Annotated in this window: 49 protein-coding genes and 1 pseudogene (2 of these 50 running past the window's edge); 33 read left to right on the plus strand and 17 right to left on the minus strand. The window is 67.7% G+C overall.

Annotation, left to right across the window (positions count from 1 at the left end; all coding sequences use genetic code 11):
* From LDO27_RS22350 to LDO27_RS22385, 8 genes are all read left to right on the plus strand, one after another.
* A protein-coding gene (locus LDO27_RS22350; protein ID WP_224044056.1) for a DUF72 domain-containing protein crosses the window boundary here: on the plus strand, positions 1-783 show its 3' portion. 93 nt of this gene lie to the left of the window's left edge; the window shows 783 of its 876 coding nt (coding positions 94-876); its start codon lies off the left edge, out of view; the stop codon is at positions 781-783.
* Between the two features lie 181 nt (positions 784-964).
* Positions 965-1402, plus strand: a complete 438-nt coding sequence (locus LDO27_RS22355) for a CBS domain-containing protein (protein ID WP_224044058.1) — start codon at positions 965-967, stop codon at positions 1400-1402.
* Between the two features lie 349 nt (positions 1403-1751).
* Complete coding sequence (locus LDO27_RS22360) at positions 1752-3242, plus strand: MDR family MFS transporter (RefSeq protein WP_224044060.1); 1491 nt, start codon at positions 1752-1754, stop codon at positions 3240-3242.
* An 83-nt stretch (positions 3243-3325) separates the two neighbouring features.
* On the plus strand, positions 3326-3964 hold the full coding sequence (locus LDO27_RS22365; RefSeq protein ID WP_224044062.1) for a glutathione peroxidase: 639 nt from the start codon (positions 3326-3328) through the stop codon (positions 3962-3964).
* Between the two features lie 35 nt (positions 3965-3999).
* Positions 4000-4851, plus strand: coding sequence for a fumarylacetoacetate hydrolase family protein (locus tag LDO27_RS22370; RefSeq protein WP_224044063.1), 852 nt, complete (start codon positions 4000-4002; stop codon positions 4849-4851).
* Between the two features lie 271 nt (positions 4852-5122).
* Positions 5123-6328, plus strand: coding sequence for a M20 aminoacylase family protein (locus LDO27_RS22375; protein WP_222202919.1), 1206 nt, complete (start codon positions 5123-5125; stop codon positions 6326-6328).
* A 66-nt stretch (positions 6329-6394) separates the two neighbouring features.
* Positions 6395-6694: a hypothetical protein gene (locus LDO27_RS22380; RefSeq protein ID WP_224044065.1), complete on the plus strand. Its 300-nt coding sequence runs from the start codon at positions 6395-6397 to the stop codon at positions 6692-6694.
* A gap of 74 nt (positions 6695-6768) precedes the next feature.
* Positions 6769-7761 carry a Bug family tripartite tricarboxylate transporter substrate binding protein gene (locus tag LDO27_RS22385; RefSeq protein WP_224044067.1) on the plus strand — a complete coding sequence of 331 codons (993 nt, stop codon included), beginning with the start codon at positions 6769-6771 and terminating at the stop codon, positions 7759-7761.
* 17 nt (positions 7762-7778) lie between these two features.
* On the opposite strand, the gene LDO27_RS22390 is transcribed toward LDO27_RS22385, so the two are convergent.
* On the minus strand, positions 7779-8471 hold the full coding sequence (locus LDO27_RS22390) for a response regulator transcription factor (RefSeq protein WP_222202923.1): 693 nt from the start codon (positions 8469-8471) through the stop codon (positions 7779-7781).
* 303 nt (positions 8472-8774) lie between these two features.
* Here LDO27_RS22390 and LDO27_RS22395 point away from each other — a divergent pair, with 303 nt between their 5' ends.
* Together LDO27_RS22395 and LDO27_RS22400 are read left to right on the plus strand one after the other, a co-directional pair.
* Positions 8775-9476, plus strand: coding sequence for a response regulator transcription factor (locus tag LDO27_RS22395; protein ID WP_222202927.1), 702 nt, complete (start codon positions 8775-8777; stop codon positions 9474-9476).
* On the plus strand, positions 9473-10237 hold the full coding sequence (locus tag LDO27_RS22400; protein ID WP_224044069.1) for a histidine kinase: 765 nt from the start codon (positions 9473-9475) through the stop codon (positions 10235-10237). The genes LDO27_RS22395 and LDO27_RS22400 overlap by 4 nt, the downstream gene beginning before the upstream one ends.
* Before the next feature lie 15 nt (positions 10238-10252).
* Here the strand turns inward: LDO27_RS22400 and LDO27_RS22405 are convergent, their stop codons facing one another.
* The 4 genes from LDO27_RS22405 to minC form a co-directional block, all read right to left on the minus strand.
* Complete coding sequence (locus LDO27_RS22405; RefSeq protein WP_222202929.1) at positions 10253-11335, minus strand: porin; 1083 nt, start codon at positions 11333-11335, stop codon at positions 10253-10255.
* A gap of 294 nt (positions 11336-11629) precedes the next feature.
* Positions 11630-11884 carry a cell division topological specificity factor MinE gene (minE, locus tag LDO27_RS22410; RefSeq protein WP_006164360.1) on the minus strand — a complete coding sequence of 85 codons (255 nt, stop codon included), beginning with the start codon at positions 11882-11884 and terminating at the stop codon, positions 11630-11632.
* A gap of 15 nt (positions 11885-11899) precedes the next feature.
* Complete coding sequence (gene minD, locus LDO27_RS22415; protein WP_222202931.1) at positions 11900-12715, minus strand: septum site-determining protein MinD; 816 nt, start codon at positions 12713-12715, stop codon at positions 11900-11902.
* Between the two features lie 57 nt (positions 12716-12772).
* On the minus strand, positions 12773-13561 hold the full coding sequence (minC, locus tag LDO27_RS22420) for a septum site-determining protein MinC (RefSeq protein WP_224044071.1): 789 nt from the start codon (positions 13559-13561) through the stop codon (positions 12773-12775).
* A 200-nt stretch (positions 13562-13761) separates the two neighbouring features.
* Between minC and LDO27_RS22425 the strand changes: the two genes are divergently transcribed.
* Both LDO27_RS22425 and LDO27_RS22430 read left to right on the plus strand, forming a co-directional pair.
* Positions 13762-14733, plus strand: a complete 972-nt coding sequence (locus LDO27_RS22425; RefSeq protein WP_224044073.1) for a magnesium and cobalt transport protein CorA — start codon at positions 13762-13764, stop codon at positions 14731-14733.
* 105 nt (positions 14734-14838) lie between these two features.
* The gene (locus LDO27_RS22430) at positions 14839-15759 is read left to right on the plus strand and encodes an alpha/beta fold hydrolase (protein WP_224044075.1); all 921 of its coding nucleotides are present in this window, start codon (positions 14839-14841) and stop codon (positions 15757-15759) included.
* Between the two features lie 39 nt (positions 15760-15798).
* On the opposite strand, the gene LDO27_RS22435 is transcribed toward LDO27_RS22430, so the two are convergent.
* The gene (locus LDO27_RS22435; protein WP_224044076.1) at positions 15799-16776 is read right to left on the minus strand and encodes a GlxA family transcriptional regulator; all 978 of its coding nucleotides are present in this window, start codon (positions 16774-16776) and stop codon (positions 15799-15801) included.
* Between the two features lie 228 nt (positions 16777-17004).
* Between LDO27_RS22435 and LDO27_RS22440 the strand changes: the two genes are divergently transcribed.
* From LDO27_RS22440 to LDO27_RS22460, 5 genes are all read left to right on the plus strand, one after another.
* Positions 17005-17766 (plus strand): SDR family oxidoreductase, encoded by a 762-nt coding sequence (locus tag LDO27_RS22440; protein WP_224044078.1) that lies wholly within the window; start codon positions 17005-17007, stop codon positions 17764-17766.
* Between the two features lie 546 nt (positions 17767-18312).
* Positions 18313-19758, plus strand: coding sequence for a cache domain-containing protein (locus LDO27_RS22445; RefSeq protein ID WP_224044080.1), 1446 nt, complete (start codon positions 18313-18315; stop codon positions 19756-19758).
* Positions 19724-20389 carry a response regulator gene (locus LDO27_RS22450; RefSeq protein ID WP_224044081.1) on the plus strand — a complete coding sequence of 222 codons (666 nt, stop codon included), beginning with the start codon at positions 19724-19726 and terminating at the stop codon, positions 20387-20389. Before LDO27_RS22445 ends, LDO27_RS22450 begins: the two co-directional genes overlap by 35 nt.
* Positions 20390-20618: 229 nt before the next feature.
* Positions 20619-22067, plus strand: coding sequence for an aminotransferase class V-fold PLP-dependent enzyme (locus tag LDO27_RS22455; protein WP_224044082.1), 1449 nt, complete (start codon positions 20619-20621; stop codon positions 22065-22067).
* A 33-nt stretch (positions 22068-22100) separates the two neighbouring features.
* Complete coding sequence (locus LDO27_RS22460) at positions 22101-22568, plus strand: RidA family protein (RefSeq protein ID WP_224044083.1); 468 nt, start codon at positions 22101-22103, stop codon at positions 22566-22568.
* Positions 22569-22660: 92 nt separating this feature from the next.
* Here the strand turns inward: LDO27_RS22460 and gyrB are convergent, their stop codons facing one another.
* From gyrB to dnaA, 3 genes are all read right to left on the minus strand, one after another.
* Positions 22661-25186 carry a DNA topoisomerase (ATP-hydrolyzing) subunit B gene (gene gyrB, locus LDO27_RS22465; protein ID WP_224044084.1) on the minus strand — a complete coding sequence of 842 codons (2526 nt, stop codon included), beginning with the start codon at positions 25184-25186 and terminating at the stop codon, positions 22661-22663.
* A gap of 215 nt (positions 25187-25401) precedes the next feature.
* On the minus strand, positions 25402-26517 hold the full coding sequence (gene dnaN, locus LDO27_RS22470) for a DNA polymerase III subunit beta (RefSeq protein WP_222202944.1): 1116 nt from the start codon (positions 26515-26517) through the stop codon (positions 25402-25404).
* Between the two features lie 344 nt (positions 26518-26861).
* Positions 26862-28598 (minus strand): chromosomal replication initiator protein DnaA, encoded by a 1737-nt coding sequence (dnaA, locus tag LDO27_RS22475; protein WP_224044085.1) that lies wholly within the window; start codon positions 28596-28598, stop codon positions 26862-26864.
* Between the two features lie 853 nt (positions 28599-29451).
* Between dnaA and rpmH the strand changes: the two genes are divergently transcribed.
* The 4 genes from rpmH (at position 29452) to yidC (ending at position 32163) form a co-directional block, all read left to right on the plus strand.
* On the plus strand, positions 29452-29586 hold the full coding sequence (gene rpmH / locus LDO27_RS22480; protein ID WP_006578231.1) for a 50S ribosomal protein L34: 135 nt from the start codon (positions 29452-29454) through the stop codon (positions 29584-29586).
* 109 nt (positions 29587-29695) lie between these two features.
* On the plus strand, positions 29696-30178 hold the full coding sequence (rnpA, locus tag LDO27_RS22485; RefSeq protein WP_377747590.1) for a ribonuclease P protein component: 483 nt from the start codon (positions 29696-29698) through the stop codon (positions 30176-30178).
* A 20-nt stretch (positions 30179-30198) separates the two neighbouring features.
* Complete coding sequence (gene yidD, locus LDO27_RS22490; RefSeq protein ID WP_224044086.1) at positions 30199-30486, plus strand: membrane protein insertion efficiency factor YidD; 288 nt, start codon at positions 30199-30201, stop codon at positions 30484-30486.
* Between the two features lie 21 nt (positions 30487-30507).
* Positions 30508-32163, plus strand: coding sequence for a membrane protein insertase YidC (yidC, locus tag LDO27_RS22495; protein ID WP_224044087.1), 1656 nt, complete (start codon positions 30508-30510; stop codon positions 32161-32163).
* Between the two features lie 50 nt (positions 32164-32213).
* Here yidC and LDO27_RS22500 read toward each other — a convergent pair whose 3' ends face one another.
* The gene (locus tag LDO27_RS22500; RefSeq protein WP_224044088.1) at positions 32214-33119 is read right to left on the minus strand and encodes a LysR family transcriptional regulator ArgP; all 906 of its coding nucleotides are present in this window, start codon (positions 33117-33119) and stop codon (positions 32214-32216) included.
* 98 nt (positions 33120-33217) lie between these two features.
* On the opposite strand from LDO27_RS22500, the gene LDO27_RS22505 reads away from it, so the two are divergent.
* The 8 genes and pseudogenes from LDO27_RS22505 to LDO27_RS22540 all read left to right on the plus strand — a co-directional run bounded on the left by LDO27_RS22505 (position 33218) and on the right by LDO27_RS22540 (position 41715).
* The gene (locus tag LDO27_RS22505; RefSeq protein ID WP_224044091.1) at positions 33218-33829 is read left to right on the plus strand and encodes a LysE/ArgO family amino acid transporter; all 612 of its coding nucleotides are present in this window, start codon (positions 33218-33220) and stop codon (positions 33827-33829) included.
* 45 nt (positions 33830-33874) lie between these two features.
* On the plus strand, positions 33875-35302 hold the full coding sequence (gene mnmE, locus LDO27_RS22510) for a tRNA uridine-5-carboxymethylaminomethyl(34) synthesis GTPase MnmE (protein WP_224044093.1): 1428 nt from the start codon (positions 33875-33877) through the stop codon (positions 35300-35302).
* Positions 35303-35462: 160 nt separating this feature from the next.
* Positions 35463-36528: pseudogene (locus LDO27_RS22515) on the plus strand (Fic family protein).
* Between the two features lie 92 nt (positions 36529-36620).
* Positions 36621-37193 carry an OB-fold putative lipoprotein gene (locus LDO27_RS22520; RefSeq protein ID WP_224044096.1) on the plus strand — a complete coding sequence of 191 codons (573 nt, stop codon included), beginning with the start codon at positions 36621-36623 and terminating at the stop codon, positions 37191-37193.
* 153 nt (positions 37194-37346) lie between these two features.
* The gene (locus LDO27_RS22525; RefSeq protein WP_224044098.1) at positions 37347-37901 is read left to right on the plus strand and encodes a hypothetical protein; all 555 of its coding nucleotides are present in this window, start codon (positions 37347-37349) and stop codon (positions 37899-37901) included.
* Positions 37902-38252: 351 nt separating this feature from the next.
* A complete protein-coding gene (locus LDO27_RS22530) occupies positions 38253-38504 on the plus strand; it encodes a hypothetical protein (protein ID WP_222202957.1) in 252 nt (83 codons plus the stop codon).
* Positions 38505-38807: 303 nt separating this feature from the next.
* On the plus strand, positions 38808-40997 hold the full coding sequence (locus tag LDO27_RS22535; protein WP_224044099.1) for a DUF6351 family protein: 2190 nt from the start codon (positions 38808-38810) through the stop codon (positions 40995-40997).
* A 178-nt stretch (positions 40998-41175) separates the two neighbouring features.
* The gene (locus tag LDO27_RS22540) at positions 41176-41715 is read left to right on the plus strand and encodes an Sbal_3080 family lipoprotein (RefSeq protein WP_224044101.1); all 540 of its coding nucleotides are present in this window, start codon (positions 41176-41178) and stop codon (positions 41713-41715) included.
* On the opposite strand, the gene LDO27_RS22545 is transcribed toward LDO27_RS22540, so the two are convergent.
* On the minus strand, positions 41702-43735 hold the full coding sequence (locus LDO27_RS22545; RefSeq protein ID WP_224044103.1) for a methyl-accepting chemotaxis protein: 2034 nt from the start codon (positions 43733-43735) through the stop codon (positions 41702-41704). The genes LDO27_RS22540 and LDO27_RS22545 overlap by 14 nt on opposite strands.
* A gap of 291 nt (positions 43736-44026) precedes the next feature.
* Between LDO27_RS22545 and LDO27_RS22550 the strand changes: the two genes are divergently transcribed.
* Positions 44027-44938 carry an F-box protein gene (locus tag LDO27_RS22550; RefSeq protein ID WP_224044105.1) on the plus strand — a complete coding sequence of 304 codons (912 nt, stop codon included), beginning with the start codon at positions 44027-44029 and terminating at the stop codon, positions 44936-44938.
* 18 nt (positions 44939-44956) lie between these two features.
* Here LDO27_RS22550 and LDO27_RS22555 read toward each other — a convergent pair whose 3' ends face one another.
* The 3 genes from LDO27_RS22555 to LDO27_RS22565 all read right to left on the minus strand — a co-directional run bounded on the left by LDO27_RS22555 (position 44957) and on the right by LDO27_RS22565 (position 48003).
* A complete protein-coding gene (locus LDO27_RS22555) occupies positions 44957-45916 on the minus strand; it encodes a M14 family metallopeptidase (protein WP_222202965.1) in 960 nt (319 codons plus the stop codon).
* A 16-nt stretch (positions 45917-45932) separates the two neighbouring features.
* Positions 45933-46910, minus strand: a complete 978-nt coding sequence (locus tag LDO27_RS22560) for a Bug family tripartite tricarboxylate transporter substrate binding protein (protein ID WP_222202967.1) — start codon at positions 46908-46910, stop codon at positions 45933-45935.
* Between the two features lie 178 nt (positions 46911-47088).
* On the minus strand, positions 47089-48003 hold the full coding sequence (locus tag LDO27_RS22565; RefSeq protein ID WP_222202969.1) for a LysR family transcriptional regulator: 915 nt from the start codon (positions 48001-48003) through the stop codon (positions 47089-47091).
* A 181-nt stretch (positions 48004-48184) separates the two neighbouring features.
* On the opposite strand from LDO27_RS22565, the gene LDO27_RS22570 reads away from it, so the two are divergent.
* From LDO27_RS22570 to LDO27_RS22580, 3 genes are all read left to right on the plus strand, one after another.
* Entirely contained in the window at positions 48185-48673 is a 489-nt protein-coding gene (locus LDO27_RS22570; protein WP_224044106.1) for a hypothetical protein, read from the plus strand.
* Between the two features lie 157 nt (positions 48674-48830).
* The gene (locus tag LDO27_RS22575) at positions 48831-49691 is read left to right on the plus strand and encodes a hypothetical protein (protein ID WP_224044108.1); all 861 of its coding nucleotides are present in this window, start codon (positions 48831-48833) and stop codon (positions 49689-49691) included.
* A gap of 120 nt (positions 49692-49811) precedes the next feature.
* Positions 49812-51737, plus strand: coding sequence for a hypothetical protein (locus tag LDO27_RS22580; protein WP_224044109.1), 1926 nt, complete (start codon positions 49812-49814; stop codon positions 51735-51737).
* 90 nt (positions 51738-51827) lie between these two features.
* Here the strand turns inward: LDO27_RS22580 and LDO27_RS22585 are convergent, their stop codons facing one another.
* The 3 genes in view from LDO27_RS22585 to LDO27_RS22595 are tightly spaced (at most 30 nt apart) and all read right to left on the minus strand, a layout consistent with a single transcriptional unit that may run on beyond the window.
* Positions 51828-53303 carry an efflux transporter outer membrane subunit gene (locus tag LDO27_RS22585; RefSeq protein ID WP_224044110.1) on the minus strand — a complete coding sequence of 492 codons (1476 nt, stop codon included), beginning with the start codon at positions 53301-53303 and terminating at the stop codon, positions 51828-51830.
* 1 nt (position 53304) lies between these two features.
* Entirely contained in the window at positions 53305-56457 is a 3153-nt protein-coding gene (locus tag LDO27_RS22590; protein WP_222202975.1) for an efflux RND transporter permease subunit, read from the minus strand.
* 30 nt (positions 56458-56487) lie between these two features.
* Positions 56488-57191, minus strand: the 3' portion of a protein-coding gene (locus LDO27_RS22595; RefSeq protein WP_222202976.1) for an efflux RND transporter periplasmic adaptor subunit. The gene runs 526 nt beyond the window's last position; 704 of the gene's 1230 nt are visible here — the last part of the coding sequence; its start codon lies off the right edge, out of view; it ends in the stop codon at positions 56488-56490.

Consider the following 57191-nt stretch of genomic DNA (forward strand, 5'->3'; position numbering starts at 1 on the left):
AACTTCTATCCCGCGGGACTGGCGCAGACGCGCGAGCTCGAATACGCCAGCCGCCACGTCAGCGCGATCGAGATCAACAGCACCTACCACGGCACGCAGAAGCCCGCGTCGTTCGCCAAGTGGCATGACACCGCGCCGGAGGACTTCGTCTTCGCCGTCAAGGCCTCGCGCTACGCGACGAACCGGCGCGTGCTGGCCGAGGCCGGCGAATCGATCGATCGCTTCATCGGCAGCGGCATCGCGCAGCTGCGCGCCAAGCTCGGGCCGATCGTGTGGCAGTTCGCGCCGACCAAGGCGTTCGACCCCGAGGACTTCGAGCGCTTCCTCGAACTGCTGCCCGCCGAGGTGGAAGGCCGCCCATTGCGCCATGTGCTGGAGGTGCGCCACCCCAGCTTCATGAGCGCCGAGTACCTGAAGCTGGCGCGCAAGTACAAGGCCGCCACGGTGTTCACGGATTCGCCCAAGTTTCCCTCCTTCGCCGACCTGACTGCGGACCTGGTCTATGTCCGGCTGATGCGCAGCGAGGCGCAGCGCAAGACCGGCTATGCGCCCCGGGCCATCGAGGAATGGTCCACGCGCGCGCGCGAATGGTCCGCCGGCGGCGTGCCGCAGGATCTGCCGCGCATCGAGGAGAAGGCGCCCGCCCGGCGCCAGCGCGACGTGTTCGTGTTCTTCATCAACGGCGCGAAGGAGCGCGCGCCGGCCGCGGCCGCGGCGCTGCTCGATACGCTGGGATGGGAGCCGCGCGAGCTGCCCGCGCGGCGCAGCGCGGCGCGGGCCTGAGGCCGGCCCCCGGGGCGGCGTGCGGCCGGTCCCACATGAATCTTCTACGCCACCCTGGGATGCCGATCGATACTTTGCTAAGCTGAAAGCGGCAGATAGTGCTGCGTCGCCGGTCGGCGCTGGCTGGGCGGCCCGTCGACCGCGGCGCGCCGTCATTCCTTTCGACCTCACGGAGTGGATGATGAAAACCGCACGCCAAGTCCTGGAAACCAAGCCGACTCAGGCCATCTACAGCATCCAGCCCGGCGCCACCGTCTACGCGGCGCTGCAGATCATGGCCGAGAAGGGCATCGGCGCGCTGCTGGTGATGGAGCACGGCCGCATCGTCGGCATCCTCAGCGAACGGGACTACGCCCGCAAGGTGATCCTGATGCAGCGCACCTCGCGCGAGACGCTGGTGCGCGACATCATGACGTCCTCGGTGATCTACGTGCGCGCGGACCAGACCACCGACGACTGCATGGCGCTGATGACCCAGCACCGCCTGCGCCATCTGCCGGTCATGGACGGCGACGAGCTGATCGGCATGCTGTCGATCGGCGATCTGGTCAAGGACATCATCTCGGAGCAGCGCTTCATCATCGAGCAGCTGGAGCAGTACATCGCCGGCGCGCGCTGAAGCGGCGCCGATTCGCCCGCGGCAGGCAGCAAATCGTCGAAGCCTGGTCGATGCATTGGCGATGCATCGGCGATGACGGGCGTGATCGCGGGCAGGCGCCTATAATGGCCCCTTCCCCGCGAATCGCGCCGCCAAGGCGCATCTTGCAGCCCCATCCGCCGACGCCGGGCAGGCATCGCCCCCGCCAGCGCGCGATGCCGCGCATGCCCGCCACGTATTACCGATGCCCGCGTCCCAGCCTCCCGTTCGTCCTCCGCTCGACCCCACCGCTCGCCCTTCCGTCTCCGCATCGTCCCCCGCGCACCGCGTACCGGGACCGCTCGACCGCCCGCTGAACCACCAGGCCATCATGCGCGTCATCGGCGGCATCGTGCTGTGCATCCTGCTGGCCGCGCTGGACCAGACCGTCGTCATTCCGGCCGTGCCGGCCATCGCGCAGGACCTGAACGGCTTCGGGCAGCTGTCGTGGATCGTCACCGCGTACCTGATCACCTCGACGGTGACCACACCGCTGTACGGCAAGCTGTCCGACACCTATGGCCGGCGCCAGCTGCTGATGGTGGCGATCGCGCTGTTCATCGTCGCGTCGCTCGCCTGCGCGCTGGCCCGCTCGCTCGAGCAGCTGATCCTGTTCCGGGCGCTGCAGGGCATCGGCGGCGGCGGGCTGATGTCGCTGGCCCAGGCGGCCATTGCCGATGTGGTGGCGCCGCGCCAGCGCGGGCGCTACCAGGGCTACCTTGCCAGCGTCTGGGCGGTGGCCTCGGTGGCCGGGCCGCTGGTGGGCGGCTGGGTGTCCGACCACGTCTCGTGGCGCTGGCTGTTCTGGATCAACCTGCCGCTGGGCCTCGTGGCCATGTGGATGTGCCATCGCGGCCTGCGCCAGCTGCAGGCGCACGGCGTCAGGAATCCCGTGGACTGGCTGGGCGCCTTGCTGCTGACCGGCACGATCGTCGCCTTCCTGCTGGCGATGAGCTGGGGCGGCGATGTCTACGACTGGCTGTCCGCGCCCATGGGCGGACTGGCACTGGCCTGCGCGGCATCGACGCTGGCGCTGGTCTGGCGCGAGCGGCGCGCGGCCGATCCGATGCTCCCCCCGCGGCTGTTTTCCAATCGCGGCTATGTGATGGGCGTGGGCGCGTCGGCGCTGGCCGCGCTCGTGCTGTTCCTGTGCATCTTCACGCTGCCGCTGCATTTCCAGCTGGTGCGCGGCGCCAATGCGTCCCGCTCCGGCATGCTGGTGGTGCCGTTCCTGCTGGCCACCGTGGCCGGCAACTTCGTGGTGGCGGCGCTGGCCCCGCGCCTGGGCCGCATGCGCGGCATCCTGACCGGCGCCTTCGCGCTGACGGCGCTGGGCCTGGCGGCGCTGGCCGCGATGACGCCCGCCACCGCCCTGGCACTCGTGCTGGCGGCGATGATCGTGGGCGGCATCGGCGTCGGCATGGGCATGGTCGGCACCCTGATCACCGTGCAGAACGTGCTGGAGCGGCGCGACACCGGGGCGGGCACCGGCGCCCTGCTGGTGCTGCGCTCGCTGGGCAGCGCCTTCGGCGGGGCGCTCGCCGGCACGCTGCTCACGCTGGAATTTCGCCGCGCGCTGGCCGCCTCGGGCGTGGGCCGGGCGCTGGACCTAGGCGCGCTGCGCCACGGCAGCGAAGCGTTCGCGCAACTGCCGCCCGCCGTGCAACACATGCTGGCGGCCGGCGTGGAGTCCGGCTTCCAGCTGATCTTCGCCGCGGGAGCGGCCGCCGCGCTGCTCGCGCTGCTGATCGTGCGTCGCATGCCGGACGTGGAACTGCGCAGCGGCGTGGCCGAACACGCCGCCACGGCCGCGCTGGAATGACCTTGCGCGCGGCCTGGCCGCGGCCGTCCGGCAGCGTGCGCGGGCGTACACTACGGCGAGTTCGACCGACGGAGTGTTTCGCCATGCGCCGTGCCAATCCGCCCGCCCTCGGGCATCCCCTTTCCCATTGCGCGGCCGCGCTGCTGTGCGCCGCCGTCTCGTTCGGCGCCGCCGCCGCGGAACCGGCCGCGGGCGCTGCCGCCCGGCCGGGCCAGCCGGCCACCGCCGCATCGGGCTCGTGCCCGGCCACGCTGGATTTCCGCTTCCCCCGCCTGCAGGACGAGGCGCCCCAGAACCTGTGCCAGTACGCGGGCAAGGTGGTGCTGGTGGTCAACACCGCCAGCTATTGCGGCTTCACGCCGCAATACGAGGGACTGGAGGCGCTCTACGCCAAATACCGCGAGCGCGGGCTGGTGGTGCTGGGCTTCCCGTCCAACGATTTCTCGCAGGAGCCCGGGTCGGCCAAGGAAATCGCCGACTTCTGCTACAACACCTACGGCGTCAAGTTCCCGATGATGGCCAAGACCCATGTGCGCGGGGCCGACGCCAATCCCATGTACGCCCTGCTGGCGCGCGAAAGCGGCGATACCCCCAAGTGGAACTTCTACAAGTACCTGCTCGACCGCAACGGCCGGGTCGTCGGCAGCTACGGCAGCAAGGTCTCGCCCAGCGACAAGCAGTTGGTGGCCAGGATCGAGCAGCTGCTCGCCGCGCCGCGCTGAGCCCCTTTCCCCCTGCGCACGACAAGAGGAGCACGATGAAACTGGTGAGAACTGGCGCGCCCGGCGAAGAACGGCCCGGCATGATCGATGCAGGCGGGCGCGTGCGCGACCTGTCGGGCGTCATTGGCGGCGTCACGCCCGAGGTGCTGTCGCCGCAGGGGCTGGCGAAGCTGGCGGCGCTGGACCCGCAGACGCTGCCGCTGGCGCAGGCCGGCCGCTTCGGCATGCCGTGGACCGGCATCGGCAAGGTGGTCGCCATCGGCCTGAACTACGCCGACCACGCCGCCGAGGCCGGCATGCCGCTGCCGGCCGAGCCCATCGTGTTCCTGAAGGCCACCAGCTCGCTGAACGGCCCGGACGATCCCGTCATGCTGCCGCGGGACTCGGTCAAGACCGACTGGGAGGTGGAACTCGGCGTGGTGATCGGCACGCGCGCCCGCGACGTGCCGCGCGAGGCGGCGCTGGACCATGTGGCGGGCTATTGCGTGGTGAACGACGTCTCCGAGCGCGAATTCCAGATCGAGCGCGGCGGCACCTGGGACAAGGGCAAGGGCTGCGACACCTTCTGCCCGGTCGGGCCGTGGCTCGTCACGCGCGACGAGGTGCCCGACCCGCAGGCGCTGCGGCTGTGGCTGGACGTCAACGGCGAGCGCGTGCAGGACGGCACCACCGCGACCATGGTGTTCGATGTCGCGACGCTGGTCAGCTACGTCAGCCGCTTCATGACCCTGCATCCCGGCGACCTGATCTGCACCGGCACGCCGCCCGGCGTGGGCATGGGCTTCAAGCCGCCACGCTTCCTGAAGGCCGGCGACACCATGCGCCTGGGCATTGACGGACTGGGCGAGCAGAGCCAGGCCGTGGTTGCCTACGACACGCAGCTCTAGCCGAGCCGCGGCGACGGAGAAACCCTGCTGCGAGCAGGGATGCACCACCTGCGGTGCCCTCGCGAGGGGCATCGCCTCTGATGGCTCGCAAGGGCTCGAGTTCCGCGTCGTTACCTGCGGTTCCATCTGTTGCCTTCTGCGCTCGCCGAACCGTCCCCCGTTCGCAACAGTGCAACACTCATTTACGTCTTAACGGCCCGTTTGCGTTTCACCGCGCGGTATAGCGTGGAATACTGTTCTTCATCAGCATTCGCTTGCACGAGCAGAGTCCATGTCAGAAGCCGACCCCGTCTTTCTTGCTCCCCGTTTCTGCGAACTCGCGGATACCGCCGACAGCCGTGACGAGCTTCAGGCGATCCGCCGCACGCTGCACCAGCATCCCGAACTGGCGTTCCAGGAGGTGCGTACCGCCGAGCTGGTCGCCTCGCGGCTGGAGCAATGGGGCTACGAGGTGACGCGCGGCGTGGGCGGCACCGGCGTGGTCGGGACCCTGCGCAACGGGGTGGGCAGCGGCAGCGTCGGCGTGCGGGCGGACATGGATGCGCTGCCGATGCAGGAGACCACCGGCCTGCCGTACGCGAGCGTCTGCGCCAACACCATGCATGCCTGCGGCCATGACGGCCACACCGCGATCCTGCTGGGCGCGGCTCGTCAACTGGCCCGCACGCGGAATTTCTCGGGCACGGTCCATCTGATCTTCCAGCCCGCCGAGGAAATCGGCATCGGGCTCAGCGGCGCGCAGCGCATGCTGGCCGACGGGCTGTTCGAGCGATTTCCCTGCGACGCCATCTTCGGCCTGCACAACCACCCGGGCGTGGCCGCCGGCACCTTCATGTTCCGCACCGGCCCGATGATGGCCGCGTGCGACACGGTCACGATCCGCATCCACGGCAAGGGCGGCCACGCCGCGCGGCCGCATCACGCGATCGATCCGATCCTGGTGGCCGGCAGCCTGGTGATGGCGCTGCAGACCATCGTGGCGCGCAATATCGATCCCAATGAAACCGCGGTGGTCACCATCGGCTCGCTGCACGCGGGGCACGCGCCCAACGTGATTCCCGAGAGCGCGACGCTGGAGATGAGCGTGCGCTCGTTCAGCCCCGAGGTGCGCGCGACACTGGAGACGCGGATCCGCAATCTGGTGCGGGCGCACGTGGAGGGCTACGGCGCCGAGGTCGACATCGACTACCGGCCGGGCTATCCGGTGGTGGTCAACAGCGAGCGCGAGACGGCGTTCGCGCGCCAGGTGGCGGAGGAACTGGTGGGCCCGGACAAGGTGGTGCCGCAGATTCCGCTGATCTCCGGCAGCGAGGACTTCTCGTACTTCCTGCAGCAGCGCCCGGGCTGCTATGTGCGGCTGGGCAACGGCGCCGGCCGGCCGCTGCTGCACAACCCCGGCTACGACTTCAACGACGACAACCTGACCGTGGGCGCGGCCTTCTGGACCCGCCTGGTCGAGCGCTACCTCGCCGCCTGAGCGGCCCGTCGGCCCAACATTCGTGCAACGCCGCAGATCGCGCCGGATTTGCGGCATCATGGCGGGATGACGTCCGCCGTTCCTTCCAGCGCGCCCTCCGGCCCGCCCATCCCCCGCCCCGCCCTGCCCGGCTCCGCCTGCGGCCACTGTGTCGCGCTGGCCGCCGACGCGCGCCGGCGCGAGCCGCACGAGCGCCTGGCGCTCAGGCACACCGCGCCGCTGGTCAGCCAGAGCGCGGCCGGCGTGCCCTTCAGCATGCTCAGCTTCGTCTGCCGGGAATGCGGCACCGGCTGGCGCCTGTACGATCGCGCCAACGAACTGTTCGTCTCCTGGGTGCCGGAGCGCGCCCCGGCCCCGCCCGGCTGAGCGCTTCGGCTAAGATAGCGGCCGGCGCGGGCGCCGGCCCGCGCGCCGTCTCTTCCATCGTCTCCCTTTCCGCCATGGCTATTTCCATTTCCACTCGCAGGCTGGCCGCCACGCTGATCGCCAGCGCGGCCGCCGCGGTTGCAGCGCCCGCCGCCAACGCCGCCGATCCCTATCCCTCGCGGCCCATCCGGCTGATCGTGGCCTATCCGACCGGCGGCATCAGCGATACCGTGGCGCGCGCGCTCGGCGAGCGCCTGTCCGACCAGATGGGCGCGTCGGTGGTGGTGGAAAACAAGGCGGGCGCGGGCGGCAGCATCGGCATGGACGCGGTGGCCAAGGCGGCGCCGGACGGCTACACGCTGGGCTTCTCGTCGACCAGCCCGCTGACGCTGAACCCGCACGTGGGGCGCGTCAACTACGATCCCCAGCGCGATATCGCGCCGGTGATGAGCGTGATGTATTCCCCGGTCGTGGTGGTGGCGACGCCGGCCTTCACCGGCAAGAGCTTCCAGGACCTGGTCGCGCAGGCCAAGGCCAAGCCCGGCACGGTGCGCTGGGCCACCTCGGGGCTCGGCACCGTGGGCCATGTGGTGCTGGAACAGGTCAAGTCGAAGGCGCAGGCCGACCTGACGCTGATCCCGTACAAGGGTGCCGGCCAGCAGTTGAACGACGCGCTCGGCGGCCAGTTCGAGGTGATGAGCACCAACGCCAGCCCGGCGCTGACGCAGCAGATGCAGGCCGGCCGCCTGCGCGCGCTGGCGGTGGGCGCGCCGAAGCGCATCGAATCGATGGCCGCTGTGCCCACCTTCGCGGAACTGGGCTTTCCCAAGGCCAACCTGACTTCGACCTTCGGCGTGTTCGCGCCGGCCAAGACGCCCCCCGCGATCGTGGCGCGCCTCAATGCGGAGCTCAACAAGGCGCTGTCCTCGCCCGAGGTGCGCGACCGCCTGCTCAAGGGCGGCGAGGTGCCGACCGGCGGCACGGCCGCGCAGTTCGCCGGCGCGATCCGCGAGGAGTACGAGGACAACGCCCGCATCGTCAAGGAAGCCGGCATCAAGGCCGAGTAAGCCCGCCGCCCGCGCCCTCAGCGCGCGGGCACCACGTCCAGCCGGTTGCCCACCGCATAGATGGTCGAGAGCCGCACGCCGTTGTGCGGCCACAGCGCCAGCTTGGTACGCACCCGCGACAGATGGCTGTCGAGCGTGCGCGAACCGTCGGGCACCTGGCGGCGCCACACGGCCTCGATCATGGTCCGGCGCAGCAGCAGTTGCCCGAGATGGCGGAACAGCAGGATCGCCAGGTCGAATTCCTTCGGCGCCAGCGACACCGGCCGCCCATTGACATAGGCACGCCGGTCGGCGGTCGCGAACCGGTACGCGCCTACCGCCAGGTCGAAACGCTCGAGCGCGCACGAAGCGGTGCGGCGCGCCAGCGCATGGACCCGCGCCCCGAACTCCGCGCGCCGCAGCGGCTTGACCACGTGCGCGTCCGCGCCGTCGGCCAGGCATCCACACACATGCCCTTCGTCGGCTGCGCCACTGAGCAGCATCACGGGCAGGCGCGGACCCAGCGTGCGCCGCACCCACAGCAGCACGTCGCGGGCGGCGATGCCGCGCACCTCCCAGTCCAGCAGCAGCATGTCGAACGACTCGCGGCGCAGCGCCTGCATCAGCGCGCGGCCCTCGCGAAAGCGGATGCAGCGATGTCCCCCCAGGGTCAGCGTCTGCTCCAGTACCAGGGCCTGGGTCGGGTCGTCCTCCAGGGCGGCGATCTTCATGGCGGTTTCTCCTGACGCGGACGGCCGGCACCGGCGCGCCGCTTGGTCGTTGACGGGGACCGCCACGCGGCCTGCAGCGGCGAAGCGGTCCCGGGCATCGTAAGGGCGGCCCGGCCCGGACCGTTAGTCAGAATTTGTTGAAGCCGCAGCTTGAGGCATTTCCTATTCAGCCGTGCGCCGCGAGCGTTTCTAATTGCCGAAGCGGCATGGCGGCGTGCCACGCGATCGTGACACCGCGCCGCCATCGCCGTGCGCGGAAATGGCTACCCCTTTTGCCCGCCATGCGGGCCTACGGACATGGGCATGAGAATCGCATCGCTGGAGGACGAACCCGCCCAGGCGGCATGGATCCATCGGATCGTGACCGACGCGGGGCATACCTGCGTCAGCTTCGCAGCGGGCCAGTCGCTGCTGCTGGCGCTGCGCGACGACAACTTCGACCTGCTGCTGCTCGACTGGCAGGTGCCGGACATGAGCGGCCACGACATGCTGCTGTGGACGCGCGCCAACCTGGACCGCCATGTGCCGGTCATGTTCCTGACCTGCCGCCAGGCCGAGGAGGACATCGTCGAGGCGCTGACCGCGGGGGCGGACGACTACATGGTCAAGCCGATCCGGCCGCGGGAACTGCTGGCGCGCATCCAGTCGCTGGTCAGGCGCCTGAGTCCCGACCCCGCGCAGACCGGCGCGCCGCTGTCGCTCGGCGGCTATGTGTTCGATCTGGGCGCGCGCACGGTCACGCACCACGGCCGCGCCATCGGGCTCACGCCCAAGGAATTCGACCTCGCGCTGCTGCTGTTCCGCAACGAAGGCCGGATCGTCGCGCGCAACCATATCGTCGCGGCGGTGTGGGGCCGCGAGGTCTCGCCGCTGTCGCGGACCATCGATACGCATATGTCGCGCGTGCGCAGCAAGCTCGGCCTGCGGCTGGAGAACGGCATGCGGCTCACGCCGATCTACACCCACGGCTACCGGCTCGAATGCCTGCAGGGGCAGGGCTCGTGAGGACGCTGCTGTCGGCGCTGCGGCGTCGCCCCGGTTGCGCGGCCGGTGCCGCGCCCGATGCCGAGGTGTGGCAGGCCATGGCCGGCATCGTGGCGCACGACCTGCGCGCGCCGGCCGCCGCCATCCTTGCGCTGTCGGATCTGCAACGGCTGCGGGCGCTGCCCGGGGATGCCTTCGTCGAGCAGGTGTCCGGCCAGGCCAGGCAAGCCCTGGTACTGGCGGACGAACTGGCGGCCCTGCTGCGCGAGCCGCGGCATGCGTACCGCATGGCGCCGCTCGATCTGCTGGCGCTGTTGCAACACAGGATCGCGTCACGCTGGTGGGGCGACGCCGAAGGTGGCTGCCGCGACGGCGGGGCGCCGCGCCTGCGCGCCCACGCCGACGAAGCGTGGGTGCGGGCCGATGCCCGCATGCTGGGCGAGGCAATCGGCGTGATGCTGGAACGCGTCTGCCTGTGCCGCCATCGCGCCGGCGGCTGCGACGTCGAACTGCGGCGGCATCCCGTCGCCGGCGTGCACCTCGCGATCCGCGCGCGCGGCGCAGGCGATGCCGCTACGCAGGCGCTGTCCGCCGCGGCGCCGGCGGGCCTGCTGGTCCGGCGAGTGCTGCATCGCCATGGCGGGGCGCTGCTGAGCTGCGGCGAGCGGCAAGCCGATGGCGCGGTCGAATGGCGGCTGGCACTGCCGGCGCTCGTGCCGAGCCGGCGCCGCGCGCCCAACAAAAAAGCACCCGAAGGTGCTTTCTTGCCATCCGTTGCCTGAGCGTCGTGACGACGATCAGAAGATGTGGCGGATACCCACTGCCACGCCCGTCTGGTTGCTCTTGCCCGGCAGTTCGGTGATGGCGCCGTCCTTGACCTTGTTGTAGTCGACGGTGCCGTACACCTGGGTACGCTTGGACAGCGCGTACTCGGCCAGCAGCACGCCGGTGTAGCGCTTGCCATCGTTGCCTGCGACGCCATCCTTGTTGTCGATGTCGTCGTAGTAGAACGCGCCGGTCAGCGCCAGGGCCGGGGTCAGCTGATAGGTCATGCCGAAGTAGCCGATCATGTCCTCGCGCGGGTTGGCAGCGTGGTTGCCGCCGGCCGGGACCAGGTTGCGCGACGTGGCCGGAGCCGGATTCATGTACGCGTTGTCGATGACACCGGTCTCGTCCTTGCCGCCGATATAACCCAGGAACAGCTTGACCGGGCCGGTGGTGTAACGGCCAGCCACGCCCCACATCTGCTGCTTGTTGTCAGCGCCGACGCGGATTTCCTGGAACACGCCGCCGATCGCGAACGGACCGAAGGCGTACGAAGCGCGGGTACCCCAGTACTGGTTGGTACGGACGCTACCCGGGGTTTCGCCGAAGCCATAGCTGGCGCCGACGTTCAGGCCGCCGAACTTGCCGTCATAGCTGACCACGTTGTTGTTGCGCAGCTGGGTCAGGAAGTACGGCCAGGCGTTCTGGTTGTAGTTGCCGATGGTCAGCGGATCGAAGTCGCCGAACAGGTTGAACCCTTCGGTGTACTGGCGGCCCAGCTTGACCGTGCCGAAGTCGCCGGACAGGCCGACGTAGGCTTGACGGCCGAACAGGCTGTTGTTCTGGTTGGCGCGGCCGGTATCCGGATCGAAGCCGCCTTCCAGCTGGAAGATCGCCTTCAGGTTGTTGCCCAGCGCTTCGCTGCCCTTCATGCCCCAGCGGCTGTTGGTGATTGCGCCGTTGGTCAGCTCTACGAGGCTGTTGTCGGCGGCATTGGCGTTCGTCGTGTAGCGGATGCTCTGGTCGACGATACCGTAAAGGGTCACCGAGGTCTGTGCATAGGCGCTTCCGGCGAGCAAGCTGCCGAGCGCGAGAGTGATGGCCGATTTCTTCATGGTGCTCCTTTTCTGTCTTGTGGTATTGCCACCGGATCGCGGCGGCATGGCTCTACGTTGTCGGTAGACGCCGCGAAAATTTATCAAAACAGAAAAGGTTTAGACACAAATCCGCGCACCATTCCGGCGGCGGGGACGCTGTTGGTGCAAAAGCGTTGTCCCGCCGCGACACCGCCACGGTTTGGTGCACCGCGGGGCAGCGTGCGCTTCGCCGGACCATGAAAAAACGCCCGTGAATACGGGCGTTTCGGCGCAAGGCGCCCCGATCGGCGCCTCCATGCAAACCCCTAAGGGTTAGCCCTGAGGGATCTCGATTTTGACTTCCAGCACTTCGAGATTGTCCTGGCGTTCGAGGCTCACGCGCAGATCCTGATCGCTGATCTTCACGTACTTCGAAATCACCGCGACAAGCTCGCGTTGCAGGGCCGGCAGGTAGTCGGCCGGGGCCGAATGGCCGGTGCGCTCGTGGGCGAGGATGATCTGCAGCCGCTCCTTGGCGACCGACGCGGATTTCTTTTTTTCTCCCAGCAGGAAGGACAGGATCGACATGGGCTCAGCCCTCCTTTACTTGGTGCCGAACAGGCGCGACAGCAGGCCCGGCTTTTGGTAGTCGGTGAAGCGCATCGGCTTTTCCTTGCCGAGGAAGCGGTCCACGATGTCGCCATAGGCGTCGGCCACGTCCGTGCCTTCGAGATGAATGGCGGGCGTACCCTGGTTCGATGCGTGCAGCACCGCCTCGGACTCCGGCACCACGCCGATCAGCTTGATGCGCAGGATCTCCTGGATATCGGTCAGCGACAGCATCTCGCCGCCATGCACGCGCTTGGGGTTGTAGCGCGTGATCAGCAGGTGTTCCTTGATCGGGTCGCCGCCCTCGGTGGCGCGCTTGGTCTTGGACGCCAGGATGCCAAGGATGCGGTCCGAATCGCGCACCGAGGACACCTCCGGGTTGGTGACGATCAGCGCCTCGTCGGCAAAGTACATGGCCATCAGGGCGCCCGATTCGATGCCGGCCGGCGAATCGCAGACGATGAACTCGAAGCCCATGTCGATCAGGCCGTTGATGACCTTCTCGACGCCGTCGCGCGTGAGCGCGTCCTTGTCGCGCGTCTGCGAGGCCGGCAGGATGAACAGGTTCTCGCACTTCTTGTCCTTGATCAGCGCCTGGTTCAGGTTCGCTTCGCCCTGCACCACGTTGATCAGGTCGTACACGACGCGGCGCTCGCAACCCATGATCAGGTCCAGGTTGCGCAGGCCGACGTCGAAATCGATCACGGCAGTCTTGTGGCCACGCAAGGCCAGGCCGGTGGCGAAGCTGGCGCTGGTGGTGGTCTTGCCTACGCCCCCCTTGCCGGAGGTCACAACGATGATTTTTGCCATGGCTCTTGGTCCAGTAATGTTCAAACTTGCGATGCGGTGTTGCGGGCTCGGCCGGCCTTACTTCATGCGCAGCGGCTCGAGAATCAGTTTTTCGTCGGCCAGCCGTATCTGGGCCGATTTGCCCAGCACGTCGGCGGGCAGCGCTTGCTCGGCGGTACGGTAGATGCCGGCGATGGAAATCAGTTCGGGCTCCAGGCACGTGCAGAAGATGCGCGCCTGGGCGTTGCCCTTGACCCCCGCCAGCGCGCGGCCGCGCAGCGGGGCATAGACGTGGATATTGCCTTCGGCGATGACTTCGGCGCCATAGCTGACGACGTCCAGGATGACCACATCGCCCTGCGCGTAGATCTGCTGGCCCGAGCGCAGCGGCTTGTCGATCAGCAGCGTGGGGACAGGCCGGGCGGGCTCGGCGGCCGGGGCCGCGGCGGGCGCCGGGGCAGGCGCGGCGGGCGCCGGGGCAGGCGCGGCGGCGCGCTCCTCGCCGTCCCGGGCCGCCTGGCCGTTCGCCGGGGCGCCCTTGCCGCCGCGGCGGCTCTGGCTGTCCAGCAGCGGCAGCCCGAACGCCTCCGCCCAGGGGCGCTGGGCCTCGCGGGCGACCACGCCGATGGCGCGCGCCTTCAGCGTGGAGAGCGTATCGATCACGGTATCGAGCGCGAGCTGCTGGCCGTCCTCGAGGGAACGCAAGTCCAGCGCGATGACGTCGTTCGAGAAGAAATCGGGGGTCGCTTCGAAACGGGAGAGGAGGTCGTCCCGCAGCGCCGACGCGTCGGCGGTGTTCAGTGCGAGAAGGAGGGCGTCGACATTGCCACTGCGCAGCTCGAAGTGTGGCGATTTCTTCTGGGACATAGCCGGGTGACCGTGGAAATGCGACATTCTAACTGCCTCGCCACCGCGAACTGTAACAAATGGCCGCGCGCGGCGCGCCAGTGCGGCATGCGGCGCGCCGCGCGCGCGCGCGACCCATCGAACGTCACAGCAATACGGTCTGCAGCGGCACGGGCGGCCCGCCCTTGTTACGATCACGGCATTCCGGCACTGGAGTCCCCATGGGCGCGATCGTCAACAGCATGGCTTACCGCAACGGCAAACGGCTCGGCGACGTGCCGCTGGACGATATCAGCGAGGAGATCGGCACCCCGGGCACCTTCGTCTGGCTCGGCCTGCACGAACCCGACCTGGAACTGCTGCGGCGCGTGCAGCACGAGTTCGGCCTGCACGACCTGGCCGTCGAGGACGCGCTGGACGCCCACCAGCGGCCCAAGCTGGAGACCTACGGCGACTCTCTCTTCATCGTCCTCAATACCGCGCAACTGGTGGACGACGAGGTGATCATGGGCGAGACCCATATCTTCATCGGCCCCAGCTACGTGGTCTCGGTGCGTCACGGTGCCAGCAGCACCTATGCGCCGGTGCGCGAGCGCTGCGAGATGGATCCGCGCGGGCTGGCCAACGGGCCGGGCTACGTGCTCTACGCGCTGATGGACTTCATCGTCGACCACTACATGCCGATCGTGAACCGGCTCGAGGACACCTTCGAGCAGCTGGAGCAGGGGCTGTTTCGCGACGAGTTCGACCGCCGCACCATCGAACGCCTCTACCACATCAAGCGCCAGGTGCTGCGGCTGCGCAACGCGGTCTATCCGATCGAGGAGATGTGCGGGCAGCTGATCCGCCTGCACGAGGACCTGGTGCCCAAGGAACTGCGCGCCTACTTCCGCGACATCGAGGACCATGCCAGCCGGCTGCTGCGTACGCTGGACGTGGTGCGCGAGATGCTGACCACCGCGGTGCAAGTCAATCTCGCGCTGGTCACCGTGGGACAGAACGAGGTGGTCAAGCGCCTGGCCGGCTGGGGCGCCATCCTGGCCGTGCCCACGGTGGTGTTCAGCCTGTACGGCATGAACTTCGAATTCATGCCGGAGCTGAAATTCCATTTCGCCTATCCCGCCGTGATCGGTTTCACGGCGGTCGCCTGCACCGTGCTCTGGCGCAAGCTGCATCGGGCCGGGTGGCTGTAGGGCGGCGGTCGGCGAACTTCGCCGCGGTTGGCTATCCTTGAGCGTCGATCCGTTTCTTTCCCTCGCCCCGCGTCCTCGTTGCCGCGGGCCTTCCCGGAGAAAAACATGAGCGCATCGAACGCCCCCGCCGCTGCGGCCGCCATAGCGCATCGCTTCGTCGATGTGGACGGCATCCGTCTGTTCTATCGCGAAGCCGGTCCGGCCGACGCCCCCGCCGTGCTGCTGCCCCACGGCTATCCCTGCTCCTCGTTCCAGTTCCGCCGGCTGCTGCCCGCGCTGGCCGACCGTTGGCGCGTCGTCGCACCCGACTATCCCGGCTTCGGCTACAGCGATACCCCGCCCCCCGAAGCGTTCGGCTACGGCTTCGACGACTATGCCGCCCTGCTCGGGCGCTTTGCCGACGCGGTCGGCCTGCAGCGGTTCGCGCTGTATCTGCAGGACTACGGCACCTGGATCGGGCTGCGCCTTGCCATGCGCGACCCGTCGCGCATCACAGGGCTGATCGTGCAGAACGGCGATATCTACGAGGATGCAATGGGACCGAAGTACGAGGTCATCCGGCGATACTGGTCCGACCCCTCGCCCGCGAACCGCGCCCCGCTGGAGCAGGCCGTCAGCGAGCACGGCTTCCGCGATGAATTCGTCGGCGAAGTCGGGGAGGAACATGCCGCGCTCATTCCCCCGGACCTGTGGAAGCTGCACTGGCCCCTGATGAACACGCCCGCGCGCCGCGATCTCGCGGTGCGGCTGATGGGCGCGCTCAAGGCCAATATCGACGACTGGTTTCCGCGCTACCAGACCTTCCTGCGCGAGCACCAGCCGCCCACGCTAGTCGTCTGGGGGCCCCGCGATGGCTATATGCCCGAGGCGGCCGGGCGCGCCTATCTGCGCGACCTGCCCAACGCCGAATTCCATCTGACCGACGGCGGGCATTGGCTGCTGGAAACCCATTTCGACCCCGTCTGCGAGCTGATACGGGACTTCCTCGCCAGGCTGCCCGAATCGCTTCCGCCTCGTCGCCGATAAGGTCAAGGTGGTGGGGGAGCCCGGCCCGGCGCGCCGCGTTCAGTGCGTTGCCGGAGCGAAGGCCAGCGTGCCTTCGTCGCGGCGCGACCGCGCCTCGCGTACCAGCGCCTGCGGCGGGCGGCCGAGCGTGCGCAGGAAGGCCCGGCGCATCCGGTCCTCGTCGCCGAAGCCCGTCACCGACGCCACGCGCGCGATCGACGACTCGCCGTCCTCGATCAGCGAGCGCGCGGCCTCCAGCCGCAGCTTCTCGATGGCCTTGGCCGGCGTCAGCCCCGTCTGCAGCTGGAACTCCCGGCTGAAATGCCGCGGGCTCCAGTGCACCTGCTCCGCCAGCTGCTCCACCGACAGCGGCTCGCGCAGGTTCTCCTTCGCGAACGCCAGCGCCGCGCGGATGCGGTCCGAGTTCGGCTCCAGCTCCGACAGCGTGGAGAACTGCGATTGCCCGCCGGTGCGGCGGTAGTGGATCACCATCTTGCGCGCCACCGAGCGCGCGATCTCGCCGCCCACGTCCGCATCGACCAGCGCCAGCGCCAGATCGATGCAGGCCGTCATGCCCGCCGAGGTCCAGACCGGCCCGTCGTTGACGAAGATCTTGTTCTCTTCCACCGTCACCGTCGGATGCGTGACGGCCAGCTGCCGCGCCAGCGCCCAATGCGTGGTGGCCCGCCTGCCGTCCAGCAGCCCCGCCTCGGCCAGGATGAAGGCCCCGGTGCAGATGCTGGCCAGGCGCCGCGTGCGCGGCGCGACCCGGCGCAGCGCCGCGATCAGCTCCGGCTCGGTGGGCGCCACCACCGTCGCGCCCGCCACCATCAGCGTGTCGTAGTGCCGCCGCCCGATCGCCTCGGTATCGATCCGCACGCCCGCAGAACTGACCACCATGCCGCCGCCATGCGACAGCGCCATCACCTCGTAGGCGGCTGGCTTGCGGCTCTGGCCGGCGAGTTCGAACACGGTCAGCGCCGCCAGGTCGAGAACCTGGAAGCCCGGGAAGACGATAAGACCGATACGTGCTGGCATGGGATACGGGAAAGCGCGGTTGGACCGGTCGACCGGTTGAACGTGGGCGGCGCGGCGGCAAGGCCGGTAAAGCGCCCATTGTAGTGCGCATCGCCGCTTTCGCACCGCTGTGCCGCCATGTCCGTTTTTGCTGGCTTTTGGTCATTTCGGACTTTTGCGCCGGTCCATAGAATTCATTCCAAGCGCTACCGAGCGACTTCGACGACAACGAAATTCAAGGACACCAACATGCAACTCACCAACAACACCATCTTCATCACCGGCGGCACCTCCGGCATCGGCCGCGGCCTGGCCGAAGCCTTTCACAAGCTCGGCAACAAGGTCATCATTTCCGGCCGGCGTACCAAGCTGCTGGAGGAAGTCACCGCCGCCAATCCGGGCATGGCCGCCATCCAGCTGGACATCGCCGACCCGGCCAGCATCGAGGCGGCCGCCTCGACGCTGATCCGCGACTACCCGACGCTGAACGTGCTGATCAACAACGCCGGCATCATGCCCTTCGACCAGGCCGACGGCGCCATCGACGAAGCGACCATGCAGTCGACCATCGTCACCAACCTGATGGGCCCCATCCGCATGACCTCGGCCCTGATCGAACACCTGAAGCGCCAGCCGCGCTCGGTGGTGATCCACAACACCTCGGTGCTGGCCTACGTGCCGCTCGCCACCACCGCGGTGTACTCGGCGACCAAGGCGGCGCTGCACTCGTACGCCCTGTCCCAACGCTTCATGCTGCGCAACACGTCGGTGCGCGTGCAGGAGATCGCGCCGCCGTGGGTCAATACCGACCTGATCTACAAGAGCGACGACCCGCGCGCGATGCCGCTGGACGCGTTCATCGAGCAGACGATGGCGGCGCTGGCCACCGACGCGGAAGAGGCGATCGTGGCCGACGTGGTGCCGCTGCGCGACAACCCGGGCGCCAACGAGCATGCGTTCGTGCACGGGTTCAACGAGAGCCTGGTGGCCAATCCGATTCCGGTGGGTTGAGCGGCAAGCGTCGCCGCGCGGCGGTGGCGACGGGCTCGGCATGGCGCCGAGCCCGTCCTGGTTTGCAGCGACCTCCATGGAGCATCGCCGGCTCGCAGGTAATGGGCGACTTGCGATGCCGCTGCGCGGCATGCGCCTCTGTCGCGCGATCGCGCCCGCCATGTCTGCATTGTTATCGGTAGTCGTCCGGATTTTCTTTTTGCGCCTTCGCGCGGCACGCGCGCGGCCCTGTCGCTCCTTGCCTTTTGCGGTGAAACGGCTTAGCTTTCAAATGCATCGCGGCCTGACACACTCGTCGGCCGCTTGGCACAAGGGGTCGGGAAACAGCATGGCAAAGCGTGGCCAGACACACGCGCACACGCTGTTTCGATACATCGATTGAGGGGGAGGAATCCATCTCTACGGCGGCGTGGGCATGCGACCGACGCCGCCGCGCTGTTTCGTCGGCGGCTTTCCGATCGGGCCGCCGATGCGAGCTACGACCGCCTCCTTGATGCCCCCCCGATGATCCATTGGTTCCCGCGCCTGCAAAGCGTGACGATTCGCATGAGGACGATCGCCCTGTCGGCGGCCCTCATGCTGCTGGCCTTCGTCCTCGTGACGTGGGCCGTCTCGGACCAGATGGTCAGCCACGCCAGGCAGGACCGCGCGCAGGTCCAGGCCATGTACGTCGCCAGCAAGGAAAAGGAGCTGCGCCACTACGTGGACCTTGGCCACGCCACGCTGGTGCGCATCGCCAGCGACAGCGGCGAGGACGCGGCACTGCAGCAGCGCGCGCTCGCGGCGCTCTCGCGCATGCATTTCGGCAACGACGGCTATTTCTTCGTCTACGACCGCCTCGGCAATCTCCTGCTGGACCCGGGCAGCATGGGTATCGAAGGCGTCGATTTCTGCGACCCCGCCGATGCCGGCAGCGACCAGGCGATGCTGCTGATCAACAAGGCCCGCGACGGCGGCGGCATTGTTCGATACAACTGGACCAAACCGTCTTCGGGCACCGAAGCGCCAAAGATGTCGTACGTGCGGACCGCCGATCAATGGGGATGGATTCTCGGCGCCGGCCTGTACATGGACGACGTAGAGCGCGAGCTGGCGGCATTCGATGCCAATGCCGCCCGCAACCTGCGCGATACGCAGATACGGCTCAGCGCCTTCGCGCTCGGCACCATCATGCTGATCAGCCTGGGCGGTCTCGCGCTGAACCTGCGCAACTCCCGGATCTCCGGCGAGAACCTGCGCCGGCTGGCGCGCCGCGTCGTGAGCTCGCAGGAAGAGGAGCGCGCCCGCGTCGCGCGCGAGCTGCACGACGGCGTGGTGCAGGTGCTCGTGTCGTCGAAGTACCTGCTCGAGACGGCCCAGGTCCATCTGGAGCATCAGCGGCCATCCGCGCCGCGGCACAACCCGCAGGACCTGCTGTCGCAGGGACTGGGCCGGCTGCAGGAAGCGCTGATCGAGATTCGCCGCGTCTCGCACGGCTTGCATCCCGCCCTGCTCAGCGATCTTGGCCTGGCAGCCGCGCTGCGCATGCTGGTCGAGCAATGGCGGCCGCAGTGCGGCGTCGACCTGCGCTTTGCCGAGCATGGCGCGATACCGGCCCTGTCGCAGGCCGAGGCCACCGCGCTGTACCGCGTCGCACAAGAGGCCCTGAACAATGTTCTCGTGCACGCGCATGCGGGCTGGGCGCAGATCACGCTGAACGGCCACGGACGCCACGTCGAGCTGACCATCGAGGACAACGGCCGCGGCTTCGACCTGAAGAAGGTCCGCGCCAACGGCAAGGGCGGCATCGGCCTGCGCAACATGCGCGAACGGATCGAGAGCCTGGAGGGCAGCGACTTCGCCATCCACACCGGGCCGCAGGGCACGCGTATCGCCGTGCGCCTGTACGTGCCCGTCCCGGAACCCATGCGCGTGCCGGACCCGCCGGCCATCGTCACGTCACCAGGAGCCCTGCCGCATGACCTCCAACCTTCGTGTGCTGCTCGTCGATGACCATCCCTTCGTGCTGGACGGCGTTCGCCTGCGCCTGGAGGCCACCGGCGAGATGACCGTGGTGGGCGAAGCCTCCAATGTGGAGGACGCCGTCGCGCTGGCGCAAGCACTCCGCCCGGATCTCGTCGTCTCCGATATCCACATGCCCGACGCCAACGGCCTGCAGCTCGCCGCGTGCTTCGCCGAGCGGTTCCCGTCGATACGCATCGTCGCGCTCTCGATGCACAAGGATCCAGAATACGTGCGCCGGGCCTTTGCGCTCGGCGTCGCCGCCTACGTCCTGAAGGAAGCGCCGGCGCGCGAACTCGTGACCGCGATCCGGACCGTCGCGGCGGGCGGCACCTACCTGAACGAGGAGCTGCAGGGCTACCTGCCCGCGGACGAGCCCCCGCCGTCCCCCCGCCGGATGCTCACGCCCAAGGAAGCCACGGTGCTCAGGCTGCTTGCCGATGGCTGCTCCAACAAGGAGATCGCCGAACGGCTGGGCACCTCGGTAAGGACCGTCGAGACGCATCGGCTCCACGTACGCAGGAAGCTGCAGGTGGGCGGACGCGCCGAACTGGTCAGGTACGCGATCCAGTTTTCCGATCTGCATGCGTTGAACGGTGACGCGGTGACGGCTGACGGCTGACGGTATTTAGCTCCCCGCGCCATTGCACCGCGCAAGCCCGCCTGCGCGGCGCCGGCTTGCGACCTTGGCCGGCGCGCCCTCTGTATTACTGCGTAGGGGAAAGTCGTGCTGCTGCTGCGCGCGCCGTTTGCATAGACTTTTCTCGGGCGCCATGCAGGCACACGCCAGCGATGCCATGGCGCCGTGGGACCGATCGTGGAACGGATGGTGTAACAACCGGGAGAGCACCATGCAAGAGCTGAAGCAAACGCAGCGACAGACCATCGCAACGCCGCCGCAGATGGAAGACCCCGCGACATGGACGCCCAAGCGACGCGAATTCCTGCGCATGCTTGCCTATGGTGCCGGCTCCCTCGCCCTGGCCCCCCTGTTCGGCGCCTGCGGGGACGACGCCTCGGCGCAGGCATCGGACCTGCGCTCGCAGCTCATGCAGGACGAAGCCTTCTGGGCCCAGGTCCAGGCCATGTTCGTGCTCAAGCCCGAGAAGGTCTACATGAACATCGGCACCGGCGGCTCGATGCCGCAGACCGTGCTCGACACCTTCCAGCAGGAGAATTTCGCCAAGGCCGCCGACTCGTCCAGCGGCTACGGCAACCTCGCCGACCTGCGCGCGGCGGTGGCCCCCGGCTTCGGCGTCGACCGCGACGAGCTCGCTTTCTCGGCCAACACCTCGTCGGGCATGTGCCACGCCATCCTCGGCATCAAATGGGAACCGGGCGATGTCGTCGTGACCACCAACCACGAGCACGGCGGCGGCCTGACCCCGCTCAATATCGCCGTGGACCGCTACGGCATCGAGGTCTCCATCATCCAGCTGCCCGTGGGCAACCGCCAGACCGCGGCCACCTATGTCAACCTGTTCGACGAACGCATCCGCGCGCTGAAGGGCCAGGGCAAGCGCGTGCGCGCGATGATGTGGTCCTCGCCCACCTACAAGACCGGCACCATGCTGCCGATCGCCGAGTTGATGGAAGTGGTCAAGACCCACGGCCTGATCAGCATCGTCGACGGCGCCCACCTGCCCGGCATGATGGCGTACGACTACGGCGCGCTCGGCATGGACTTCATGTCCGGCGCCGGCCACAAGTGGCAGTGCGGGCCCGGCTCCACCGGCATCCTCGTCGTGCGCAACAAGATGCGCGCGTCGAACCCGTTGCCGCTGCCCGACTGGTTCCCCATCCACACCAGCACCTATGCCCGGCAGCAGCCCCGCGGCGCCTACGACATCGCCGCCACCATCACCTCCTGCGGCAGCCTGCACGTACCGATGTTCCGCGCGCTGGCCAAGGCCTGCGAAATGTGGGACTCCATCGGCCGCAAGAAGATCGAAACCTACGACCTCACCCTGTCCGCCTACCTGAAGGAAAAGATCGTCGAGCGCTGGGGTACCGAATCGTTGTACTCGCCCAAGGACGACCCCAAGCTCGTCTCGGCCCTGACCAGCTTCAACCCGTTCCGCAACCGCGACGACGTGATGAACCAGCAGAAGGCCACGATGTTCGTCAACCGCATGCTCAGCGACTTCGCGCCCGGCTTCGTCATCCGCTCGGCCAACTTCGAAGTCATCGGCGCACCGTCGGACCACTACGGCATCCGCATCTCCACGCACCTGTGGCACGATGCCAACGACATCGACAGGCTCGTCGAATCGATGTGGACCCTGTCCCGCTCCATGTAACCGATCCCGACTTCCTACAACGAGAGCCAGCCCATGAAAAGAACGATCGCTGTGTTTGCCGCCGCCCTGTCCGGCGCGGCGTTGCTATCGGCTTGCGCCCACCACGGCGGCGGCGGCGAGCTACGCGCCGTCTCGTCGCCCGACGCGCCCAAGGCCATCGGCCCCTACTCCCAGGCGGTCCGCGCCGGCAACGTGCTGTACCTCGCCGGGCAGATTCCGATTCATCCGAAGACCGGGGAATTGCTCAAGGACGCGCCGATCGAGGCGCAGACGCGGCTGGTGCTGGACAACCTGAAGGCGGTGCTGGCGGCCGATGGGATGACGATGGCCAACGTCGTCTCGACCACGGTGTATCTGAAGGACCTGAACGACTTCGCGAAGATGAACGAGGTGTATGGGACTTACTTCACCGGCACCACGCCGGCGCGGGCTACGGTGCAGGTGGCGAGGTTGCCGAGGGATGTGGGGGTGGAGATTGGGGCGATTGCGGTGAAGCCTTGAGGGAGCATTCTGGCGTGTAAAGCAAAAGAGGCCCAGTGAACTGGGCCTCTTTCATGTCGGGTCTATGTCGTTGTCCGCATCGTCCAACGCGATCACACGTCGATATTCTGCGCCACCAACGCATTCGACTCGATGAAGTTCCGTCGCGGCTCCACGTCATCCCCCATCAGCGTGGTGAAGATCTGATCCGCCGCAATGGCATCCTCGATCTGCACCCGTAGCAAGCGCCGCTGCGTCACGTCCAACGTGGTCTCGAACAGCTGCTCGGGATTCATCTCGCCCAGGCCCTTGTAGCGCTGGCGCGAAACGCCGCGTTCGGCTTCCGCCAGCAGCCATTGCATGGCCGCGTGGAAGTCGGTGACGGTCTGGTCGCGTTGCTTCTCGCCTTCGCCGCGCTTGACCTTGGTGCCTTCCGGAATCAGGCCCTGGAAGGTCTTGGCCGCGAGCGCCAGCGCCGCGTAGTCGGCGCCGTGGACGAAGTCCGAGTCGATATGCGACAGGCGGACGTTGCCGTGGTGGCGGCGGGCGACCATCAGGCGGTGCTTTTCGCTCTTTTCGTCGAACTGGGCGTAGACGTCGGCGGTGCCGTCGTCGTTGACCGCGGCGCCGTTCAGGCGCTTGGCGTGCATTTCGCCGAGCTTGGCCTTGAGGGCGCGGGCGGAGGCTTCGGCCGCTTCGGCGCTGTCCAGGTTCAGTTCGATGCCGTCGGCGATGGCGCGCAGCGCGTCGGTATCGACGATGCGCGACAGGCGGCCGATGACGCCCTCCGCCAGCTGGTACTGGCGTGCCAGTTCGGTCAGCGCGTCGCCGGCGATCTCGCTGCCGTCAGGGCGCTGCAGCGCGGCCTTTTCCATCGCGAGGCGCAGCATGTAGGCGTTGAGTTCGCCGTCGTCCTTGATATAGCGCTCTTCCTTGCCGTGCTTGACCTTGTACAGCGGCGGCTGCGCGATATAGACGTAGCCGCGCTCGATGATGTCGGGCATCTGGCGGTAGAAGAACGTCAGCAGCAGCGTGCGGATGTGCGAGCCGTCCACGTCCGCATCGGTCATGATGATGATGCGGTGGTAACGCAGCTTGTCGAGGTTGTAGTCGTCCTTGCCGATGCCGGTGCCGAGCGCCGTGATCAGCGTCAGCACTTCCTGGCTGGACAGCATCTTGTCGAAGCGCGCGCGCTCGACGTTGAGGATCTTGCCCTTGAGCGGCAGGATCGCCTGGAACTTGCGGTCGCGGCCCTGCTTGGCCGAGCCGCCTGCGGAGTCGCCCTCGACCAGGAACAGTTCGGACTGCGCGGGATCCTTCTCCTGGCAGTCGGCGAGCTTGCCAGGCAGTCCCATGCCGTCGAGCACGCCCTTGCGGCGGGTCATTTCACGCGCCTTGCGCGCGGCCTCGCGGGCGCGCGCGGCGTCGACGATCTTGCCGCAGATGATCTTGGCGTCGTTGGGCGTCTCCAGCAGGAAGTCGCTCAGCGCCTTGGACACGAGCTCTTCCACCGGCAGCCGCACTTCGGACGACACCAGCTTGTCCTTGGTCTGCGAGCTGAACTTGGGTTCGGGCACCTTGACCGACAGCACGCAGGCGAGGCCCTCGCGCATATCGTCGCCGCTGGTTTCGACCTTGGCCTTCTTGGCGATCTCGTGTTCTTCGATGTACTTGTTGATGACGCGGGTCATCGCGGCGCGCAGGCCGGTCAGGTGGGTGCCGCCATCCCGCTGCGGGATGTTGTTGGTAAAGCAGAGCACCTGCTCGTTGTAGCCGTCGTTCCACTGCATGGCGACTTCGACGGTAATGCCTTCCTTCTCGGCATTGGCGTAGAAGATATTCGGATGCAGCACGCTCTTGGCGCGGTTGATGTATTCGACGAAACCCTTCACGCCACCCGAGAACGCAAAATCCTCTTCCTTGCCGGTGCGCTGGTCGGTCAGGCGGATATGCACGCCGTTATTCAGGAACGACAGTTCGCGAATGCGCTTGGAGAGAATCTCGTAATGGAATTCGACGTTGGTGAAGATTTCCTCGTCGGCGAGGAAATGCACCTCGGTGCCGCGCTTGTCGGTCGGGCCGAGCAGCTTCATCGGCGAGACTTCGACCTGCTGGCCGTCCGGGCCCGGCACGGTTTCCAGGATGCGGTTCTGCACCACGCCCTGGGCGAATTCGATCAGGTGCGCCTGGCCATCGCGGCGCACCGTCAGGCGCAGCCACTTGGACAGCGCGTTCACGCAGGACACGCCCACGCCGTGCAGGCCGCCCGAGACCTTGTAGCTGTTCTGATTGAACTTGCCGCCGGCGTGCAGCTCGGTCATGGCGATTTCCGCCGCGCTACGCTTTGGTTCGTGCTTGTCGTCGAACTTGATGCCGGACGGAATGCCGCGCCCGTTATCGGTGATCGAGATGGAGTTGTCGCTGTGGATGGTGACCTGGATCTCGTCGCAATAGCCCGCCAGCGCCTCGTCGATGGAGTTGTCCAGCACCTCGAACACGAGATGGTGCAGGCCGGTGCCGTCGGAGGTGTCGCCGATATACATACCCGGCCGCTTACGTACCGCCTCCAGTCCTTCCAGAATCTGGATGGAGGATGCTCCGTAGCTGTTTTCCTGTTGCGGGTTCTGCTTGTCGGTCATGTTTTCCTACTCACGGCAAATGCGGCAGCCGCGCCGCGCCCGGACGGGGCACAGCCGGCGGATACCGCATGGCGGGTTACATAAAAACGGCAAAAGGGGCGGATCGGGTGGATCCTGCCCCTGCTGCGGTGGTTTTCGCACGGTGGATGCGAGCGCCGTAGCCTGCCGTTCGATGCTCCGGTTTCCTGCGTATCTGGGCGTCCTTTAGCGGAACATCAGATGCGCATCGGCATGACGACATACTTGAAGTTGTCGTCTTCCGGCACAGTAATCAGCGCGCTCGAATTCGAGTCGCCGAGACTGACTTGTACCTGCTCGCTCTTCAGGTTGGCGAGTACGTCGAGCAGATACGTGACGTTGAATCCGATGTCGAGGGCGTCCCCCGAATAATCGAGTTCCAGCTCTTCCTGCGCCTCTTCCTGATCGGCGTTGGTGGAGCTGATCTTCAGCGTGTGCGTATCGAGAATGCAGCGCACACCCTTGAACTTGTCGGTGGTCAGGATCGCGGTACGCTGCAGCGCCTGCTGCAGGCGGACGCGATCGATCGCGAAGGCGTTCTTGTAGCCCTTCGGAATCACGCGCTGGAAGTCGGGGAACTTGCCCTCCACCAGCTTCGAGATCAGTTCGATATTGGCGAAGGTGAACTTGACCTGGTTGGCACCCAGCTGCACCTGCACCGGATCGTCGTTGTCCTCGAGCAGGCGTTGCAGCTCCAGGATGGTCTTGCGCGGGATGATGACTTCCTGGCGCGCGCCGGCACCGGTCGCCTCGTTTTCCAGTTCCACCGCGCAATACGCGAGGCGGTGGCCGTCGGTGGCGACCGCCATGACTTTCTTGCCATCCACCACGAGCAGCATGCCGTTCAGGTAGTAGCGGATGTCCTGCTGCGCCATGGCGAAATGCACCATCGCCAGCAGATGCTTGAACGTCTTCTGCGGCACGCTGACCGAGGCGGTGTATTCGCTCGCTTCGGCCACCGTCGGGAATTCCTCGGCCGCCAGCGTCTGCAGCGCGAAACGGCTCTTGCCGGACTGCACGGTCATGCGCTTGTCGGACAGGGACAAGGCGACATCGCCATCGGGCATGGCGCGCAGGATGTCCAGCAGCTTGCGGGCGGCCACGGTGGTGGCCACGTTGTCACTGCCCACGCCGCATTCGGCATGGGTCGTGATCTGGATTTCGATATCGGTGGAAAGGAAGGAAACGTTGGCGCCGTTCTTGCGGATCAGCAGGTTGGCCAGTATCGGGAGGGTGTGGCGGCGCTCCACGATGCCGCTCACGATTTGCAGCGGACGCAGCAGATTGTCTCGCGATGTTTTGACCAATTGCATTGATTTCTATCCTTCGTCGTTTGTAGTAAGCGACCGCAGGGCGTGGAACGACTCCAAAATCACTTATGAATCAAGGAGTTAATGTGGTATTTTACCCTGAAACAGCCCGTGCGGCCAAGCACAACGATGTGCGGCTCGTGTGCGTATTGTGCATGAAAAGCCACGGTCTACCCAAGTACCACCCGTTCCACCAAAGCCAAGCCCATGGCGGCTTTGCGGCCCGCATCCGCGTATTCGCGTCGACCGCTTTCCGCCGCCCAGACGGGCCCCGGCGCGCAGCCCACAGTATGCCAGCACCGCGTGACGGACCCCTGAAAAACGGGGGCCGCGCGAGGCGCTTGCCGTCAGCCCTTGAGGGTCTGCTCCAGCACGTGCAGTTCGTGGTTCAGCTGCGCGTCCTTGCTGCGTTCGTCGGCGATCTTGCGGACCGCGTGCAGTACGGTGGTGTGATCGCGGCCGCCGAATAGCTCGCCGATTTCCGGCAGGCTCTTCTGCGTCAGCTCCTTGGCCAGATACATCGCAATCTGGCGCGGACGCGCGATATTGGCGGGCCGCTTCTTGGAATACATATCGGCGACCTTGATGTTGTAGAAGTCGGCGCATGTCTTCTGGATGTTCTCCACCGAAATCTGACGGTTCTGCACCGTCAGCAGGTCCTTCAGCGCTTCGCGCGTGACCTCGATGGTGATGTCCTTGCCGTGGAAATTGGAGAACGCGAGGATCTTGCGCAACGCGCCTTCGAGTTCGCGCACGTTCGAGCGCAGATGCTTGGCGACGAAGAAGGCCACCTCCTCGGGCACCGACACGTTCTCCGCGGCAGCCTTCTTCATCAGAATGGCCACGCGCATTTCCAGCTCGGGCGGCTCGATGGCCACCGTCAGGCCGGAATCGAAGCGCGAAATCAGGCGGTCGTCGATGCCGGTGATTTCCTTCGGATAGGTATCGCTGGTGATGATCACCTGCGCGCGGTTGGCGATCAGCGCCTCGAACGCATAGAAGAACTCTTCCTGCGTGCGGTTCTTGCCCGAGAAGAATTGAATATCGTCGATCAGCAGCAGGTCCAGCGAGTGGTAATACCGCTTGAACTCGTCGAACGCCTTGCGCTGGTAAGCCTTGACCACGTCCGAGACATATTGCTCGGCGTGGATATAACGGATACGGGCGCGCGAATTCTCGATCAGCATGAAGTTGCCGATGGCGTGAATCAGGTGGGTCTTGCCCAGGCCCACGCCCCCGTACAGGTACAACGGGTTGTACGACTTGCCCGGGTTGTTGGCGACCTGGATGGCGGCCGCGCGCGCCAGCTGGTTGGCCTTGCCGGTGACGAAGTTGTCGAACGTGAGGATCGGATTCAGGCGCGAGCGCTCGTGCACCGTATCCGACTGCTGGATCTGGCCGGGCACGGGCGGGGGCGCGACGCGGTACGAGCGCGCACTGGCCTCGGCCGGGTCCAGTTGCGGGATGTCGACGTCGATCGATTCGCCGGCGCCTGCCGGCGCACCGCGCGCCATGTCCTGCATGGTGCCGTAGGGCACGCCCTGCTGGCCGCCCGCGGCGTTGCCCATGCCGCCCATTGCACCCTGCTGCGCCGGCGCGCCATAGGAGGCAGGACCATATGCCGGCGGCTGGCCGGCCTGTTGACCCGGATGGTGGCCGTGCTGCTGGCCGTGCTGCTGGCCCGGATAGCCGAAATGCTGACCCGCCGGCTGCGACGACGGATACGATGCCCCGGCTGAACCCTGCCCCGGATGCCCATAGCCGGCCTGCGCGGGATCGGTCCCGCCGCCGGCGCCCTGGCCGGCCGGCGCATAGCCGGCCGCCGCCCGGCCAGAGGCGGTCGGGTCCAGCACGAAGTGCACGCTGACCTGCGCCTCCCAGTACTCGCACGCCAGCGCGGTGATACGACCCGAGAACTGGCTCTTGACCCAATCGAGCTTGAAGCGATTGGGCGCGGCGATCCGCAGCGCGAGCGCGTCCTCATCGAACGCGACGGGCGCCAGCGGCTTGATCCAGGTCTTGAACTGTTGGGGCGTCAGCTCGCGCTCTAACTGCGCGGCCGCCGCCTGCCAGAAATCTTGCATGTGTTGTTGTTGGGTGTTCGCCACGGATGCGCGCACTGCAGCGTGCACTGCATGCGCCCTGAAACAAAAAAAGGCGCCGCCCGCCAGGCCGGTGCGGCAAGTCGGGTCAAGGGGCGCGTGACACACTTCGGTCCCGCGCTTCACCCTGCTCGGTTGCCATGCGACCAACCCGGTTTGCGCTGCGCCACGCAGTCCGTGTGGTGTTTGGACCGGGATTGTACCCCCCGCCCGAAGTTATCCACAAAGGATAAGTCTGTGGACAACTTGTGAAGAAGCGGTGGATCGCTGTGCACAACCACCCCTCGCAAGTGGCTGTGACGGCTCTTGTCAGAAGCCAACTGCTTGATTTCGCAGCAGCTTTTCCACAGCGGCCACCCGCCGGCAGGCAGCATGAGGCACATGGAAAATTGCCTCGAAATCGTGTGGACAAGCAAAGCCTTGTCGGACCCGGCCGCCGGCGCGCCGTGCACGCATGTCCGGTTCTTTCCTTGACACTTTGCAAGAAACTCAGTTAAATGGCGGGTTCTGCGATGCGGCAGGGGATCACGTATGCGCATCGCCGGGTCTGACCCGTTCCACGCGAGCCGTGCCGCCCCCAGGGCGTGTGCGAATCGATCCGGCTGGAGCGGCGGCGGGCCGAAGCAGGCTGACGAGATGGGTCAATAGATTGTTATTGCGCCATCGCCCCGGGCCTGCGTCGCGAGACACACGGCCGGCATCAGGACAAAACACCACCGTCGGCGATATTGCTTCGGCAACAAGCTTCGGCGGCAGCCCCAAGCGAACCATACGCGGCAGCCTCGGCGCCCCCGTCCGGCAGCCGGGCTAGCCCAGATCAACCAGAGAGTGCAACATGAAACGTACCTACCAACCTTCCGTTACCCGCCGCAAGCGTACCCATGGTTTCCGCGTGCGCATGAAGACCCGTGGCGGCCGTGCCGTCATCAACGCGCGTCGCGCCAAGGGCCGCAAGCGCCTGGCAGTCTGAGGGCGCGGCGACCGGCCTGAACGGCGCGGTGGTGGCGGGTTGCGCGCAACCTGCATCCCTGCGCTTCGTTCCGGCCTCCCGCCATGCCTGCCGGACGGCCGGAAGCTTGGTGCAAGGCGCATCAGCGTTGCCCGCATCGCCCATCGTGCCGACCCATGCTTTCCCCAAAGCCGCGAGGCTCACAAAGACGGATGAGTTTTCATCCGTTTTTGCTTTGCGGCCCCGGCGGCGCAGTCCGCATTTCGTGCTGTATGTGCGCGAGAACGGATTGCCGCAGGCGCGGCTGGGCATCGTGGTCGGCAAGAAGTTTGCCGCCCGCGCCGCCGAACGGAATCTGGTCAAGCGCTTGGTGCGGGAACTGTTCCGCCAGCGGCAGGACCAACTCGCGGGTCGCGACGTCCTGCTGCGGTTGCAGGCCAAGTTTCCGCGCGCGGACTTCGCCAGTCGCAGCGCGGTGCGCCGGACCTGCCTCGCGGAACTGACCGGCCTGATGGAAGTGGCGGCACGCCCGCTGCCACCGCCGCCAGCCCCGATCCCACCCAAGGACAGCGTGGCGCCCGCCGCCGCGCCGCCCGCGGCCCCGCCTCACTGAGCGTCACCGAGCGCCCCGTCATGAAGCGTATCCTGCTAGCCCTGCTGCGCATCTACAAGATCGCCCTGAGCCCGTATGTCGGCTCGCAGTGCCGCTTCCTGCCGACCTGTTCCGACTACGCCCGCGAGGCGATCGTCTGCCACGGCGCCGGCCGCGGCAGCTGGCTCGCCGCCTGCCGGCTGTGCCGCTGTCATCCCTTTGCAAACGGCGGGTATGATCCTGTGCCGCCGGCCTCCTCCGTGCCGTCCGACCAGGCCGACGCCGCACCCGCTGGGGCGCGCGCCACGATCCGGCTCCCCAGACCCTGATTTCCCCGAACACAGCGAGACATGGATATCAAACGCACCGTCCTCTGGGTCATCTTCTCGATGTCCCTCGTGCTGCTCTACGACAACTGGCAGCGCGCCAATGGCCACGCCTCGATGTTCTTCCCGAGCGTGACGCAACAAGCCGCGGCGCCCGCCAGCGCGCCGGCCGCGCAAGGCGATGTGCCCAAGGCCGACACGCCCGCCGCCGTGCCGGGCGCGCCCGCTGCACCGCAGGCGGCCGCGCAGCCGACCGGCGAGAAGATCGTGATCACGACCGACGTGATGCGCGCCGAGATCGACAGCGTGGGCGGCATCGTCTCGCGCCTGGAGCTGCTCAATCACAAGGAAGACACCGGCAAGCCGGTGGTGCTGTTCGACCGCACCGCGACGCATACCTATCTGGCACGCTCGGGCCTGGTCAACGGCGATCCGCCGAACCACACCACGCAGTTCACGGTCGCGCCGGGTCCGCGTGAACTGGGCGGCGCGGACAAGCTCGAGGTAAGCCTCACCGCCGAGAAGGATGGCGTCAAGCTGGTCAAGACCTATGTGTTCCGCCAGGGCAGCTTCGTGATCGACACGCGCTTCGACGTGACCAACGTGGGCACCAACCCGGTCTCGCCGACGCTGTACCTGGAACTGGCGCGCGACGGCAGCAAGATCGAGCAGTCGCAGTTCTACAGCACCTTCACCGGTCCGGCCGTCTACACGGACGCGGAGAAGTACCACAAGATCAGCTTCGAGGACATCGCCAAGGGCAAGGCCACCGTGCCGCCGGCCGCCAACGACGGCTGGATCGCGATGGTGCAGCACTACTTCGCCTCGGCCTGGCTGCCGCAGACCGGCAAGGAGCACAGCTTCTATGTCGAGCAGCTAGCGCCGGACCTGTACCGCGTCGGCGTGCGCCAGCCGCTGGGCGAGATCGCCCCGGGCGCCACGGTGACCACCGGTGCGCGCCTGTTCGCCGGCCCGCAGGAGGAGCACATGCTCGAGCAGATCGCGCCGGGCCTGGAACTGGTGAAGGACTATGGCTGGCTGACCATCCTGGCCAAGCCGCTGTTCTGGCTGCTGGAAAAGCTGCACGGGTTCCTGGGCAACTGGGGCTGGTCCATCATCGCGCTGACGGTGCTGATCAAGCTGGTCTTCTTCCCGCTGTCGGCCGCCAGCTACAAGTCGATGGGCAAGATGAAGGACCTGCAGCCGCGCATGACGGCCATCCGCGAGCGCCACAAGGGCGATCCGCAGAAGATGAACACCGAGATGATGGCGCTGTACCGCTCGGAGAAGGTCAATCCGCTCGGCGGCTGCCTGCCGATCCTGATCCAGATCCCGGTGTTCATCGCGTTGTACTGGGTGCTGCTGTCGTCGGTGGAGATGCGCGGCGCGCCGTGGCTGGGCTGGATCCACGATCTGTCGGTGCCGGATCCGTTCTACATCCTGCCGGTGGTCATGGCCGTGTCCATGTTCGTGCAGACCAAGCTGAACCCGACGCCGCCGGACCCGATCCAGGCCAAGGTGATGATGATCATGCCGCTGGTGTTCTCGTTCATGTTCTTCTTCTTCCCGGCCGGCCTGGTGCTGTACTGGGTGGTGAACAACATCCTGTCGATCGCGCAGCAATGGCAGATCAACCGGATGCTGGCCAAGGGCAAGACCCCGGCGCCCGCCAAGGGCTGAACGAACGGCTCCGCAGCAATGCAAGAAGCCTGGCGCAAGCCAGGCTTTTTTTATGCCGGCGCGTCCTGACGCAGCGCCCACAAGGCGGCGTCGCGGACCGCGGCGGACAAGGTATCGAGCACCGCCGCGTTCAGGCGCCAGCGATGCCAGAACAGCGGCACGTCCAGGTAGCGGCCGGGCACCAGCTCCACCAGTTCGCCCGTACCCAGTGCTGCGCCGACGAAGGACTCCGGCAGCATGCCCCAGCCCAAGCTCCGCCGCGCCACGCCGACAAACCCCAGCGCCGAGGGGACATAGTGCGTGGGCGGCTGCAGCGCCTGCCCGCACAGCAGCGCGGCGAAGCGTTGCTGCAGGGCATCCTTGCGGTTGTAGGCGAGCATCGGCGCGCGGGCCAGCGAGGTCGCATCGACCCCATCCGCAAAGTGCGTCCGCATGAAGTCCGGCGACGCCACGCCAAGATAGCGCATCGTTCCCAGCGGCTCGACGACGCAGCCCTGCACCGGCTGCGCGCTGGCGCTGACCGCGGCCATCACGGTGCCCTCGCGCAGCAGCGCGGCCGAGTGGTCCTGGTCTTCGACGCGGATATCGAAGCCGATGGACGCACCCGACGGCATGGCCGCGAAGACGTCCAGGAACCAGCCGTCGAGGGAATCGGCGTTGACCGCCAGCGGCACCCGCAGGTGGGGCGCGGGACAGGCCTGGCCGGCGATGTCGGCGAGCGCCTCGGCCTCCAGCACGGCAAGCTGCTGCGTGAAGCGCTCGAGCATCTTGCCGGCCGCGGTGGGCCGGCACGGCGTCGTGCGCTGCAGCAGCACCTGCCCCAGGCGCTCCTCGAGCTGGCGGATGCGCTGGCTGACGGCGGAAGGCGTCACGTGCAGGCGGCGCGCGGCCGCCTCGAAGCTGCCTTCGGCCAGCACCATGGCGAAGGCGGCGAGTTGGGCGTTGTCCAGTTGCATTAAGAAATACTAAGCCACCACCAGAAACTTTAGTTTTCTTTCTGCGCTCGCGGCCGGTAGCCTTGCGTCTTTCCTTTCCGCCCGCTCCGCTCTCCGTTATGGCCGCCCATCTCGTCGCCGGTTTCCTGTCCAGTCTCGTGCTGATCGTCGCCATCGGCGCGCAGAATGCCTTCGTGCTGCGACAGGGACTGCGGCGCGAGCATCTTGTGCCGATCGTGGCCATCTGCGCGCTGTCGGACGCGGCGCTGATCGTGGCCGGCATCGGGGGTCTGGGCGCGCTGGTGCAAACCCATGCCGGATGGCTCGCGCTGATCCGCCACGGCGGCGCGGCGTTCCTGCTCGTCTACGGCGCGATCGCGGCGCGGCGCGCCTGGCGCGGCGGGCAACTGAACGTGGGCGACGAAGGCGGACGCGAGCCCTTGTCCCGCCTGGCCGCGATCGCCACGTGCCTGGGCTTCACCTTCCTGAATCCGCACGTCTATCTGGATACCGTGGTGCTGCTCGGCGCGCTGGCCAACGAACGGGGCGCGGGCGGGCGCTGGTGGTTCGGCGCGGGCGCCGCATCGGCCAGCCTGCTGTGGTTCGTCGCGCTCGCGTGGGGCGCGGGCCGCCTCGCGCCGCTGTTCGCGAAGCGGCAGGCGTGGCGGGCGCTCGATTCGCTGATCGCCCTGGTGATGTGGGCGCTGGCGGCGGCCATCCTCGCGGGATAGCGCGGGCGCGGTCCACAGCCGCAACGATCTGCGACAATACCGCCCATGACTGAATCCCACGTTCCCATCGCCGCCATCGCGACCGCTCCCGGACGGGGCGGCATCGGCGTGGTGCGCGTCTCGGGCCGCGACGTGCTGACCGTGGCGCAGGCGGTCTGCGGCCAGACCCTGAAACCACGGCATGCCACCTACCTGCCGTTCCTCGACGGCAAGGGCAACGTGATCGACCATGGGCTGGCGCTGTATTTCCCCGGCCCCAACTCGTACACCGGCGAGGACGTGCTGGAGCTGCAGGGCCACGGCGGGCCGGTGGTGATGCAGATGCTGCTGGCGCGCTGCCTCGAAGCCGGCCGCGACATCGGTCTGCGACTGGCCGAACCCGGCGAGTTCACCCGCCGCGCCTTCCTGAACGACAAGCTGGACCTGGCCCAGGCCGAAGCGGTGGCCGACCTGATCGAAGCAAGCACCGAGGCCGCGGCGCGCTCGGCGGCGCGCTCGATGGAGGGCGCGTTCTCGGACGCGATCCGCGCGCTGGTCGAGCGCGTCATCCGCTTGCGGATGCTGGTCGAGGCGACGCTCGATTTTCCCGAGGAAGAAATCGACTTCCTCGAAGCCTCGGACGCGCGCGGCCAGCTCGACGCGATCCGCAACGCGCTGTGCGCCGTGCTGGGGCAGGCCAAGCAAGGCGCGCTGCTGCGCGAAGGGTTGTCCGTGGTACTCGCGGGCCAGCCCAATGTGGGCAAGTCCTCGCTGCTCAATGCGCTGGCCGGCGCCGAACTGGCCATCGTCACGCCGATTCCGGGCACCACCCGCGACCGCGTGCGCGAGACCATCCAGATCGAAGGGATTCCGCTGCATATCATCGACACGGCCGGCCTGCGCGAAGACGCGGCCGACGAGGTCGAGCGCATCGGCATCGAACGCACGTGGGACGCGATCGGCCGCGCCGACGTGGTGCTGCACCTGGTCGATGCCACCGACTACCTGAACCATGGGCTGTCCGAGACGGACGACGCCATCGACGACCGCCTCTCCGGCCATCTGCCGCCGGGCTCGGCGATCCTGCGCGTCGTCAACAAGATCGACCTGGCCCCCGCGGTGGGCGACATCGGCTTCGGCGGCAACCGGCCCCATGTGGTGGTGGCCAACGGCCCCAACCCGACCGAGATCTGGATCTCGGCGCGCACCGGCGCCGGCATCGATCTGCTGCGCCGCGAACTGCTGCGCGCGATCGGCTGGCAGGCCGGCGGCGAAGGCGCCTTCCTCGCACGCGAGCGGCACCTGACCGCGCTGCGCAACGCGCTGTCCCACATCGACCTGGCCAAGGAGCAGGCCGCGCACCAGGCGCAGGCACTGGACCTGTTCGCCGAGGAACTGCGGCTCGCACAGGATCACCTGAACAGCATCACTGGCGAGTTCACCAGTGACGATCTGCTGGGGACGATCTTCACGCGGTTCTGCATCGGAAAGTGAATCGGCGTCCCTGCGGACTGCCTGTGCGGCGCAAGGCCAATCCCACTGTCGAATTTGGTACCAAATGGGGTAGTAGCGTCATTGAAACGGGGTATTTTTGGCCGGTTTACCTCTTTTAGAGATATTCTTGCGGCCTTTCCCACGTCCGGAGGGAGCCCTCGTGCACTCGCTGACCCCTGCCTACCTGGCTGCGCTTCGCTACGACGGCACCCAGCTCGCGACGCTGCGGGCGTTGGGAGAATACCGAGGTAAGCAAAGGCTCTATGCCGCGCAGTCGCCCGAGGTCTTGAAGGATCTGCGCCAGATCGCGGCAATCGAATCCACCGAGTCATCCAACCGACTTGAAGGCGTCGTTGTCGCGCCGACGCGACTGAAGTCCTTGGTCGCTCGTAACGCTGCACCCAAGAGCCGCTCGGAACAGGAAATCGCCGGATACAGAGACGCCCTCGCGTTGATTCACGAATCGGCCGCGGATATGCAATTCAGCGCAAGCGTAGTCCAGCAGTTGCACACCGTTCTATCGGTACATGCCGCAGGCCGGAGGGCGATGGAAGGCAACAAACAACGACATTGTCGAGCGCCATCCGGATGGGTCCTCCCGGCTGCGTTTTCGGCCGGTCGCGGCGCACCTTACGCCAATGGCCATGGACGACCTCGGCCAACACTTTGCCAATGCGCTGGACCGCGACCTGGCCGACCCGCTGGTGCTCGTGCCATTGGCGATGCTCGATTTCCTTTGCATTCATCCATTTCCCGACGGCAATGGACGCATGTCGCGTCTGCTCACATTGCTACTGCTCTACCGATTTGATTACCAGGTAGGGCGCTACATCAGCCTCGAGCGCATTTTCGAAGAGACGAAGGAGAGTTACTACGAGACGCTCGAAGCCAGTTCTCGAGGCTGGCATGAGGCAGGGCATGACGTCAAGCCATGGCTCGATTACTTCTGGGGTGCCTTGCTGCGGGCCTATCGGGAGTTCGAAGAACGCGTGGGTACGGTCGAACATGGCCGCGGCAGCAAGGGCGACCGCATCCGCGCGGAAGTTCGCAAACGCAGCAAACCATTCTCCATCACGGAAATCGAGGAAGCGTGCCCCGGGGTGAGCCGCGACATGGTGCGCCTGGTATTGCGTGCCATGAAAGCCGAGGGGCTCATCGCGCCTAGTGGCAAAGGTCGTGGAGCAAAATGGTCCCGCATCATTGGAGGCACTCCAGCCCAACAATAGGCGCAACGCGCCGACGCCGATTTTCGCAGCGCTATGAAGCCCTTTGCACGAGCCCTGCTTTCTACCTCTCCTTACTTGCTACGACCACGCCAATGCTCAGCCGAACCCGCCAGATCCTGATCGCCATCGTGGCGCTCGCCGTCCTTGCCATGCTGTGGCTGACCGGCAATGACCAGCCGCCGCAGCCCGAGCTGGCGAGCGCTCCCGTGGCGGAAACGCCGGCACCGCCGGCGCCCGGCACCGCGCGCGGCGTGCCGCGCGATGGCACGCTCGATCCGGTCAGCATCGATCCGAAGCGGTCCATGGACGAACTGCCGCAGTACCAGGCGGCCGCCATCCAGGCCGACTATCGGGCGGATGCGGCCGCGGCGGACCAGCGCTATCGCGGCCAGTATTTCATCGTGGAAGGGGTGGCCACCGGCGTGCGGCGCGAGGCCAACGACCAGGTGTTTCTCGATATCCGCACCGACGACGCAGGGCAGCCGGTGCGGGCCGCACTGCTGCGCGAGCAGATCTGCGGGCCGGCCGGCCGCACGTGCGAGGTGGAGGCCCGCGCCACGATGGTTCGCCGCGGTCAAAAGGTCGCCGTGGAATGCACCGGCGCCGGCCTGGTGGATGGCGCGCCGCGGCTGGAGGGCTGTCTGGTTCGGGGCGGCGCGAACTAGTACGCCGGCACAAAGCCGGCCGCGGGAAAAACGCGAAAGCACGGCCGCTGATAAGAAGTAATGCTGCACTCTTTGCGTCGGGCAAAGAGACAAAGCGTGAACTGGCGGAACCCAGCCCACTGGGAAAGATGGGCAGATCGCACGATCGAAGGCGTGTCCTATTCCTTCGGCCATCTCGCTCCCTTCGACATGCGCCTCCTGAGGCCGGCTAGACCCAACCTGCCCCCAATGGACATCGGAATTCGCGTGGTATTCGATTGCCACGTCGTTACCGAGAAGACTGACGGGAACCGGCAGCAAGGATCAACGGAGGATCAAGCGTTTTGGGTCGACTGCGGCGGCAACGAAAGGCGTTTTCATCCCGACCGCTATCGGCTCTCGCAATCGCTTCCCGATCTGATCCGCGGGCTGCCCACGGGGCGTACCAAGTGCTACGGTACGCGGAAAGCAAACTACATGGTTTGCAAGGCGGTCGGCGCCCACTTTGGCGGACCTCACTATCAGGTCTTCTTCGACATGTACCGGAGCCACGGCACAACCGCAAGACTGGTCATGTACGTACAGACGGCCTATCTAAAAGATCGGCCGCATAGTGCGCAACGCCAGAACGAGAGGCCGTTCGCCACCATCTGCGCACAGATTGCCGGCCTGATACCGAAGGCGCAGAGCGGCGAGCGGCGGCGGGCGTCCGCGAAAACGCAGTCCTAAAAGCAGAAGCCCCGCATGGGCGGGGCTTCTGTACATCGGGACCGGTTCCTCTTATCAGCGATTGCTTGACCGTCTTGCACGGTGGGCGGCTCCTCGCACCGGCATAGGGAGCCTCGTCGCCGCTGTGTAGCGCTGCAACGTCGGGGCATTCTAGCATCGCGTTTTGCGGGTTGGATAGCCGGCCGCCTCTGTTAAGAGCCCGTTTTGTAGGACTTCACCCACACCACTATCGGTATTCCGTCAATGTGGCCCGCACGGGGCGCTCTGTATCGTTCATCTCAACACAAACAGATGTCGCGAACCCGCCTCCGAGCCGGTTCGGGACCACAACAAGTTGTAGAGGCAAACGAAATGGTCGCCGCCACACCCGCCCGCATGCCAGTCGAGCATGCCGAGGCACTGAACCGGATTCTTGCAGTTACCCGTCGCGAATGGGGCCTCGAAGTCAGCGCCCCGATCCCCAGCGGTCCTACCGATACCCGTCTGAACGCCCAGCCGCCGCGCAAGCGCGGCGCGCGCCGCAAGCATCTGGCGCAGCTGGCCGCCCGCGCCTTCGAGGCGCAGGTCATGGCGCTGCGCTGCCGGCAGGCATTCGTCGCCTGATACCGCCCAGGGCCGGCGCCCTGCGTTGGTCTGAACGTGTGCGGCCGTTGCCGTTCACGTTCCCGGATTTACCGCCGACGTGTGTATTTCCGTCCATGTCATCCGTCCGGGACGCTGACCGGATCTCCAATTCCCTTGCTATTCAAAGTGTTACACGCGCCGCCTGAGGTGGCGGGCGGTGGCACGCGCATTGCGTTCTGAGCCCGCACTGCCGCGCAAGACGGCAGGACGGACCGTGCGCGCCGGGATGCCCCGCCGCGCATTGGCATGCCGGCGCCCGCCGGCCACCAACAGGAGACAGCAATGCAGCTCAACGAAGCTCGAGGGATCAACACGTCCATGCGCGCCTGCGCGGCGCTGGCGGCACTGTTCGTCGCGGCGTGCGGCGGCGACGACGATGACGACAAACCCGGCGGTGGCAATCCACCCACGCCGCCAACGGCGACCGTGCAGGCGACCGTGCTGTCTTCCGCGCCCGAGCGCGTGACCGGCGGGGATGCGCTGATCCGCATTGCGGTCTCCGAGCCGGCCGCGGGCCAGGAATTCCAGGTCAGCGCCAACGGCGCCGACGTGACCTCGGCCTTCACCGCCACCGGCAACGGCGAGGCGCTTGGCATCGTCAGCAACCTGAACGTGGGGCAGAACACCGTCGAGGTGAAGTACGGCGCGGCCACCACGACGCTGTCACTGACCAACTATCCGATCACCGGGCCGGTGTTCTCAGGCCCGCACGAGAAGCCCTACCTCTGCGCGACCAGCAACTTCGCGCTGCCCGATGGCAGCACGCTGGGCGCGCCGCTGGACGCGAACTGCTCCGTCGAGCGCCGCGTCCACTACGTCTATCGCTCGACGTCCGGCACCTTCAAGCCTCTTGCCATGCCGGTCGGGTCGTATCCGTCCGACATGGCCTACGTCACCAACAGCGATCGTATCAACGTGGCTTATATCGTGCGCCTCGAAACTGGCACGATCAATCGTGCCATCTATCAGACCGCGATCCTGCACGACCCGCTGCGGGACAAGGAACCAGCCCCGCTGGCGCCGCCTGCGGGCTGGAACCGCAAGATCGTCTACCCGCTCGGGGGCGGCTGCCAGGGCGGCTGGTACATGCAGGGCACGCCGGTGCAAGTCCTGAACGACACCCATCTGCGCAAGGGCTATGCGGTGGCCAGCGCCTCGCTCAACACCTTCGGCAACAACTGCAACGACCTGCTGTCGTCCGAGACCATCGCGATGGTCAAGGAGCGCCTGATCGAAAACTATGGCGTACCCGTGTACACCATCGGGACCGGCGGCTCCGGCGGCGCCTATCAGAGTCACCAGACCGCGGACAACTACCCCGGTCTGTTCGACGGCATCATCGTGACCAGCGTGTTCCCGGACGTGACCTCGTCGACCATCTTCAAACTGCACGACTCGCGCCTGCTGCACCTGTATTTCACCAGCACGCCGCCGGGCACCTACACCGACGCGCAGCGCGCCGCGATTTCCGGCTACCTGCAGCCGGGCAATATCGCGGCGATGAGCACCAGCGCCGGCCGGCTCGATCCGGTGGTGTCGTTCCCGACCGGCTTCCCGGCCGACCAGCGCTACGACCCGGTGACGAACCCGACCGGCGTGCGCGCCACCGTGTACGACCATACCGTCAACGTCTATGGCAAGGACGCGCGCGGCTTCGCCAAGCGTCCCATCGACAATGTGGGCGTGCAGTACGGCCTGAAGGCGCTCAACGACGGGGTGATCACGCCGGCCCAGTTCATCGACCTGAACCAGAAGATCGGCGGCGTGGACGTCGACTTCCGGCAGGTGCCGCAACGCACGGTGGGCGACCTCGACGCGATCGCGCGCGCCTATCAGTCCGGACGGATCACCTATGGCGGCGGCGGCCTGGCCAGCACGCCGATCATCGACCAGCGCGACTACTTCGATGACCGCGTCAACGGCGACATCCACAACAAGATCCACAGCTATTCGACGCGCGCGCGGCTGGAGGCGGCCAACGGTACGTACCAGACGCAGGTCATCGTCGGCCCGGGAGCCATCACCGACGACAACTTCGAGCAGATGGACCGCTGGATCACCGCGATCCTGAAGGACACCGCGGCGGGCACCGGCACCGAGAAGGTGGTGCGCAACAGGCCGGCCGATCTGGTCGATGCCTGCTGGGATGCCGGCCGCAACAAGATCGTCGAGACGCAGACGGCGCAGGGCCCGGGCCAGTGCAACACTCTTTACCCGGCCGGCACCACGCCGCGCATGGTGGCGGGCGGCCCGCTGGCGGACAACATCGTCAAGTGCCAGCTCAAGCCCGTCGATCCGGCGGACTACCGCGTGATGCTGACGCCGGCGCAGCTGTCGGAACTGCAGGCGATCTTCCCCACGGGCGTGTGCGACTGGTCCAAGCCTGGCGTGGAACAGCAACCGCTCAAGGGCACGTGGCTGTCCTTCGGGCCGTCGCCCGTCGGCCTGCTGTTCGATGTGACCAAGCCCTGAGCCGGGACGGAACGGGCGTCCGGGTGCGGGCGCCCGGGTGCTTGCGCTGCAGGCACCCGGCGCCGCCCCGCCCTAAAGTTTTGCGGCGATGCGGCCGACAATGTGGCAGACAGCCGGGCGAGCGCGCATTGCGCGTCGCGCGTCCCGGGCCATCCAACCCTCCGCAATCGCTATCCCTATGAAAATCGCTACGCTCGTTGCCGGCCTGGGCCTGCTGGCCGGGGGCTGCGCCACCTACCAGACCGTGAGCCCGGTCGAAGCGCTGGATTCCGTGGCGCGCATGGAGGCGGGCCAGGGCACGCTGTTCTGCGTCATCGACAGCCAGTCGGCCGCCACTCCCTACATGGAGTCGCTCCAGGCCGCGCTGGTGCGCCGCAGTTTCGAGGTCAAGGTGCTGCCCCCCTATTCGTCGATCGCCGCCTGCCCGCTGACCGCCACCTACGCGGCGAACCGCCAGTCGTACTGGCGGCCCTACCTGGTGTCGGCCGACCTGACGATCTACCGCAACGGCGACCGCGTGGGGCGGGCCAGCTACGACGCGCTGCGCAGCGCGGGCGGGCTGAACCTGAGCAACTGGGTCGAGCCGGAGGCCAAGATCGAGGAACTGGTCGATCGCCTGTTCCCGGGCCTGCGTCCGCTGCCGGCCGCGGCGCCGGACGGCGGGACGGCTCCCGCCCCCGCCGACCCGGCCCAGCCGGCGGGCGCTACGCCAGCCTGAAGACCTCCACCGCCTCGCGCAGCTCCTGCGCGCGGTGGTTCAGGCTTTCGGCCGCCGCCGCGGCTTCTTCCACCAGCGCCGCGTTCTGCTGGGTGACGGTGTCCATCTCGGCCACCGCGCCGCTGACCTCGGTGATGCCCTGCGACTGCTCGCGCGAGGCCGCGCTGATATCGCCCATCAGCGAGGCGATGCCCTCGACGCGGCGCACGATATCGTCGATCGCCTCGCCCGCCTGCTGCACTTCCTCGTTGCCGGTGCGCAGGTCCGACACGGTGCGCTCGATCAGGGTCTTGATCTCGCCCGCCGCCGTGGCGCTGCGCTGCGCCAGGCTGCGCACCTCGCCCGCCACCACCGCGAAGCCGCGGCCATGCTCGCCGGCGCGCGCGGCTTCCACCGCGGCGTTCAGCGCCAGGATATTGGTCTGGAACGCGATGCCGTCGATCATCCCGATGATGTCCACCACCTGCTGCGCGTTGCGGTGCACGCCCGCCATGGTCTGCACCACGCGCTCGACCTTGGCGCCGCCGGTGCGCGCGGCTTCCGCCGTGGTACGCACCGCCTCGTTGGCGTCCTGCGCGCTGTCGGCGTTCTGCGTGACGGTGGCGCTCAGTTGCTCGATGCTGGTCACCGTGCGCTCCAGGCTGCTCGCCTGGGTCGCCGTGCGGGCGGACAGGTCGGCGTTGCCGCTGGCGATCTCGCTGGTGCTCGCGGCAATGGCCGAGGCGCTGGCGCGCACCGTGCCGACGATGCCGGACAGGCCCTGGCCCACGCCGTCGATGGCGCGCATCAGCTCGCCGATCTCGTCCTCGCGGCGGCTATCGAGCCGCGTGGCCAGGTCGCCGGCGGCGACGCCACGGGCCGCGCTGGCGGCAGCCGCGAGCGGCACGCTGACCATCCGGCGCAGCAGCCACCAGAAGGCGGCCGAGACCAGCAGCGCGAGTACCAGGCCCGCGCCCAGGAACATGTTGCGCTTGTTCACCAGCTCGGCGCGCAGGCTCTCGAGCGGCACGGTGCCGACGATCAGCCATTGCCATTCGGGATAGGTCTCGTAGGCGGCCAGCCGCGCGACCATGCCTTCGGGCGGCGCGCCCGCGGCGACGGTGTGCGTCGTGCTGCCGCGCTTGCCCTCGATCATGTCGCTGAGCCAGGGCTTGTCGTCCGCGTCGCGCGCGTCCAGCAGCTTGCTGCCTTCGCGATGGCGGTCCACCAGCAGCTTGCCCTGATCGGGGCCCGGCTTGGCGTCGACCACCATCCAGTGGCCGGCGGCGCCGATGTTCTTGCGCCGGATGCGGTTCTTGAGCATCGCCAGTTCCGCGCTGACCTCCACGCCGACATACAGCGCGCCGACGACCTTGCCGGTGCCGTCGCGCACGGCCTCGTACTTGCTCATATAGGGCTTGCCGAACAGCCACGCCAGCGCGCGGTAGGAGCGACCGGACTGCACCGCCGCGTAGGCCGGATGCGAGCGGTCGAGCAGCGTGCCGACGGCGCGCTGGCCGTCCTGCTTCTTCAGCGAGGTGGTCACGCGCACGAAGTCGTCGCCGCGGCGCGCGAACACCGTGGCGATGGTGCCGCCGGTGGAGGCGGTAAAGCGGTCGGGCACGTCGAAGTTGGCGTTCAGCACGGTCTCGCCGCTGCGGAACTGCGGCGTGGCCTGGCCGGCTACCTCGATGGTCTGCTCCGGATCGAGCGCATAGGGGCCGGGGACGACCGAGGCGAAGGTCATCAGGAAGCGGTCCGCCTCCTGCAGCATGGTGTCGTCGAACTGGCCGATCAGGTCGCGCAGCGTCTCCGCCTCGGCCGCGATGGCCTGGCGCTGCTGGGCCTCGAGCAGGCGCACGCTATTGGTGGACAGGACCAGGGCGAAGGCCACGAACACCACCACCTGGACGGCGAGGATGATCAGCGCCAGGCGGGTGCCGATGCGCCAGGCGCTGGGGCGAAAGACGAGACGCCCGGAAGAGGGGGACGCGTTCCGCGCCCAGGTGGGCGGGGACGCGGACGGATCGATAAATGGCACGCGGGTAAGGGGGCGCAAAATAAACGGCTCCAACAAGTGTTGCCGGTGCCACATGACACCGGGGGACGCATGATCTGGGTCACGTCGTCATCCCGGTGTTTACGGTCCAGGCCCCGCCCGTATTGAGCGGGTTAGTACATTCCCTCCAGTCGGGAGATCGGCACGGCCTCAGGCATGACGCTTCAGGCACATTGGCGTCTCCGCAACTTTCGGGGCGCGAACCGAAAGCTGAATCTGGCTGCGCCGCCCACACTCGCGCCCTTCCCTTCATCCGGCTCTGCGAGGACCTCCATGTACGACCACGCCATCTCCCCCGCCAAACACGTTCCCGCCCCGGCTGGCCAGACCAGCGCGGGTTCCGGCCTGCCGCCGCCGACCGGGGCGCTGCCGGTCGGCCACGACGCCACCGCCAACATTTCGTGGCTGCCGGCGGAAATGCAGCAGCACGTCGCCAGCTATCTGCCGGCGCGCTCGTACCTGAGCCTGCGCGCGACCTGCCGCGCTTTCGATGCGTCCCTGACGCCCGACACGAGCGCGCGGTACGCCGCGCTGATCGGGCATCGCTTCGCCCGGCAGTACGTGCCGGGCGGCCCGATGACGCTGCTGCTGGACAACATGAAGACGTGGATTTCAGAGGACCGGGTCGATGTACTTCGCGCGTTCGCCGGCAGGGGTGCAATGCTGGAAGGGGCCGATGACCGCGGCGCGATGGTGGCGCGGCTGGCTTCGTACTACAGGCATCTGTCGCCGGCCGAACAGGCGCAGGTCACCGTGGCGATCGTCCAGGCCTATGGCCGCGGCGAACCGGCCGGGACGGGCGCCGACATCGATCTCATCGTGGACCACCTGCACTACTACGGGACATCCGCGCAGTCGCCGGCCGATCACTGGCACGCCGTGCTCGCCGCCGCGCAGGCGCTGCCGCCACAGGCACGGGCCGGCGTGTTTCGCTACCTCGCCGGCGCCCTGCGCAGGGAAGTCTTCATGGCGGACACCAGCGACGTGCGGCCGCCGCTGGTCGACGATCCCGCCAACGGCGCGGCGGCCCGATGCCATCGGCTGCTCGATGCCTTCGAGGCGCAGCCCGGACCGGTCCGCACCTCGCTGGGTACGGAGTTCCTTGATCTCGTGGGGACGGTCGGCGTCGCGGGCGCCGAGGAAAGGGCGGCGCTCAGGCAACGCATCGACGGGATGCCGGCCTGAGCGACGCCGCGGCGTGCCTCAGGACTGCAGGCGCCCCAGCCGCACCACCGTCACGCCCGGCCGCAGTTGGCGCAGCGACGGCATCACCAGCACGCAATCGGGATACGGCGTGGTCACCGGCTCGCCGCCGTTCCAGCCGATGACCGTGCCGGCCTCGGCGAAGGTTTCGAGACCCGTGTAGTTGTCCGCGAAGCGGAAATCCATGCTGGTCGCCACCACCGGTTCGGTGACCCGCACCACCCGCTGCGCGGAGCTCGCCGGCATCGTCCAGCCGGCCGGCACGTCGCCGTCATCGATGACGCCAGCCGCGAGCAGGAAGCGCGCGGCGCTGTCGCGTGCGACGTCCACCGCGGCCGGCTCCCAGTGCTGGCCGCATTCGACCAGCAGCGCGTTCTTCGCGCTGGCCGGGTCGCCGAAGCCCTCGTAGTCGCGCATGCGGCGCCCTTCGGGGTGCCCCTCGTCGACGATCACGTGCGCCGGCGCGCCGAGCCTGCGGGCGAGCGCGATGCCCTTGTCCAGCGGACCGGACACGATCAGCGGCAGGCTTTTCTCGTGCATCGAGTGCAGATCCAGCAGCAGGTCCACCGTATCGATCACCGGGCGCATCTCGCGCGCGCGGCGCAGCTCGGACGAGTCGCGCGTCGTGTCGTCCAGCACCGCGGCGGTCCACACCCGGTTGAAGTCCTGGTCGACATAGCGCGACGCGTCGGGACGCGCCGCATCGAAGCGGCCATAGGCCTCGACATTGGCGAAGGCCAGCGTCAGGCGGCCACGGCGCGGGCGCAGCGCGAGGTCCAGCAGATCCTTGACCGCGATCGCGCCGCATACCTCGTTGCCGTGCGTCAGCGCGTTGATCATCACGTGCGGACCCGGCACGCCGCTGTCGAAGGTATGGACGTAGGGAATGCCGCCGGTGCCGGCCGCATAGGGCCGGATGTCGGGGAACGCGACGTCGACGGGATAGTGTTCGATGGTCATCGGGGCGTGCTCGCGGTTATTGCTGGATGCCGGCAGTCTGCACGATGCCGCGGTACTTGGCCGTCTCGCGCTTGACGAAGGCGGCGAACTGGCCGGGATTGCCAGGTGCCACCTCCACGCCGGCTTCCGCCAGCTTGCGGCGCACCTCCGGCATGGCGAGCACCGCCTGCATCTCGGTATTGAGGCGGTCGACCACGGCCTTGGGCGTGGCGGCCGGCGCCATCAGGCCAAACCATACGCTCATGTCGACGCCCTTGAGCGCCGCGCTTTCCGCCAGCGCCGGCACGTTCGGCGCCACCGCCGCGCGGCGCGTCTCGGTCACGCCATAGGCCTTCACCTTGCCGGACTGGATGTGGGGCAGCGCGGAAGACAGCACCATCACGGCCAGATCGATCTGGCCGCCCAGCAGGTCGGTGGCCATCGCGGGCGCACCCTTGTACGGCACATGGGTGATGCTGACCTTGCCCTGCTGCTTGATCAGCTCGCCGGCCAGGTTCAGCGGCGTGCCCACGCCCGACGAGGCATAGGACAGCTTGCCCGGCTGGGCACGCGCCAGCGCGATCAGCTCGTCCGCATTGTTGGCCGCGAGCGCCGCCTTGCCGACCAGCACCATCGGCTGGGTGCCGACGAAGGTCACCGGCGCCAGGTCCTTCTCGCCGTCGTAGCGCACCGCCGGGTTGGTCAGGCGCGCGATGGAGACCTCGCTGCCCGAACCCATCAGCAGCGTGTAGCCGTCGGCCTCGGCCTTGACGACCTTCGCGGCGCCGATGGTGCCGCCCGCCCCTCCCAGGTTGTCGACCACCACGCTCTGGCCCAGGCGCTTGCCCAGTTCCGGCGCGATGGTGCGCGCCACGAGGTCGACGCTGCCGCCGGCGGTGTAGCCCACCACCAGCGAGATCGGCTTGGCTGGCCAGGGATTGGCCCGGGCCTGGCCGGCGGCGAGGACGGACAGGCAGATGGAGGCGGCGGCGGCCGCGCGCAGCATGGCGTTCATGGCAGTGGTTTCCCCTTGGTGGTCGCGTGTCGTTCGTGGTGACGCGGTTTGTTGTGACGCGATCTTAGAAAACACGGAGCCGCCGCGGCGTGCGGCTTTGGCAACGGGGATTGCCGTTTCGGCAATGGGTGGGCGCAAGCGGGGCGCAAGCGGGGCGCAAGCCGGGCGCTGGCCGGGCTCAGGCCGACGCCGCTTGCCAGAACGCCTCTGCCAGCGGCCGCAGCGGCGCGCGCGGGCGGTACAGGCGGATCTGCAAGGCCAGGTCGGTCTCGCCGGCATCGGCCCGCACCAGCCGGCCGGCGCGCAAGTCGTCGGCGATCAGGCGCGCCGGCAGCCAGGCGAGGCCCATGCGCTCGCGCACCATCTCGTGCACCGACTCGGCGAAGTCGCTGACCGCGATCACGTCCAGACGGCCGGCCAGCTTGCGGCGGGCCACCTCGTGGTTGACCATGCGGCCCATCGTCAGCGTCTCCGCGTAGGCGATCATCGGCACCGGCGCCCTGGCGCGCGCGGACAGCCTGTACAGCGCGCCCCCGGCATCATCGGCGGCGCTCGCGCAGACCAGGCGCTCGATGCCGACGGCGTGGAACTGGTATTGCGCGTCGTCCAGCGTCACGGGGGCGTCCGGCGGGCTGTAGCACAGCAGGAATTCGGCGTCGCCGGCGGTGAAGACCGCCAGCGCGTCGTGCATCGAATACGTCGACAGGCGGGTGCGGAAGCCCGCGGCGAGCGGGTCGTCGCGCAGCGTCTCGCGCAGGTGCGCGAGCCAGGCGGGCACCATCGAACGTGCCAGCGTCTTGCCGGTGGCGATGATCACCGTGCGCGCATCGGCGCGGCGGCTGGCGCGCAGCGACACGCGCACCTCGTCCAGCGTCGTCAGCGCCGACTGCGCGGCCTCGAGGAACTGCCGGCCCTCGGCGGTGAGCCGCACCGGGTAGACGCCCCGGTCGATCAGCGGCGCGCCGGCCCACACCTCCAGGGCCTGGATGCGCCGGCCGAACGCCGGCGGTGTCACGTTGCGCAGTTCCGCCGCGCGGGCGAAGCTGCCCGCCTGCGCGAGGCAGACGAAGTCCTCCAGCCAACGGGTATGCATGTGGTCTCGCTTGCGTCGGGCCGCGCAGTGTGGGGAACGCCATTCTAGTGGAGGCGCGCCAGCGCGAGGACGAAAGCGATAGAGCGGCAACGTTGATGAAATGCATACGCACGCGCGGCGCGCATGCTCGCGGCTTCGGCGCCCCTGCGCCTTCCTTCGCGAACGACGAGAGACACGCACCATGGACACTTCCCACACCGGCCACGGCAAGCACGCTGGCCGCTTCCAGCGCTTCCGCCCGGGCCGCCATGACTGGAGCACGGTAGACAGGATTGCCAGGCGGGTGGACTGCATCGAGCAGGCGCGGCACAGCGCCGATAGCCGAGCCGAGCCGATCAGTCCCGCCAATGTATTCTCCGGCGTGGGCGCCGGGATCGCCCTGATCTTTTCCGTGATGGCGTGGATCACCGCTTCCGCGCAGGACAAGGTCGACAAGGGAACAGGTCCGCTGTCGGTGCGGATCGACGAGATGGACAGGCGCCTCACCGGCCGTCTCGACGCCGTGGACAAGCGGCTGACCGACAGCCTCGGCGCCTTCGACAGGCGACTGACCGAGAGTCTGAACGGCATCGACAAGCGCCTCGATCGCATCGAGGCGCATGCTGAGAAGACCGATGAGCGCTTGTCGTCGATCGAGCGCAAGCTGGACCAGCTGGTCAGGCGCCGCTGAGCGCTTGGGCCGCGCGCGCGGAATGCTGGCGAGCGACGCGCTTTTGCAAAAGCGCGGCGTGCAGGCGCCGGGCACAGTTCCGTCTCCGCGACCCGGCGCGCACAGGGGCACGCGAACCCGTGTGCCCCTGTGCGCGCTCTTCTTTGCCGAGCCCACCATGCCCTTGCAATCCTCGGTCCTCCATGCCTCGCCATCGCTGCCTCCCGCCGTGCCCGACGGCAACGATACGCAGGCCCCCGCCACGGCTTCCGCCACCCTTCCGTTGTCCACCGACAATCGCGGCGAACAGACTGCCCGCATCGCCCTGCTTCCCTCCGAACTGCTCGCCAACATCGCCGGCTTCCTGTCGCTGCGCGAGGCCAACACGCTGGGCAACACCGCCTCCGCCTTCTGGGACTGGCTCGCCACGAGCCGATGCGAGGCGCGCGCATCGCGGGCCCGGACGGTGGCCGACTTCGACAGGCTGATCGCCGATGTGATGCCCGCCCCGGCGGCGTTCCGCCGGCACGTCATCGCGCTGCTGGACGACCGCATCGGTGCGCTGCCGCCCATGGAGAGTCGGCGCGCCGTGGGCACGCTGCGCGGCGCGCTGTTCTCGACCATCGATATCGAGGCTGCGGTAAGGAACGTCCGCAACGACGGTGACGTTCGCCGGCTGGTCAGGGACGCGACGGACGCGCCGGACGCCACGCGCGTTGCGCTGGCCCGCGCCTTGTGGGACCGCATTGCGTCGCTCGACGTGTGCGCGCAACCCGGCAGCTGCCGGGCCCTTGTCGGGCTGATCACGAACACGGAGTCGATCGGGCGCGACCCGCTATGGATGGAACGCGTGGTGGAGCTGTACACGCTCTCGGATACCGCTCAAATCAAGGTCACGAAGGCGCAGCGCGAGCAGGAATTCCAGCGCCAGCGCAACGCCCTGCTCGTGCAGCATCTGGCCACGTGGCTTGCCGATCCGCGGGGACCGCTGCAGGGATTGCTGAACGACACAGCGCACGATCGCCAGGGGCATCCGTAAGCCCTGTCCCGCGACAGGAATCCTGACGCGATCCGGACTTGCAGTGCCGTTGAATGCCGGCAACGCCCCCGCCCTGCTCCGCTCGCGCCACCGCTCTCCGGCCATCGCTTTGGAGGCGCCATGCCCAGCGACACCGCCAGCACCCTCTCCTCTTCGCATCGCCTCGACACCTGCACGCCCCCTCCCGTACCGCCCGAGAACGGCGGCGCGGAGTCCCAGCTTCTGCGCCCGATGTTCGTCGGCCACTGCCTGGACGTCGTGCAGGGCCATCTCGGCCTGCGGGCTACCAGCGCACTGTCGCGTACTTGCTGGATGCTTCACCACCGGCTGGATATTGCCGTCGCGGCCCGGCGCATGGAACTGGAACTCGAAGCGCTGGAGATCGCGGACCGGGCCGGCAACGCCGCCTCGCCACTGGCGGTGGCGGCGGTGCTCGCCGAGACAGCCCGTAATCCCTTCGCCGACCGTGACGCCATTGCCGGAGCGCTGATGAGGCAGGCGAAAACGATGCGCGCCGGAAAAAACGAGGCACAACGGCTGCTCAGGATCGCCATCGACAAGGAGTCCGATCTGCGGGCATGCCGGCTGCGGTATGGCGTCTGTCTCAGACTGTTTACCAATGAACAGCTCGCAACCATGCGGCAACGCGACGTGGCGAGGTTGCGGACATTGCCACCGGAGGCGCGCGGCAAGCTGCTGGCCATCATCGTCAGGTCGCACGACAAGGAGCACGGCTTCGATGCCGCGGCGATGAAACGCTACGTGGACATCGCCGCGACGCTGCCCGCTGCGTCGTGCAGCACCGTGGCCCGGGCATTGGTGGACAGCCACAGCGCGTTCAGCTATTTCCGGGCGGGTCCGCCGGCGCTTGCCCTGTATGGGACGCTCATCGGCATCGCCATCCAGATGCGCGAGCCGGACGGCAATCTGGATGCCCATGGCCGCGCGATCTTCGAGTCGCTGGTCAAGCCGCTGGAATGCCACATTGCTCCCGACGTGAAGGAGCGCCTGCCCGCGGGCAGCTTCAGCGGCGTGTTCAATTGGGTGTGCAACGCCATGGGATCCATCGCGCCGGCACAGCGTGGACCGCTGCTTCGGTCTCTGGCGACGGGATTGGGCTTCGGCTTCTGCGCCGACACCGCGCAGGGGCGCATGCAGGGATGGTCGTGGCTCTACGACGCGGCGGCGTCATTGTCGCCGGAAGTGCGCGCCGAATACTTCGCAGGACTGCTCAGGTGGTTCGAGTCGGCGCCGCCGGCCGAGATTGCCACGTACCGGTCATGGTGGCTCAACGGGGTCGCGACACTGCCCGCGCCGCAGATGGCGGCGTTCCTGGCCAGCTTCTGCACCAGCCACACGGACACGCCGTGGGATACCGCCACCAGGGACACCTTCATGACCCTCATGGATGCGCTGCCGCCTCGGCAAAGATCCGAGGTGCTGCGCGCCTACATCAGCGCCCGCGGCTCGCCGGATGCGCTTCCCGAGATTCACGCGGGCCTTGGCTCCCTGCCGCCCGAAGAGCGGGAGCGGCCGCTGGGTGCGGCGCTATACCTGCTGATGTCGCACCACAACTGGCGCAGGCCCTACGACCCGCTCGCCGCCACCAGCGCCCCGGCGTCGGCCAAGCGCCGGAAAGGCGACGATGCGTTGACCTGGATCCTCGGGCATCTGGAAGCGCTGCCCGTCTCCTCCCGCGCCGCGGTACTGCTCGACTACGTCGGCCACTGGTTCTCGTCGGTCGACCGCGCATGGCGGGCGATCATGCAATTGGTCCAGGGACTTCCAGCGCCGGAGCGCGAGTCCGGCATCAGCGAGATGGTGCGCGCCACGCTGCATCCCCATTCGCGCCACAAACTGAGCCACACCAACTGGTGCGCATGCATGAAGGCGGTGCTGACCATTCCCGCAACGTCACCGCAGCGTGCATGCGCGCTCAAGGCGCTGGAAGACAGCATCCACCTGCTTCCGGCCGCCAAGCGGGCGGCTTGCGAGAAGCAGCTCGCCGATGCCGCGGCGCCGGCCCCGCCTCCGGCCGAAAGCTGACCCGATGCGTGATGTGCCGCCCGCCCGCTGGCGAACAAAAAAAACGGCCGCCAGGTGACTGGCGGCCGTTTCGCTGGGTGACGCCCAGCCCTACTGCACGGCCTGCGGCGCGCTCGCGGGCGCTGCCGCCACGGGCCCGGTCTCGGTCAGGCCGCCACCCAGCGCGCGGTACAGGTCGATGGCATTGTTCAGCCTCAACTGCCGTGCCTGCACCAGGGCCTGCTCGGCGCTGAACAGCTGGCGCTGCGCATCCAGTGCTTCGAGCTGACCGGTCACGCCCGCGCGGAAACGCGCCCGTGCAAGTTCGAAGCGGGCGGCTTCGGCGTCGCGCACCTGCTCCTGCCCGGCGACCTGATCTTCCAGCGTGCCGCGCGCCACCAGCGTGTCCGCCACCTCGCGGAAGGCCACCTGGATGGTCTTCTCGTAGTTGGCGATCTGGATGTTCTTGCGCACGTTGGCCAGGTCCAGGTTCGACAGGTTGCGGCCGAAGTCGAAGATCGGCAGCACCAGCTGCGGGGCGAACGACCACGCGCCGGTGCCCGAATCGAACAGCGACGAGAACGTCGGGCTGATGCTGCCCGCCTGCGCCGTCAGCGTGATGCGCGGGAAGAATGCCGCGCGCGCCGCGCCGATATTCGCGTTGGCGGCCAGCAGTTGCTGCTCGGCCTGGCGTATGTCGGGACGCTGCTCCAGCAGGTCCGACGGCATGCCGGCGGGAATATCGCTGATCAGCCGTTCGGCCGACAACTGCGTTTCCTGCGGCAGGTCGGCAATGCTGCCCAGCGGCCTGCCGACCAGCACCTCCAGCGCGTTCTGCGCCTGCGCGCGCTGGCGGGCCAGCTCGGCGGATGCGACGCGCGCCTGCGCCACCAGCGATTCGGTGTCGCGCAGCTCCAGCGCCGAGGTGGCGCCGGCTTCGAAACGCTGGCGCGCGAGGCCGAAGGTCTCCTCGCGGGTGCGCAGCGTGTTGCGCGCGATCTCGTACTGTTCCGAGTAGGAACGCTCGGCCAGGTAGGCCTTGGCGACTTCGGCCACCAGCGAGATCTGCGCCGAGCGGCGCGCCTCTTCGGTGGCGAAGTACTGCGCCAGCTGCGCGTTGGTCAGGCTGCGCACGCGGCCGAAGAAGTCCAGCTCGTACGAGGTGATGGCGCCACCCGCCTGCCAGTACTCGGCGATATAGCCGGTGCCCAGCGGCGACTGCGCGCCCGACAGCCGCTGGCGCGTGTAGCCGCCGGTGGCGTTGACGGTGGGCAGCAGGTCGGCACGCTGCACCTGGTACAGCGCGCGCGCCTCCTCGATGCGCAACGCGGCGGTGCGCAGGTCGCGGTTGTTCTCCAGCGCGTTGGCGATCAGCACCTGCAGCCGCGGATCGGGGAAGAACTCGCGCCAGCCGATATCGGCCGCGCGGCGAGATTCGCCGCTCTTCACCTCGGCCTGCCCGTAGCCCTCGGGCGCCGCCGGGAACGTCGCGGCCACCGGCGCGGCCGGGCGTTCATAGCGGGGTGCCAGCGTGCAGCCCGACAGGACGCCCGCCACCAGCAGCAACGTGGTCAGTGTCTTGGTCATGTCAGATTTCCTCCTGCGGCTCGCGCCACTTCTGGTCGAGCATGCGTTGGCGCTTGCTGCCCTTGAATCGCTTGCGGATCACCACGAAGAACACCGGGACCAGGAAGATCGCCAGCACCGTGGCGGTGATCATGCCGCCCATCACGCCGGTGCCGATCGCGCGCTGGCTGCCCGAGCCCGCGCCGGTGGAGATCGCCAGCGGCAGCACGCCCAGGATAAAGGCCATCGACGTCATCAGGATCGGGCGGAAGCGCAGATGCACCGCTTCGAGCGTTGCCTCGATCAGACCCTTGCCCTGCGCCTGCAGATCCTTGGCGAACTCCACGATCAGAATGGCGTTCTTCGCGGACAGGCCGATCGTAGCGATCAGGCCCACCTTGAAGTACACGTCGTTCGGCATGCCGCGCAGCGTCACGCCCAGCAGCGCGCCGAGCACGCCCAGCGGCACCACCAGCAGCACCGCCACCGGGATCGACCAGCTTTCGTACAGCGCGGCCAGGCACAGGAACACGATAATCAGCGACAGCGTGTACAGCATCGGCTCCTGCGAGCCGGCCAGCCGTTCCTCATAGGACTGGCCCGACCACTCGAAGCCGAAGCCAGGCGGCAGCTTGGCGTAGATTTCCTCCATCGCCGCCATCGCCTCGCCCGTGCTGCGGCCCGGCGCGGCCTGACCGGCCAGCTTCACGGCCGGCAGGCCGTTGTAGCGCTCCAGGCGCGGCGAACCCATGACCCACTTGGACGTGGAGAACGCCGAGAACGCCACCATGTCGCCGTTGCCGTTGCGCACGCGCAGCTTGCCCAGATCCTCGGGCAGCAGGCGGTCGCCGCCCTCGGCCTGCGCTATCACGCGGCGCACGCGCCCTTCGTAGATGAAGTCGTTCACATACGAGGAGCCGAACGCGATCGACAGCGTCTGGTTGATGTCCGCGATCGCCACGCCCAGCGCGCGCGCCTTCTCGCGGTCGATATCGATCTGCAGCTGCGGCGCGTCTTCCTGGCCTTCCGGACGCACGCCGGCCAGCACGGGGTTCTGCGCGGCCATGCCGAGCATCATGTTGCGCGCTTCCATCAGCTTCGCGTGGCCCTGGCCCGAGCGGTCCTGCAGGCGGAAGTCGAAGCCCGAGGAGTTGCCCAGTTCCGGAATGGCCGGCGGGTTCAGCGGGAAGATGATCGCGTCCTTGATGCCGGACAGCGCGCCGAAGGCACGGCCCACCATCGCTTGCGCGGTCTCGTCGGCGCCGGTGCGCTCCTTCCAGTCCTTGAGCCGCACGAACGCGATACCGCCGTTCTGGCCGCGGCCGAAGAACGAGAAGCCCGCCACCGTGATCATCTGGTCGACGATCTTGGCTTCCTTGTTCAGGTAGTAGTCCTCGATCTGCTTGAGCACGCCGATGGTGCGCTCCTGCGTGGCGCCGTTTGGCAGCTGCACCACGGTGATCGTGTAGCCCTGGTCCTCATCGGGCAGGAACGACGACGGCAGCTGGCGGAACAGCAGCACCACGGCGACCACGATCAGGCCGAACAGGATCATGTAGCGGCCGGTGCGTCCGAGGATGCGGGCCACCACGCCCTGGTAGCCGGTGGCCGCGCGGGCGAAGGTACGGTTGAACCAGCCGAAGAAGCCCTTCTTCTCGTGGTGGTGCCCCGCTTCGACGGGCTTGAGCAGCGTCGCGCACAGCGCCGGGGTCAGCGTCAGCGCCAGCAGCGCCGAGAAGGCCATCGAGGCGATCAGCGACAGCGAGAACTGGCGATAGATGTTGCCCACCGAGCCGGCGAAGAACGCCATCGGGATGAACACCGCGGTCAGCACCAGCGTGATGCCGATAATGGCGCCGGTGATCTGGCCCATGGCCTTGCGGGTCGCCTCGCGGGGCGAGAGCCCCTCCTCGCTCATGATCCGCTCGACGTTCTCGACCACCACGATCGCGTCATCGACCAGGATACCGATGGCCAGCACCATGCCGAACATCGTCAGCACGTTGATCGAGAAACCGAACGCCAGCAGCATGCCGAACGTGCCCAGCAGCGCGACCGGCACCACCAGCGTCGGGATGATCGTGGCGCGGATGTTCTGCAGGAACAGGTACATCACCAGGAACACCAGCAGGATGGCTTCCAGCAGCGTCTTGATGACCTCCTCGATCGAGATCTTGACGAAGGCCGACGTGTCGTAAGGCACCGTGAACTGGTAGTCGGCCGGGAAGAACTTGGCCAGCTCCTCCATCCGCTCGCGCACCGCGGTGGCCGTGGCCAGCGCGTTGCCGGTCGGGGCCAGCTTGATGGCGATGGCCGCCGACGGCTTGCCGTTGGTGCGGGCCTGCGTCGAATAGTCGGCGCCGCCCAGCTCTACCGTGCCCACGTCGCCGATGCGCACCGACGAGCCGTCCGGGTTCACGCGCAGCAGGATGTTGGAGAACTGCTGCGGCGTGGTCAGCCGGCTCTCGGTGGTGATCGTCGCGTTCAGCTCCGTGCCGCGCGGCGACGGCGTGGCGCCCAGCTCGCCGACGGCCACCTGGATGTTCTGCTCCGAGATCGCGCGGGTGACGTCGATCGGCGTCAGGTTGAAGCCGGTCAGCTTGGCCGGATCCAGCCAGATGCGCATCGCGTATTCGGTGCCGAACAGGTCGGCCGAACCCACGCCGGGCACGCGGCGGATCGAATCGATGACGTTGGCCGAGATGTAGTTGCCCAGCTCGATCGCGGTGGCCGTGCCGGACTTGGACGTCACGGTCAGGAACATCATGTAGTTGTTCCCGGCCTTGTCCACCCGCACGCCCTGCTGCCGCACTTCGGCCGGCAGGCGGGCCTCCACGCGCTTGAGCCGGTTCTGCACCTCGACCGAGTTCAGGTCGACGTTGGAGCCGGGCTGGAAGGCGATGGTGATCGTCGCCAGGCCCGTCGACTCGCTGGTCGACGTGTAGTACATCAGCCCGGGCGCGCCATTGAGCTCCTGCTCGATCACCGAGGTGACCGAGTCTTCGAGCGTCTTGGCCGATGCGCCGGGATAGGTCGCCGAGACCGAGATCGTGGGCGGCGCGATATTGGGGTACTGCGCGATCGGCAACTGGAAGATCGACAGTATCCCGCCCAGCACGATGATCAGCGCGATCACCCACGCGAACACCGGCCGGTCGATGAAAAACTTGGCCATAAGACTGGCTCCCTTCGTATTCCGCTTTGATTAGCCTTGCTTGGCCCCGGCCTTCGCATCCGACGCCGCCGCGGGCGCCGCGGGGGCGCTGGCGCCGGCCGCGGGCTGCGGCTGCGCGCCTTGCGCCTGGAACGGCACGGCCTTGGCGGGCGCGCCCGGCTTGACCTTCTGCAGGCCTTCCACGATCACCTGTTCGCCGCCCTTCAGGCCCTCGGTCACGACCCAGTCGGTGCCGATGGCTACCGGCGCCTTCACGGGCACGGCGGCGACGTTGCCGTCGGCGCCCACCACCATCACCGAGGCGCCCTGCGCGGTACGGATCAGCGCCCGCTGCGGCACGGTCAGCGCGTTCTGGTCCAGGCCCTGCTCGATCTTCACGCGCACGAACGTGCCGGACAGCAGCTCGCGCCGCGGATTGGGAAACTGGGCCCGCAGCGTGATCGCGCCGGTGGTCGGATCCACCGTCATGTCGGAGAACAGCAGCTTGCCGGTCTGCTCGTACTCGGTGCCGTCGTCCAGCAGAAGGTGCACGCGCGCGCCGCCGTTCACCGACTGGAGGCGGCCGGACTCGATGGCGCGCTTCAGGCGCATCACCTCGTTGGCCGGCTGGGTGAACGTCACCCAGATCGGATCGACCTGCTCCACCAGCGCCAGCCGGGTCGCCTCGCCGTTGCCGACCAGCGCGCCTTCGGTCACCAGCGCGCGGCCCGCGCGGCCGGAAATGGGCGCAGTGA

It is taken from the genome of Cupriavidus respiraculi (genome assembly GCF_914271545.1).
Taxonomy (GTDB): Bacteria; Pseudomonadota; Gammaproteobacteria; order Burkholderiales; family Burkholderiaceae; genus Cupriavidus; species Cupriavidus respiraculi.

Excerpts from the sequence above, each read along its gene's own strand:
- LDO27_RS22430 (WP_224044075.1), top strand. The coding sequence starts at position 14,839 with ATGAGCGCATCGAACGCCCCCGCCGCTGCGGCCGCCATAGCGCATCGC.
- minC (WP_224044071.1), bottom strand. The coding sequence starts at position 13,561 with ATGTCCCAGAAGAAATCGCCACACTTCGAGCTGCGCAGTGGCAATGTC.
- LDO27_RS22535 (WP_224044099.1), top strand. The coding sequence starts at position 38,808 with ATGCAGCTCAACGAAGCTCGAGGGATCAACACGTCCATGCGCGCCTGC.
- LDO27_RS22555 (WP_222202965.1), bottom strand. The coding sequence starts at position 45,916 with ATGACCATCGAACACTATCCCGTCGACGTCGCGTTCCCCGACATCCGG.
- LDO27_RS22570 (WP_224044106.1), top strand. The coding sequence starts at position 48,185 with ATGGACACTTCCCACACCGGCCACGGCAAGCACGCTGGCCGCTTCCAG.
- LDO27_RS22385 (WP_224044067.1), top strand. The coding sequence starts at position 6,769 with ATGGCTATTTCCATTTCCACTCGCAGGCTGGCCGCCACGCTGATCGCC.
- LDO27_RS22590 (WP_222202975.1), bottom strand. The coding sequence starts at position 56,457 with ATGGCCAAGTTTTTCATCGACCGGCCGGTGTTCGCGTGGGTGATCGCG.
- rpmH (WP_006578231.1), top strand. The coding sequence starts at position 29,452 with ATGAAACGTACCTACCAACCTTCCGTTACCCGCCGCAAGCGTACCCAT.
- LDO27_RS22390 (WP_222202923.1), bottom strand. The coding sequence starts at position 8,471 with ATGAAGATCGCCGCCCTGGAGGACGACCCGACCCAGGCCCTGGTACTG.
- yidC (WP_224044087.1), top strand. The coding sequence starts at position 30,508 with ATGGATATCAAACGCACCGTCCTCTGGGTCATCTTCTCGATGTCCCTC.
- mnmE (WP_224044093.1), top strand. The coding sequence starts at position 33,875 with ATGACTGAATCCCACGTTCCCATCGCCGCCATCGCGACCGCTCCCGGA.
- LDO27_RS22560 (WP_222202967.1), bottom strand. The coding sequence starts at position 46,910 with ATGAACGCCATGCTGCGCGCGGCCGCCGCCGCCTCCATCTGCCTGTCC.
- LDO27_RS22530 (WP_222202957.1), top strand. The coding sequence starts at position 38,253 with ATGGTCGCCGCCACACCCGCCCGCATGCCAGTCGAGCATGCCGAGGCA.
- LDO27_RS22440 (WP_224044078.1), top strand. The coding sequence starts at position 17,005 with ATGCAACTCACCAACAACACCATCTTCATCACCGGCGGCACCTCCGGC.
- LDO27_RS22575 (WP_224044108.1), top strand. The coding sequence starts at position 48,831 with ATGCCCTTGCAATCCTCGGTCCTCCATGCCTCGCCATCGCTGCCTCCC.
- dnaA (WP_224044085.1), bottom strand. The coding sequence starts at position 28,598 with ATGCAAGATTTCTGGCAGGCGGCGGCCGCGCAGTTAGAGCGCGAGCTG.
- LDO27_RS22460 (WP_224044083.1), top strand. The coding sequence starts at position 22,101 with ATGAAAAGAACGATCGCTGTGTTTGCCGCCGCCCTGTCCGGCGCGGCG.
- yidD (WP_224044086.1), top strand. The coding sequence starts at position 30,199 with ATGAAGCGTATCCTGCTAGCCCTGCTGCGCATCTACAAGATCGCCCTG.
- LDO27_RS22455 (WP_224044082.1), top strand. The coding sequence starts at position 20,619 with ATGCAAGAGCTGAAGCAAACGCAGCGACAGACCATCGCAACGCCGCCG.
- LDO27_RS22540 (WP_224044101.1), top strand. The coding sequence starts at position 41,176 with ATGAAAATCGCTACGCTCGTTGCCGGCCTGGGCCTGCTGGCCGGGGGC.
- LDO27_RS22380 (WP_224044065.1), top strand. The coding sequence starts at position 6,395 with ATGACGTCCGCCGTTCCTTCCAGCGCGCCCTCCGGCCCGCCCATCCCC.
- LDO27_RS22435 (WP_224044076.1), bottom strand. The coding sequence starts at position 16,776 with ATGCCAGCACGTATCGGTCTTATCGTCTTCCCGGGCTTCCAGGTTCTC.
- LDO27_RS22550 (WP_224044105.1), top strand. The coding sequence starts at position 44,027 with ATGTACGACCACGCCATCTCCCCCGCCAAACACGTTCCCGCCCCGGCT.
- LDO27_RS22585 (WP_224044110.1), bottom strand. The coding sequence starts at position 53,303 with ATGACCAAGACACTGACCACGTTGCTGCTGGTGGCGGGCGTCCTGTCG.
- LDO27_RS22580 (WP_224044109.1), top strand. The coding sequence starts at position 49,812 with ATGCCCAGCGACACCGCCAGCACCCTCTCCTCTTCGCATCGCCTCGAC.
- LDO27_RS22450 (WP_224044081.1), top strand. The coding sequence starts at position 19,724 with ATGACCTCCAACCTTCGTGTGCTGCTCGTCGATGACCATCCCTTCGTG.
- dnaN (WP_222202944.1), bottom strand. The coding sequence starts at position 26,517 with ATGCAATTGGTCAAAACATCGCGAGACAATCTGCTGCGTCCGCTGCAA.
- LDO27_RS22375 (WP_222202919.1), top strand. The coding sequence starts at position 5,123 with ATGTCAGAAGCCGACCCCGTCTTTCTTGCTCCCCGTTTCTGCGAACTC.
- LDO27_RS22520 (WP_224044096.1), top strand. The coding sequence starts at position 36,621 with ATGCTCAGCCGAACCCGCCAGATCCTGATCGCCATCGTGGCGCTCGCC.
- minD (WP_222202931.1), bottom strand. The coding sequence starts at position 12,715 with ATGGCAAAAATCATCGTTGTGACCTCCGGCAAGGGGGGCGTAGGCAAG.
- LDO27_RS22360 (WP_224044060.1), top strand. The coding sequence starts at position 1,752 with ATGCGCGTCATCGGCGGCATCGTGCTGTGCATCCTGCTGGCCGCGCTG.
- LDO27_RS22395 (WP_222202927.1), top strand. The coding sequence starts at position 8,775 with ATGAGAATCGCATCGCTGGAGGACGAACCCGCCCAGGCGGCATGGATC.
- LDO27_RS22445 (WP_224044080.1), top strand. The coding sequence starts at position 18,313 with ATGAGGACGATCGCCCTGTCGGCGGCCCTCATGCTGCTGGCCTTCGTC.
- LDO27_RS22365 (WP_224044062.1), top strand. The coding sequence starts at position 3,326 with ATGCGCCGTGCCAATCCGCCCGCCCTCGGGCATCCCCTTTCCCATTGC.
- LDO27_RS22355 (WP_224044058.1), top strand. The coding sequence starts at position 965 with ATGAAAACCGCACGCCAAGTCCTGGAAACCAAGCCGACTCAGGCCATC.
- LDO27_RS22505 (WP_224044091.1), top strand. The coding sequence starts at position 33,218 with ATGGCCGCCCATCTCGTCGCCGGTTTCCTGTCCAGTCTCGTGCTGATC.
- LDO27_RS22370 (WP_224044063.1), top strand. The coding sequence starts at position 4,000 with ATGAAACTGGTGAGAACTGGCGCGCCCGGCGAAGAACGGCCCGGCATG.
- LDO27_RS22500 (WP_224044088.1), bottom strand. The coding sequence starts at position 33,119 with ATGCAACTGGACAACGCCCAACTCGCCGCCTTCGCCATGGTGCTGGCC.
- LDO27_RS22405 (WP_222202929.1), bottom strand. The coding sequence starts at position 11,335 with ATGAAGAAATCGGCCATCACTCTCGCGCTCGGCAGCTTGCTCGCCGGA.
- LDO27_RS22565 (WP_222202969.1), bottom strand. The coding sequence starts at position 48,003 with ATGCATACCCGTTGGCTGGAGGACTTCGTCTGCCTCGCGCAGGCGGGC.
- gyrB (WP_224044084.1), bottom strand. The coding sequence starts at position 25,186 with ATGACCGACAAGCAGAACCCGCAACAGGAAAACAGCTACGGAGCATCC.
- LDO27_RS22425 (WP_224044073.1), top strand. The coding sequence starts at position 13,762 with ATGGGCGCGATCGTCAACAGCATGGCTTACCGCAACGGCAAACGGCTC.
- minE (WP_006164360.1), bottom strand. The coding sequence starts at position 11,884 with ATGTCGATCCTGTCCTTCCTGCTGGGAGAAAAAAAGAAATCCGCGTCG.